Origin of the sequence: Acinetobacter sp. SwsAc6 (genome assembly GCF_013391565.1) — a bacterium.
In the GTDB taxonomy this organism is placed as follows: Bacteria; Pseudomonadota; Gammaproteobacteria; order Pseudomonadales; family Moraxellaceae; genus Acinetobacter; species Acinetobacter cumulans.
In genome coordinates, this window is record NZ_JACAXE010000021.1 from 1 (window position 1) to 57,671 (window position 57,671).

57 protein-coding genes, 2 tRNA genes and 3 pseudogenes (1 of these 62 running past the window's edge) are annotated in these 57,671 nt (G+C 39.3%); 26 read left to right on the plus strand and 36 right to left on the minus strand.

The window, feature by feature from the left end:
• Positions 1–528 precede the first annotated feature (528 nt).
• Positions 529–1,680: a hypothetical protein gene (locus HYG93_RS13170; protein ID WP_178962542.1), complete on the minus strand. Its 1,152-nt coding sequence runs from the start codon at positions 1,678–1,680 to the stop codon at positions 529–531.
• A gap of 740 nt (positions 1,681–2,420) precedes the next feature.
• Between HYG93_RS13170 and HYG93_RS13175 the strand changes: the two genes are divergently transcribed.
• On the plus strand, positions 2,421–2,645 hold the full coding sequence (locus HYG93_RS13175) for a hypothetical protein (RefSeq protein WP_178962543.1): 225 nt from the start codon (positions 2,421–2,423) through the stop codon (positions 2,643–2,645).
• 14 nt (positions 2,646–2,659) lie between these two features.
• On the opposite strand, the gene HYG93_RS13180 is transcribed toward HYG93_RS13175, so the two are convergent.
• The 4 genes from HYG93_RS13180 to HYG93_RS13195 form a co-directional block, all read right to left on the minus strand.
• Positions 2,660–2,902, minus strand: coding sequence for an AlpA family transcriptional regulator (locus HYG93_RS13180; protein WP_178962544.1), 243 nt, complete (start codon positions 2,900–2,902; stop codon positions 2,660–2,662).
• Positions 2,903–3,051: 149 nt separating this feature from the next.
• Positions 3,052–4,011, minus strand: a complete 960-nt coding sequence (locus HYG93_RS13185; RefSeq protein ID WP_178962545.1) for a hypothetical protein — start codon at positions 4,009–4,011, stop codon at positions 3,052–3,054.
• A gap of 59 nt (positions 4,012–4,070) precedes the next feature.
• Positions 4,071–5,066 carry an inovirus-type Gp2 protein gene (locus tag HYG93_RS13190; protein ID WP_256733476.1) on the minus strand — a complete coding sequence of 332 codons (996 nt, stop codon included), beginning with the start codon at positions 5,064–5,066 and terminating at the stop codon, positions 4,071–4,073.
• A gap of 274 nt (positions 5,067–5,340) precedes the next feature.
• Positions 5,341–7,029 carry a hypothetical protein gene (locus HYG93_RS13195; protein ID WP_178962546.1) on the minus strand — a complete coding sequence of 563 codons (1,689 nt, stop codon included), beginning with the start codon at positions 7,027–7,029 and terminating at the stop codon, positions 5,341–5,343.
• A gap of 139 nt (positions 7,030–7,168) precedes the next feature.
• Here HYG93_RS13195 and HYG93_RS13200 point away from each other — a divergent pair, with 139 nt between their 5' ends.
• Positions 7,169–7,870 (plus strand): hypothetical protein, encoded by a 702-nt coding sequence (locus tag HYG93_RS13200; protein WP_178962547.1) that lies wholly within the window; start codon positions 7,169–7,171, stop codon positions 7,868–7,870.
• 175 nt (positions 7,871–8,045) lie between these two features.
• Here the strand turns inward: HYG93_RS13200 and HYG93_RS13205 are convergent.
• The 4 genes and pseudogenes from HYG93_RS13205 to HYG93_RS13220 all read right to left on the minus strand — a co-directional run bounded on the left by HYG93_RS13205 (position 8,046) and on the right by HYG93_RS13220 (position 12,108).
• Positions 8,046–9,175 (minus strand): IS3 family transposase gene (locus HYG93_RS13205; RefSeq protein WP_117007537.1). Its coding sequence is split into 2 segments (ribosomal slippage): positions 8,046–8,923 and positions 8,923–9,175, totalling 1,131 coding nucleotides; the frame shifts between segments, so codons are not numbered across the junction.
• A 247-nt stretch (positions 9,176–9,422) separates the two neighbouring features.
• Positions 9,423–10,397: pseudogene (locus tag HYG93_RS13210) on the minus strand (tyrosine-type recombinase/integrase); the annotation flags it as partial.
• A gap of 241 nt (positions 10,398–10,638) precedes the next feature.
• Entirely contained in the window at positions 10,639–11,868 is a 1,230-nt protein-coding gene (locus HYG93_RS13215; protein ID WP_117007536.1) for an integrase arm-type DNA-binding domain-containing protein, read from the minus strand.
• 164 nt (positions 11,869–12,032) lie between these two features.
• Positions 12,033–12,108: transfer RNA gene (locus HYG93_RS13220), tRNA-Arg, on the minus strand.
• 178 nt (positions 12,109–12,286) lie between these two features.
• On the opposite strand from HYG93_RS13220, the gene HYG93_RS13225 reads away from it, so the two are divergent.
• The 8 genes and pseudogenes from HYG93_RS13225 (at position 12,287) to HYG93_RS13260 (ending at position 19,336) form a co-directional block, all read left to right on the plus strand.
• Complete coding sequence (locus HYG93_RS13225; RefSeq protein ID WP_106985877.1) at positions 12,287–13,222, plus strand: ABC transporter ATP-binding protein; 936 nt, start codon at positions 12,287–12,289, stop codon at positions 13,220–13,222.
• Positions 13,219–13,992: an ABC transporter permease gene (locus HYG93_RS13230; RefSeq protein ID WP_178962548.1), complete on the plus strand. Its 774-nt coding sequence runs from the start codon at positions 13,219–13,221 to the stop codon at positions 13,990–13,992. The genes HYG93_RS13225 and HYG93_RS13230 overlap by 4 nt, the downstream gene beginning before the upstream one ends.
• Positions 13,992–14,804, plus strand: a complete 813-nt coding sequence (gene queF, locus HYG93_RS13235) for an NADPH-dependent 7-cyano-7-deazaguanine reductase QueF (RefSeq protein ID WP_106985879.1) — start codon at positions 13,992–13,994, stop codon at positions 14,802–14,804. Before HYG93_RS13230 ends, queF begins: the two co-directional genes overlap by 1 nt.
• Before the next feature lie 26 nt (positions 14,805–14,830).
• The gene (locus HYG93_RS13240) at positions 14,831–15,484 is read left to right on the plus strand and encodes a hypothetical protein (protein WP_178962549.1); all 654 of its coding nucleotides are present in this window, start codon (positions 14,831–14,833) and stop codon (positions 15,482–15,484) included.
• Between the two features lie 127 nt (positions 15,485–15,611).
• A pseudogene (rodA, locus tag HYG93_RS13245) lies at positions 15,612–16,760 on the plus strand (rod shape-determining protein RodA).
• A 21-nt stretch (positions 16,761–16,781) separates the two neighbouring features.
• The gene (gene mltB / locus HYG93_RS13250; RefSeq protein WP_106985881.1) at positions 16,782–17,780 is read left to right on the plus strand and encodes a lytic murein transglycosylase B; all 999 of its coding nucleotides are present in this window, start codon (positions 16,782–16,784) and stop codon (positions 17,778–17,780) included.
• Positions 17,781–18,066: 286 nt separating this feature from the next.
• Positions 18,067–18,681, plus strand: a complete 615-nt coding sequence (locus tag HYG93_RS13255; RefSeq protein WP_106985882.1) for a septal ring lytic transglycosylase RlpA family protein — start codon at positions 18,067–18,069, stop codon at positions 18,679–18,681.
• Positions 18,682–18,880: 199 nt separating this feature from the next.
• Positions 18,881–19,336 carry a DUF962 domain-containing protein gene (locus HYG93_RS13260; RefSeq protein WP_106985883.1) on the plus strand — a complete coding sequence of 152 codons (456 nt, stop codon included), beginning with the start codon at positions 18,881–18,883 and terminating at the stop codon, positions 19,334–19,336.
• A gap of 99 nt (positions 19,337–19,435) precedes the next feature.
• Here HYG93_RS13260 and HYG93_RS13265 read toward each other — a convergent pair whose 3' ends face one another.
• The 6 genes and pseudogenes from HYG93_RS13265 to rpsB form a co-directional block, all read right to left on the minus strand.
• The gene (locus HYG93_RS13265; RefSeq protein WP_106985884.1) at positions 19,436–19,747 is read right to left on the minus strand and encodes an AzlD domain-containing protein; all 312 of its coding nucleotides are present in this window, start codon (positions 19,745–19,747) and stop codon (positions 19,436–19,438) included.
• 2 nt (positions 19,748–19,749) lie between these two features.
• Positions 19,750–20,449, minus strand: a pseudogene (locus HYG93_RS19690) (AzlC family ABC transporter permease).
• A 143-nt stretch (positions 20,450–20,592) separates the two neighbouring features.
• The gene (locus HYG93_RS13275) at positions 20,593–21,426 is read right to left on the minus strand and encodes an AraC family transcriptional regulator (RefSeq protein WP_106985885.1); all 834 of its coding nucleotides are present in this window, start codon (positions 21,424–21,426) and stop codon (positions 20,593–20,595) included.
• Between the two features lie 89 nt (positions 21,427–21,515).
• Positions 21,516–22,055 carry a DUF3465 domain-containing protein gene (locus HYG93_RS13280; RefSeq protein ID WP_178962550.1) on the minus strand — a complete coding sequence of 180 codons (540 nt, stop codon included), beginning with the start codon at positions 22,053–22,055 and terminating at the stop codon, positions 21,516–21,518.
• 180 nt (positions 22,056–22,235) lie between these two features.
• Positions 22,236–23,114: a translation elongation factor Ts gene (tsf, locus tag HYG93_RS13285; RefSeq protein ID WP_106985887.1), complete on the minus strand. Its 879-nt coding sequence runs from the start codon at positions 23,112–23,114 to the stop codon at positions 22,236–22,238.
• Positions 23,115–23,255: 141 nt separating this feature from the next.
• A complete protein-coding gene (gene rpsB, locus HYG93_RS13290; protein WP_106985888.1) occupies positions 23,256–24,002 on the minus strand; it encodes a 30S ribosomal protein S2 in 747 nt (248 codons plus the stop codon).
• A 207-nt stretch (positions 24,003–24,209) separates the two neighbouring features.
• On the opposite strand from rpsB, the gene map reads away from it, so the two are divergent.
• The 3 genes from map (at position 24,210) to HYG93_RS13305 (ending at position 27,323) form a co-directional block, all read left to right on the plus strand.
• Positions 24,210–25,037: a type I methionyl aminopeptidase gene (map, locus tag HYG93_RS13295; protein ID WP_106985889.1), complete on the plus strand. Its 828-nt coding sequence runs from the start codon at positions 24,210–24,212 to the stop codon at positions 25,035–25,037.
• 300 nt (positions 25,038–25,337) lie between these two features.
• Entirely contained in the window at positions 25,338–26,564 is a 1,227-nt protein-coding gene (locus HYG93_RS13300) for a pyridoxal phosphate-dependent aminotransferase (RefSeq protein WP_117007527.1), read from the plus strand.
• 324 nt (positions 26,565–26,888) lie between these two features.
• Positions 26,889–27,323: a PaaI family thioesterase gene (locus HYG93_RS13305; protein ID WP_117007526.1), complete on the plus strand. Its 435-nt coding sequence runs from the start codon at positions 26,889–26,891 to the stop codon at positions 27,321–27,323.
• Between the two features lie 45 nt (positions 27,324–27,368).
• Here the strand turns inward: HYG93_RS13305 and HYG93_RS13310 are convergent, their stop codons facing one another.
• Positions 27,369–27,827 (minus strand): hypothetical protein, encoded by a 459-nt coding sequence (locus HYG93_RS13310; protein ID WP_106985892.1) that lies wholly within the window; start codon positions 27,825–27,827, stop codon positions 27,369–27,371.
• Positions 27,828–28,078: 251 nt separating this feature from the next.
• Between HYG93_RS13310 and HYG93_RS13315 the strand changes: the two genes are divergently transcribed.
• Positions 28,079–28,154 (plus strand) — tRNA-Asn (locus HYG93_RS13315).
• A gap of 698 nt (positions 28,155–28,852) precedes the next feature.
• Here HYG93_RS13315 and HYG93_RS19470 read toward each other — a convergent pair.
• The 13 genes from HYG93_RS19470 to HYG93_RS13375 form a co-directional block, all read right to left on the minus strand.
• Positions 28,853–29,266 (minus strand): DUF4198 domain-containing protein, encoded by a 414-nt coding sequence (locus HYG93_RS19470; RefSeq protein ID WP_227865874.1) that lies wholly within the window; start codon positions 29,264–29,266, stop codon positions 28,853–28,855.
• 6 nt (positions 29,267–29,272) lie between these two features.
• Entirely contained in the window at positions 29,273–29,686 is a 414-nt protein-coding gene (locus HYG93_RS19475; RefSeq protein WP_256733477.1) for a hypothetical protein, read from the minus strand.
• 125 nt (positions 29,687–29,811) lie between these two features.
• Positions 29,812–30,465, minus strand: coding sequence for a tRNA-(ms[2]io[6]A)-hydroxylase (locus HYG93_RS13325; protein ID WP_106985893.1), 654 nt, complete (start codon positions 30,463–30,465; stop codon positions 29,812–29,814).
• Between the two features lie 16 nt (positions 30,466–30,481).
• The gene (gene pdxJ / locus HYG93_RS13330) at positions 30,482–31,207 is read right to left on the minus strand and encodes a pyridoxine 5'-phosphate synthase (RefSeq protein WP_106985894.1); all 726 of its coding nucleotides are present in this window, start codon (positions 31,205–31,207) and stop codon (positions 30,482–30,484) included.
• A gap of 14 nt (positions 31,208–31,221) precedes the next feature.
• Complete coding sequence (gene recO, locus HYG93_RS13335; protein WP_171406276.1) at positions 31,222–31,935, minus strand: DNA repair protein RecO; 714 nt, start codon at positions 31,933–31,935, stop codon at positions 31,222–31,224.
• A gap of 8 nt (positions 31,936–31,943) precedes the next feature.
• Positions 31,944–32,144, minus strand: coding sequence for an NF038104 family lipoprotein (locus HYG93_RS13340; RefSeq protein WP_178962551.1), 201 nt, complete (start codon positions 32,142–32,144; stop codon positions 31,944–31,946).
• A gap of 25 nt (positions 32,145–32,169) precedes the next feature.
• The gene (era, locus tag HYG93_RS13345) at positions 32,170–33,198 is read right to left on the minus strand and encodes a GTPase Era (RefSeq protein WP_178962552.1); all 1,029 of its coding nucleotides are present in this window, start codon (positions 33,196–33,198) and stop codon (positions 32,170–32,172) included.
• On the minus strand, positions 33,198–33,896 hold the full coding sequence (gene rnc, locus HYG93_RS13350) for a ribonuclease III (protein WP_106985897.1): 699 nt from the start codon (positions 33,894–33,896) through the stop codon (positions 33,198–33,200). Before rnc ends, era begins: the two co-directional genes overlap by 1 nt.
• Positions 33,868–34,236 (minus strand): DUF4845 domain-containing protein, encoded by a 369-nt coding sequence (locus tag HYG93_RS13355; RefSeq protein WP_106985898.1) that lies wholly within the window; start codon positions 34,234–34,236, stop codon positions 33,868–33,870. Before HYG93_RS13355 ends, rnc begins: the two co-directional genes overlap by 29 nt.
• Before the next feature lie 21 nt (positions 34,237–34,257).
• Positions 34,258–35,085 (minus strand): signal peptidase I, encoded by an 828-nt coding sequence (gene lepB / locus HYG93_RS13360; RefSeq protein ID WP_106985899.1) that lies wholly within the window; start codon positions 35,083–35,085, stop codon positions 34,258–34,260.
• A 23-nt stretch (positions 35,086–35,108) separates the two neighbouring features.
• Positions 35,109–36,926 (minus strand): translation elongation factor 4, encoded by a 1,818-nt coding sequence (lepA, locus tag HYG93_RS13365; RefSeq protein ID WP_178962553.1) that lies wholly within the window; start codon positions 36,924–36,926, stop codon positions 35,109–35,111.
• Between the two features lie 155 nt (positions 36,927–37,081).
• The gene (locus HYG93_RS13370) at positions 37,082–37,558 is read right to left on the minus strand and encodes a thioesterase family protein (RefSeq protein WP_178962554.1); all 477 of its coding nucleotides are present in this window, start codon (positions 37,556–37,558) and stop codon (positions 37,082–37,084) included.
• 132 nt (positions 37,559–37,690) lie between these two features.
• On the minus strand, positions 37,691–39,076 hold the full coding sequence (locus HYG93_RS13375) for a Do family serine endopeptidase (protein ID WP_106985902.1): 1,386 nt from the start codon (positions 39,074–39,076) through the stop codon (positions 37,691–37,693).
• 231 nt (positions 39,077–39,307) lie between these two features.
• Here HYG93_RS13375 and nadB point away from each other — a divergent pair, with 231 nt between their 5' ends.
• A complete protein-coding gene (gene nadB / locus HYG93_RS13380) occupies positions 39,308–40,945 on the plus strand; it encodes an L-aspartate oxidase (protein WP_106985903.1) in 1,638 nt (545 codons plus the stop codon).
• Positions 40,946–41,036: 91 nt separating this feature from the next.
• On the opposite strand, the gene HYG93_RS13385 is transcribed toward nadB, so the two are convergent.
• The 6 genes from HYG93_RS13385 to pabC form a co-directional block, all read right to left on the minus strand.
• Positions 41,037–41,915: a histone deacetylase gene (locus tag HYG93_RS13385; protein ID WP_120366169.1), complete on the minus strand. Its 879-nt coding sequence runs from the start codon at positions 41,913–41,915 to the stop codon at positions 41,037–41,039.
• 5 nt (positions 41,916–41,920) lie between these two features.
• The gene (locus HYG93_RS13390; RefSeq protein ID WP_121531223.1) at positions 41,921–42,889 is read right to left on the minus strand and encodes a hypothetical protein; all 969 of its coding nucleotides are present in this window, start codon (positions 42,887–42,889) and stop codon (positions 41,921–41,923) included.
• Positions 42,890–43,069: 180 nt separating this feature from the next.
• Positions 43,070–43,495 carry a PaaI family thioesterase gene (locus HYG93_RS13395; protein WP_121531221.1) on the minus strand — a complete coding sequence of 142 codons (426 nt, stop codon included), beginning with the start codon at positions 43,493–43,495 and terminating at the stop codon, positions 43,070–43,072.
• A gap of 142 nt (positions 43,496–43,637) precedes the next feature.
• Positions 43,638–44,234, minus strand: a complete 597-nt coding sequence (gene tmk, locus HYG93_RS13400; protein WP_178962555.1) for a dTMP kinase — start codon at positions 44,232–44,234, stop codon at positions 43,638–43,640.
• A gap of 9 nt (positions 44,235–44,243) precedes the next feature.
• On the minus strand, positions 44,244–45,296 hold the full coding sequence (gene mltG, locus HYG93_RS13405; protein ID WP_178962562.1) for an endolytic transglycosylase MltG: 1,053 nt from the start codon (positions 45,294–45,296) through the stop codon (positions 44,244–44,246).
• Entirely contained in the window at positions 45,283–46,110 is an 828-nt protein-coding gene (gene pabC / locus HYG93_RS13410) for an aminodeoxychorismate lyase (protein ID WP_120366171.1), read from the minus strand. The genes mltG and pabC overlap by 14 nt, the downstream gene beginning before the upstream one ends.
• 190 nt (positions 46,111–46,300) lie before the next feature.
• Here pabC and HYG93_RS13415 point away from each other — a divergent pair, with 190 nt between their 5' ends.
• The 8 genes from HYG93_RS13415 (at position 46,301) to HYG93_RS13450 (ending at position 54,341) form a co-directional block, all read left to right on the plus strand.
• A complete protein-coding gene (locus tag HYG93_RS13415) occupies positions 46,301–47,305 on the plus strand; it encodes a sulfate ABC transporter substrate-binding protein (RefSeq protein WP_106985910.1) in 1,005 nt (334 codons plus the stop codon).
• 193 nt (positions 47,306–47,498) lie between these two features.
• Complete coding sequence (locus HYG93_RS13420; RefSeq protein WP_117007513.1) at positions 47,499–48,512, plus strand: sulfate ABC transporter substrate-binding protein; 1,014 nt, start codon at positions 47,499–47,501, stop codon at positions 48,510–48,512.
• A 27-nt stretch (positions 48,513–48,539) separates the two neighbouring features.
• Entirely contained in the window at positions 48,540–49,145 is a 606-nt protein-coding gene (locus tag HYG93_RS13425; RefSeq protein ID WP_117007512.1) for an alpha/beta hydrolase, read from the plus strand.
• A gap of 81 nt (positions 49,146–49,226) precedes the next feature.
• Positions 49,227–50,060: a sulfate ABC transporter permease subunit CysT gene (gene cysT, locus HYG93_RS13430; protein WP_117007511.1), complete on the plus strand. Its 834-nt coding sequence runs from the start codon at positions 49,227–49,229 to the stop codon at positions 50,058–50,060.
• Positions 50,057–50,944: a sulfate ABC transporter permease subunit CysW gene (cysW, locus tag HYG93_RS13435; RefSeq protein WP_178962556.1), complete on the plus strand. Its 888-nt coding sequence runs from the start codon at positions 50,057–50,059 to the stop codon at positions 50,942–50,944. The genes cysT and cysW overlap by 4 nt, the downstream gene beginning before the upstream one ends.
• An 11-nt stretch (positions 50,945–50,955) precedes the next feature.
• Complete coding sequence (locus tag HYG93_RS13440) at positions 50,956–52,017, plus strand: sulfate/molybdate ABC transporter ATP-binding protein (RefSeq protein WP_106985915.1); 1,062 nt, start codon at positions 50,956–50,958, stop codon at positions 52,015–52,017.
• Positions 52,018–52,069: 52 nt separating this feature from the next.
• Positions 52,070–52,993 (plus strand): CysB family HTH-type transcriptional regulator, encoded by a 924-nt coding sequence (locus HYG93_RS13445; RefSeq protein WP_106985916.1) that lies wholly within the window; start codon positions 52,070–52,072, stop codon positions 52,991–52,993.
• 115 nt (positions 52,994–53,108) lie between these two features.
• On the plus strand, positions 53,109–54,341 hold the full coding sequence (locus HYG93_RS13450; protein WP_178962557.1) for an OmpP1/FadL family transporter: 1,233 nt from the start codon (positions 53,109–53,111) through the stop codon (positions 54,339–54,341).
• Positions 54,342–54,426: 85 nt separating this feature from the next.
• Here the strand turns inward: HYG93_RS13450 and carO are convergent, their stop codons facing one another.
• Complete coding sequence (gene carO, locus HYG93_RS13455; RefSeq protein WP_178962558.1) at positions 54,427–55,158, minus strand: ornithine uptake porin CarO; 732 nt, start codon at positions 55,156–55,158, stop codon at positions 54,427–54,429.
• Positions 55,159–55,469: 311 nt separating this feature from the next.
• On the opposite strand from carO, the gene dapD reads away from it, so the two are divergent.
• The 3 genes from dapD to queC all read left to right on the plus strand — a co-directional run.
• Positions 55,470–56,291: a 2,3,4,5-tetrahydropyridine-2,6-dicarboxylate N-succinyltransferase gene (gene dapD, locus HYG93_RS13460; protein ID WP_120365671.1), complete on the plus strand. Its 822-nt coding sequence runs from the start codon at positions 55,470–55,472 to the stop codon at positions 56,289–56,291.
• Between the two features lie 83 nt (positions 56,292–56,374).
• Positions 56,375–57,085: a 7-carboxy-7-deazaguanine synthase QueE gene (gene queE / locus HYG93_RS13465; protein ID WP_117007507.1), complete on the plus strand. Its 711-nt coding sequence runs from the start codon at positions 56,375–56,377 to the stop codon at positions 57,083–57,085.
• Between the two features lie 30 nt (positions 57,086–57,115).
• Positions 57,116–57,671, plus strand: the 5' portion of a protein-coding gene (gene queC / locus HYG93_RS13470) for a 7-cyano-7-deazaguanine synthase QueC (protein WP_106985921.1). It continues 116 nt past the right edge of the window; the window shows 556 of its 672 coding nt (coding positions 1–556); its start codon is at positions 57,116–57,118; its stop codon lies beyond the right edge, outside the window.

The window sequence follows — 57,671 nt, forward strand, 5'->3', positions numbered from 1 at the left end:
GATAGTCTTTTTCAGATTCAATCAATAATTGAACCGCTCTTTCTCTGATTTCAGGGGTATATTTTAATTTGGTCATCGGAACATTCTCTCAGAATACTGAGTCTCCGACAAACCCGGTACGGTTCAGAAAGTTAAATTGCTTGTCATGTCCAATATAGGTACATTGCCCATTATTCACCGTGACATTGGTCACTTCTATCGGTTCTGCTACATTCGAACGAATGGTAATTACTGGGGGTACTCCATGAGTATGTCCCTTGTTCATTCAATTCGACCGAAAAAGTTTCAGGTTCCAGCCCTGAACTGCATCCTTGAAAAGCCAATGCGGATAACGAGAGTAATGTGGTTAGACCCAAAGTTTTGATTAAGTTGTGCATTTTGGATTGCTCCTAAATATTGTATTCAGATGTAGAGATATGGATGATTTCCCTCAATTGATATCGAGAAGAGAAAGCCCTTACATCTGGGTAATATGTATTTGAAATTTCTTTATTTTTGAAAAGTACTCAACAGCAGATTTGATCGTTTTCACCCGTCCTCCAAATACTGAAGCTCATTAGGTTCTTTAGGAATTTCTGGCTTGACGTATTTTTGTAATAGCGATTCTGGAGACAAATAATTTTCTAGACCAAACTTAAATTTCCATATCGGTGATGTCAGCACATCTTTAAAAGGTACGGTGTCAACTTCCTCAACAGCATCATTGTTTTTCCAAAACACATTAACCGCACTTTTTTGCTTAAATGTATTCGGCTTTATGATTGGTGAGAGATACAATCTAGAAGTATTGTTCTTCCGATCAGGATTACCGTAGCGTATTAAATAAAAAAATATCCCATCCAAATTCAAGGTATTATTTTTGGGTGTAAATACATAGCCGACTTTAAGTTGGCCAAAGTTGTCTGCGAGGGTCTTAGCTAAATCAGGCGCAACCTTGATGATTAGTTCTGATTTAACCACAGAAGAAAAATATCGACTTTTCTGTTCAAAGTTAATTGTCATTAACTCTTTATCAGCATCATATTGGTAAGCGCCTTCGCTTCCGATCGAAGTAATATCAGGAGCAATATAATTCAAAGCTCTTTCCAATAATTCAGTATCATAGTCGATTACATTATTTAGGGAATTTTGCTGAGCTTGTTTAACTCGTTCCTCATAATCCTGTGTTTTTTCAAATTCCTGCTTGGGTTCAACCTTCGGAACTTGTAAAGCGCGTATATAGTTTATGGCGAGATTGTTAGCATATTTGAAATATTCATCATTACTTAAATCAACTAACATATCGTTGTCCAAGTTATGCCCTTGCATTCCAATAACAAGAAGCTGAAGCTTATCTAAATGTAATTGCTTCTTGATAAATTCATGATTTTCGGGGAAGTATAAATCATTCGCAAGCTTGCTCGGTTCTTTGTAATTGAGTACATTCATCTTTTCAGGATAAAAGTAAATCAAATTACTTCGCCGCACATCACTGTCTATTTTGTCCCAACTTTGATCAGGACTAATTTGTGCTTTCGGCACAATTACGGTTGGTGTTTCAGTGATATTCTGCAAAGCTTCACTGCTTTCTGTGGTTTGAGATTCTACAGCGGGATCACTTTCAGGCTGATCTTTACTAGAACAGGCACCCAGTCCCACCAATAAAATACATAAAGACAGACACTTTAATTTAGTTGTCATCGTGCATCTTTCTCTTTCATTGTCCGTAAGCACCTCTCAGCAATGACCAAGCTGGGCTCATGGTATTTTGATGTTCTTCTTGGAGTTCTGCTTTTTCTTCTGACGTGACTGTTCCGTAGAATAAGTAGCTCTACAAATCAGCGATAAAATGATTCAGATGTGCAGACCAATAAAGGAACAAGCGCCTTCATTGAGCGTTCCCCAATTGCTAAATTTTTAAAATAACGATTTATCTGGCGACGACAACGCCATAGAGAGTACTGGGGTAAAAAAGAGAATGAGTATTTAAGAGTGTAGTACGCATGGCGGACTCCTTGTGTGTATTAAAGAGTTCTACCAAATTACTGTCAAATAATGGTGGCAGAACGAGAGAGGGTTGACAGACTGACACACAAGAATCAGCACGCACAAGGCGTCCCTCCCTCGCCCTACCGCAACGGAGGAGGAACGAACGAGTTCGCCACCAAAAAATGACTCTTTTGATGTGCTTGTGTGTAAATGGTCTGTCAAAACCAACTGACCATGTGGGTCAGCAGGTTAAGGATAATTGGCAGGATTTAAAGTGTCAACGTTGTATTTTTTCTTGAACAATCAATTGAGTGTTTTCACTATACTTCTGATTCAGAATGACTATTGAATAATCAACACCATCTAAACTTCAACTGAAGTTATAAGTTCATCCTGAATTAAACAGCACACTCAATTATAATGGTGCTTAACGTTATTAAAGGAATCTGTGCATGCAGCGATTGAAGTGTATTGGAGGTCCACTGTATGGACTCGAATATTCACATTCGCAGGATAAGTTTACGTTCTTTGATAAACAAACGGGCGAAGATACCCTTTATTACAAACAAGTCTTAGACTTTACCCCACCTCAGTCATTCTTCATTGCAGAATCAATTTCTCCTGATTTTGCTCATGCACTGGCATTACAACTGATGGGGCAAAAATCTCATGCATAGCTTTGAATTTTATTTCAATTTGTGATCATGCTACGTTCACTGATCTTTTGAGTAATCCATGCATTGACCTCATGCGCAACCCACCCCACTCGATTACTGGTTAAATTAATCTGTTGAGGAAAGCTGGCATCGTAATACTTGGATTTAGGATCGAGCAGTGAATAAATGGTGGCACGACTCAATCCTGTGATTTCAACCAATTGCTTGATATTTAGGATTTGATTGATCTGAAATGTTTGTGAATTTAGCGCATTCATCTGATGGACTCCGATGTGGTATGAAGGCGTGCGTTCTGCACATATCATGTCCATCACCGTAAAAAAATAGGTACGCCTCGAAAGCCCACCGTATCCATTGAATTGGATACAAAGGTCAGTCATTTCGATTTACTTTAATGGGATTAGAATCACCATTTCTTGCCATTAAAGATTTTAAATCCACGTGTTGCGATGCAAATCTTATTCATCTGCTCACCTACACTCGATGCCGTATTTGGCAAGTCACCAAGATCATCCAATGGGTTATTAGGCTCAGGAAAGTTAAAAAGCCCATCTGGGTCAAATCCAAATGGATTGCCATTTGAGTGCTTTGTTTCTTCATCTGGAATTTGCAATAAAATCCCCATGCCATGAGTGGTATCCTGCCACAGTCTTAATAGATCAACTGAATAGTCAATATCATTGGAATAAAAGACTTTTTGAAAGGTCAGGTAGAATCTAATCACGTAACAGTTTCGAGTAGTGTCGCGAATTAAGTGATAATAGCTAAATATCACTTGTGCACGGAACCAAGGTAAGGATGTTAGCTTCTTTTCAAATGCCCGAAATGATTGAATCACTTGATCCACTGATTGCAACAGTTCAGTACCCACGGGATAACTCAGATAGAACTTTAAATCAGGCGCATCTACACTCAATTTGCTGACTTCTGAATAAAGTTCACGTAAATGATCAACTCTCTTCTCGTATTGCTCATTACATTGATTTAAAGCCTCATGGAAACCCGTTGTTGCAAACAATTGTTTCAGTTTATTTAATACATGCTCCGCCAGCCATTTTGCAGTATGTTTGGCAGTTGGATTAAAATAATGCTGACGTGAGTCGATTTGTTGCAACACAGTAAAATAGGCGTTTCTGAATTGTGTCACCCAGAAGCTGCAATCTGAATCTCGATGATGAAACATCAGCTCATTCCACTCTCGAAAATACACCAGCAAAACTTGAGCCGTTTGCTCAATGATTTTCTGGATATGTTCATCATGAGTCATGGGTGGTATTGGTGAACCAAATCGTACTTGGGCAAAGAAGCCATGTATATCTTGCTCTAAACGCGGCGCGGTCTGGTGTTCAATGTGTGTAATGTCCATGGAGAGTCCTATAAAGTGAAATTTTTTCATAGAACTGTCCACTCCATATTTTTTTACAGTTAAATGACGATTGGCTCATCCAATAAGTCATCTACATCTTGTTCAGACCAAATTCCTGCTTCTGCTGATATTGGATGATTGTTTTTATACTTACGCCCATGCTCGTGGTAAATGCCTTTAAAGAAAGTTCTTTTACCCAATGGCTTAATCAACATCCGCTGCATGAACTTTTCAGGCTGAGTCAGATAACGGGCTACATTCAAAGCATTCTGCATTTCTAAAGGCTGATTGCGATGAATCATGCCTATCCCCAATAAACCTCGATCAGCGTATTGTTTTTTCTTTTCAGGGGTATTGTTATTGAGTCCGTAACCCATATTCTGAGTTATCTCCTGCCACTTTTGAATCACTTCATTCGCTAAGTACCAGTCCTGACAACGCTCAGAACCGTTGTAGAGTAGCATCAGATGCGCATGGTAACCTTTTGAACTTCCCTGCTCCAATGCTAACCCATAACCCAATAAATGCTTAAAACAGCCATTTTTGTCTTTCAATAGATGACGCATTGACTCCATATGGCTATAGAAATCCAGCACCGTAATATTTGACATAGACGCTTTTAAATATCCCAAATCAACACGCACAACCAAAACCTTATAATGATCGTTAAGAATCCTCTGCACATATTCTAAAAAGCGGTCTTGATTCTCTTCCTCTTGCTGTTTAAACAACCGAACCTCAGCCAAGTGCTGTGACCTATGACTTCGTAACTGAATCTGTAAGTTGGATATCTCTATAGATGGTAACTGTGTCAGGTATTCTTCAATCCCTAAATCACCTCGATGAGCTTCAACTAATTGCACCACGTCTTTAAACGCACCAACCAAAGTACAGTATTCAATATCCTCTTGGTCAAAAACTTTAAATGCAGGGATCAATACACAAAGGTGAGCAATAAAGTCTGTCTGGTTAAAGCCATCATTCAGTTGGTAATCAACAAAGTTATTCACTGCAGTCATTACAGCAGCTTGATGGGAGAGATCGTATTGCAACATGTCTACATTATTCCTTAGTTATGTTTGATGCATAACTAAGGAGGAAGTGTTATTTATTATGTATACGTGATCTACAATGCAGATATCTATGATCTGTATAAGTGAATAGATGTAATGAGTTAATTAATAATATTATTTACCGACTTAGTCTGCAGACCAAAGGTAACAAAACTAACCTGTATATAAGGTAGTGTACTTTTCGCTCTCACTGCATTCATGTATTTTTACTCAAATATCCATTTACGAGAGTTAAGGCAGAAATTAGCTTTTATTGTTATTTTTTAGGATTGAACAGCCCATACCGCTTCTGATCCTCTAAGCTTAAATTCAACTCTTTGCAGTTAAGCGCATACTCTACAGGATCAACTGATATTTGCTCAAACTCAAGCATATGAAAGGCATCTTGTTCCTTTTTCTGCTTTCTCTCTTCAGCATCATAACGACAAAAATAAACTCGGTCACAGAGGTCTGAATTTTGTAATGGCAATACTGCATGATCAAAGTAAACTTTTGAATTCTCCAACTTGCGTACCTCTTTAATGAAAGGCTTCATTTCACTACGGAATAGTGCTTGGCAAATGGCAAATAAGATTTTTGCTCTTGATTCCTCAACTAGCTGCCTTTTCAAAGAGATTTGGATATTCTGGCTATTTCCTTTGTTAGATTCAACATTTGTATTGACTTCAGGTAATTTAATTTTAGTTAAATACTGATCAAACAGCCCTATCAAAGACATTGGCATTGGCGAGCTTAGCCATGTTTCTGCCTGGCCTAAATTGGAAATCATTAACTGAATAGAATAGTTGAGTAAAAAATCAATTCGAGCAACATTCGCTTGATCCGTATTCAATAATGATTTCCCCATACGAAAGCGGGGTATCACAAGTTGTATATACTGACCAAAATTCTCTTCAGATTTACTCACAAAATTAAATTCCTCTCGAATCGCATTACCCAGTTTACTTTGAATAGTTTGATCAACAACTTCATCGAATACTTTGGCAAGTTCATTCACAATACTATTGCAAGAAGATGATTCTTTTTTTGCTTGATCCAGTGCAGCCAGATATGGAATAAAATTAAATGCTTGTTCTACGATAGATGTATATTCATCGGGGAATCTCAAAAAGTAATAATGTCCAAATATTCGCTTTTCGCCCCAAATGGCAGCTGAAAGATTTAAGCAATACACAGGAGCAACTGAATTAAGTAAATTATTATTCAATGTTCCATCTAGTTTGGAGCGAAGAATTCCCATATCAAATAAGTCAGCAATTGCTCGTTGCAATGCATTACGGCTCATTCCAGTCCATTTAGATAATTCATACGTTCCAACATCAAAAACGATTCCATTAGCGTCACTAGACAGCACCATGTTCACTAAAACAAGCCACTGCTTATAATTGAGTTCCATCAACTCGTCAGCATTTTTTTGCTTATGGCTAATTTTGACATCAAACATTAAGCCAAATAAAATTTCCAAAAAATCATATCGTGGATAACTAGCGACAAGTTCAGAAGCCGTTTTTTTAAACCTCATTTTTTTTATACTTTGTTTAGTCGATTTATTCTCTTTTAACTTTCCTGCAAGTTGATCATCCTCTTTTGCTTTATCTAAAGCAATAATCAACTGATCAGATGGTTTCCACCTCCATCGATAACCAACTTGTCTTGGTAGTAGTACCTTATTCAACTTTATAACTTTTTCTTCTAGCTGCTCGCATAATCCTTTTTCAACCAATACATCTAATGATTTTTTTAATGTTAACCAATTCACCTTCACTTCTTTAGCCAAAGCTTTTAGGTCCGATATTGAAATTCTACGACCTCCATAACAGATCAATAATCTTAGAAAAATAATTCGATCAATCGGCGATAAAGTAATTTCCATATGCCTTAGCATAAGTATAGATATTGCCTTTAATTCCCCTTGTCTATTTAGCAATTTTTGGGGATTTTTCATAAAAACAACTATTATTGATTAATAACCATTATTTTAATTTAATATATAATGTTTATTAACATAAATAATTTGATATCGATTTAACCATCAATTTAATGATTTAAAATCGCTTTATCAGATATAACAATTGGAGCTAAAAATGGGACGCCCTCAAATTTACTTAAAAGATTGGTGTTTAGAAGACGGCCTACTTAAAGCTGAATTTCTGAAAAAGGAATCGGAAAATCCGAGAGGTCTTGTCATAAGAACCCACCAAGGTTACTCACCAAATTTCAATATCTATCCTCATTTTCAGTCAGGCAATGTTGACATTGGAATATTGAGTAATGGCTTATCAATCCAAGTCACTCAGAGCTGTTGTGAAAAGCTAAAAGCAAAATTCCGCACTTTCAAGAAAAATGACAAAGACAAAAACAAAGTTAAAAAGCAATATTACCTAGACCCTAAAACTGCGAATTTTTTATCTAAATTTAAAGAAGAAAATCACTTTGATCGTGAGGAGATTGTTATTGAATATCTAGTCCGAAAAAATCAAAGCCAAGAACTACAATTTGAACACTTTAAAAAAATAGACCAATCAACTATCCGTGTTCAAAACTTAAAAAATGAATTGGCAAATTGTAAAAACTTATGTGCACAAGCCGAAAACGATAAACTAGATTTACAAGTTCGCATTAATGAATTAGATGACCTCCTAGCCAGAGCATATGCTTTAAATGATTTCTTTAAAGAGACCTTGCAAGAACACAAAATTGATTTCCACCACCCTATAATTGATGATGAGACTGCTAGAAAGTATAAATTTGAAATCAGAAATAATTTACGAACACACTTAGATTGAAAAGTATTCTTGTTATTTACATTCTTATTTTAATGGGCACTAAATTACGCTTAGCTTAATGCCCCATTTTTAATCTAAACAATTGCAAACAAAACTAAAACTTAGTAACGTGGTTCCGTTAATTAGACCACTCAATTCAGTTTTATAAGTGATAAATCCGCTCTAAATATTTAAATTATGCTGCCATTACTTTTAGTAAATGTTGATCATAAAATTCATTCGGTGTTGCCTTATTCAAACTTGAATGAGGACGTATCTTGTTATAAAAATCCAAATATTCAGCAATTGATTGTTTCGCTTGTTTAACCGTATCGTAAGCCTTCAAATAAACTTCCTCATGCTTCACGCTGCGCCATAAACGCTCAATCATCACATTATCCATCCATCGTCCTTTCCCATCCATACTGATACGGATATTTCGCAATTTTAACTCATTCAAAAATGCCTCGCTTGTGAATTGACTGCCTTGGTCTGTATTGAACACCTCAGGACAACCATATTTCACAATTGCTTCTTGCAACGCATCTATGCAAAAGTCTGTTTCCATACTGATCGATACTCGATGAGCCAGTACTTTACGACTATGCCAATCTATAATTGCACATAGATAGACAAAGCCTTTAGCCATAGGAATGTACGTTATATCTGTACACCAGACTTGATTAGAGTGATCGATGACCATGTTTTTCAACAGATATGGGAAAATACGGTGTGCAAGATTAGGCTTACTGGTATTGGGTTTTGGATACAAGGCATGTATTCCCATCAAGCGCATTAAACGTCGGACTTTACGCCGACCTATTTGATGTCCTTGACGCTGTAGCATATCTCGTATCATTCGACTGCCCATAAATGGGTGGTCGAGATGAATTTCATCGATCAGACGCATCAAACTCCAATCAGTTGATGAAATCTCTTTGGGCTTGTAATACAACGTACTGCGATTGATTTGGATCAATTGCGATTGTTGTCGTACCGAAAGTTGATGGGTCTTATCGATCATTTTTTGCCGCTCAGCTGCCCTATTTTTCTGAGCGCACCTTCTAAAAAATCAATTTGCAATGCCTGATGTCCTATCTTGGCATGTAGAGCTTTGAGGTCAATCTCAGGTTCTTGTTGTGCTGTTGGTCGTGAAAAAATATTGACTGATTGTTCAAGCAGTTGATTTTTGCAATCAATGATTTGGTTTTGATGTAAATCGAATTGAGTAGAAAGTTCAGCGAGTGTGTAGTCGCCTTTAATTGCTGCGAGAGCAACTTTAACTTTAAACTCTGCTGAATGATTACGACGTTTTCTTCGTGTCATGGTTGACTCCAAAACAAGCATTTCCCATGCTTATTGGGGAGTAGATTATCACTTATAGGCGTGGTCTAAAATCCTAGAACCACATCACACGGCAAAGGGTCGCTACAGGTGTGCCAGATTCTGCCTGTTTCAAGATGGACATGATCTGACTATCAGTAAATTTAGATGTTTTCATGCAGAATCTCCTGCTCGTATCTTAAGAGAAAATTCTACTTTTAGATCCTATTATTTTTAGGGGGGATTACCCCACCGTACTGAATAGTGATCTAAAGCCATGAGTTGTCATTCGACCCGCATAGCCAGACCGCTTGATCACAGCCAAAATCGATTCACTACGCATAGGCTCTTTGTTATTTAATCTGTGTGGGAATAATAAGTTCTGGTTATGTGTTAAACGTAATGCCTGAAGCTCATCGATCATCATGTCTGTTAAAGGCACACGATGGGGTAAACCGTTCTTCATACGCTCAGCAGGGATATCCCACTTACGATCATCTACATCAAATTCATCCCAACGTGCTTGCAGTAACTCACTTACCCGAACGCCTGTAAGCATGATCAGAATAATCGCATGATGCGTTTGAGCATCGGCAGGATAGGCTTTAATACGTCTAAGAAATTCAGGCATATCTGAAGCAGGTAATGATGCTAAATTTTTCACACGCTTATTTTTTAGTGCATAGACCAAATCACCTGCAGGATTATCGTAGCGATAGCCGTGTGCAATAGCGTACTTCATGACCATGCCACAGCGAGATAAGGTACGTTTGGCTACTTCAAGTGAGCCTCTTGCCTCAATCTTTTTTATGATCTGTAAAATTTCAGGTGCTTGAATCTGATTAATACGCTTATTTTCTAATGAAAGATACAATTCATCTAGAGATGCTCTGACATTGCTAATGTGCTTCGGGGACCACGTTTCTTTCTGGTTCTCAAACCAATCTTCAGCTACTTCTTTAAAAAAAGGCTTTATGTCCTCATGAAGTACTGATTTTGAATGTTTATACTTAAGTTCATAAGCCATTTCTCTAGCTTTTTTCAAACTAAGTTCTGGGTATGGTCCTAGTGACTCAGATTGACGCTACCCATGAACAGTATAGCGGACATTCCAATACTTCTGACCTTTAGTCGCAATAATCAGCGATAAACCATGTGAATCTGATAGACGATATTGCTTGTCTTTCGGTTGGGCTTTTCTACATTCTGCATCTGTGAGTGACATATCTTTAACCAGAATTTGTTGTGTTAATTTCTGGGTAAATTTTGCCAATTTTTACCCACACAAAGCAAAAATAGGGTCAAATCGCTTAGGACAGTATCGGACAATACAGCCAATAAAAAAGCCCTTAAACATTGAGTTTAAAGGCTTTTTTTATATTCCGATGGACTACTTCGGAAAGAATTTTGGTGGAGGTGGCGGCAACTTAACTGAAACTAAAATTCGCTAATATGTATTAAATTAACTACTCTACATTTTTATACATTAATTGATCCAAATAATCAGACCATGCTTGCATCATCACTGTACGCTCTTCTAAATACTTTGTACGGTTGTATGCTCTGCCATGCATATCACGAACCTGATGAGCAAGTTGCTGTTCAATCCTTTCGATAGGAAACTTTAATACCTCATCCAATAAAGTTCTGGCTGTAGCCCTAAAGCCATGACCTGTCGTTTCACCATTTTCAAAACCATATTGCTTTAACCGCTTGTTAATAGTTGACTCACTAATCGTTTTAGACTGATCTCGCATCGATACAAAGCAATACTCGGTATAACCTGTCATCTGGTGTAATTCTTTAAATAAGGTTATTACTTGATCTGACAGAGGAACAATATGCTGTAATGCTGTCTGATTCTTCGTCTTAGGAGGAGTGTATTTCCAAACTCGATTTTCAAAATCAATGTCTGCCCACTTCGCGCCCCTCAACTCTCCTGGACGTACAAAAACATGGGGTAAAATTTTTACAGCATAATCTATCGCGATATCACCCCGACCAACACTATTATAAATATTCCTTAATAACTGTCCTAACAACTGCTCATCTGTGACCGCAGATCTATGCTTGGTTTTACCAACTTTTAAAATCCCACTGATTTGGTCTGCCACATTAAATTGGCATAAGCCTAAAGCAATCGCATAACGAAAGACTTGGGATGCTTTGCTTCTCATACGCTTTGCTGAATCTGTCTTACCTTGCCTTTCGTATATACGACACACTTCTAAAATTTGCGATGGTGTAATACTGTCTATCGGATAATCTCCAATTGCAGCATACAACTTATCCCAAACAAATTGATTCCTTCGCTGAGTGCTAGGCTCCAACTCTTCTGTTTTACGATATTCATTTGCGATTAGCTTAAAAGTATTTTTTTTATGCGTTATTTCAGCTTCTCGTTTTTTCTGCATGGCAGGATCAATATTCTGAACAAGCTGTTCTCTGAACTCGCCTCGTTTTGCACGTGCTGATGCTAATGTACAGCTTGGATAAACACCAATTGCGATAGTAGCTCTTTTCTTTGTAATTGGGCGAACATAATCAAAGCGCCAATATGCCCCACCTTTTGTATCTAATAACAGATAAAGGCCGCCACCATCTGAAAGCTTAATATTTTTTTCAGATGATTTCTTTTGCATTGATATTGCTGATTTAATTTTTGAGTCAGTAAGACTAACAACGAGTTTAGGCATCTTTTTACGGTATATTTTTGCAAGAAACGGGATATACCGTAAAAAATACCGTAAAACTTTACGGTATCCTAAAACGCCTTCGGACATTATCGGACAATAGAAGTACGTAAGCTATTTATTTTTAATGATTTTCGTATTTCTTCGGATGAGGTAAAACAGTGAAATGGTGCGCTCAGCGGGACTCGAACCCACGCCACAGGCTTCGGAGACCTGTACTCTATCCAGTTGAGCTATGAGCGCGCGTGCACATCATATCAAAAAATTCTCTCAGGTAAAGCAACTATATATAAGTCTTGCATATTAGTGTCTACGCTTTGTACAAAGTTCTATATTTGCAACTCAGAATTCCATCCCATTTACTTGGTTTATTTGCCTAGATCGCTCACAATAACCACATTATTCACCAAGTGAGAACCACATGACTGATGCACTGACACTCAGGGAACTGTCAAAAACCTATAAAAATGGGTTTCAAGCTTTAAAAGGCATTAATTTGACGGTGCCCGAAGGTGAGTTTTATGCCCTACTTGGCCCAAACGGTGCAGGCAAATCAACCACGATTAGCATCATCAGTTCTTTGACCAAAAAAACTTCTGGAACAGTTGAGATTTTTGGCCATAACTTGGATACCCATCCTTCACATGCAAAACAACAGCTAGGTGTCGTTCCTCAAGAATTTAACTTTGGGCAGTTTGAAAAAACCTTCGACATTTTAGTCACTCAAGCTGGTTATTATGGCATTCCTAAAAAAATTGCAGAAAAACGTGCAGAAGAATATTTAGAAAAGCTTGGTCTCTGGGAAAAACGTAGCACTCAAGCACGTATGCTTTCTGGCGGTATGAAACGCCGCCTAATGATTGCCCGCGCCATGATGCATGAACCAAAACTGTTAATTCTTGATGAACCAACAGCAGGTGTCGATATTGAATTGCGCCGTTCAATGTGGGACTTCCTGACAGAAATAAATGAAAAAGGCACTTCCATCATTCTCACCACACATTATTTAGAAGAAGCTGAAGTACTGTGCCGTCGCATTGCAATTATTGACCGCGGTGTGATTAAAGAAGATACCAGCATGAAAGGCTTCTTAAGCCAGTTAAATGAAGAAACCTTTATTTTTGATTTAGCTGAGCCTATTCAGCCACTTCTGATCGATATTATTGGTGTGCGTTTTAATTTGGTCGACCCTATGACACTTGAAGTGACCATGGATAAATCTCACAATTTGAATGATTTATTCCAGCTGATGCAAGCACAGAATATTCAAGTTCGTAGTATGCGCAATAAATCAAACCGCTTAGAAGAACTCTTTGTAAAAATGGTTGAAAAAAATCTTGAGGGCGCAGCACAATGAATTTCTCCCAGCTCCAAGTCGCACTTTATACCCTCGTTTATAAAGAAATCCGCCGTTTCATGCGGATTTGGCCACAAACACTACTTCCACCTGCAATTACCATGAGTCTGTATTTTGTGATTTTCGGCAATTTAGTCGGTTCACGTATCGGTACGATGGGTGGCTTTACCTATATGCAATTTATTGTGCCTGGCCTAATTATGATGGCAGTGATTACGAACAGCTACGCCAATGTATCATCCAGTTTTTTCAGTGCTAAATTTCAAAAAAGCATTGAAGAGCTGATTACGAGCCCAGTACCGTTGCATATGATTTTATGTGGCTATGTGATTGGTGGTGTTTGCCGTGGTGTATTGGTCGGTATTATTGTTACTGCAATGAGCCTATTTTTTACCGACTTATATATTACCAATTGGTTTGTAACTATATATACAGTATTAGTCACTTCCCTACTTTTCTCATTGGGCGGGTTTATCAATGCTGTCTACGCAAAATCATTTGATGACATATCCATTATCCCAACTTTTGTACTCACACCACTGACTTATTTAGGTGGCGTATTTTATGCAATTTCAGCATTAAGCCCTTTTTGGCAAAATCTTTCTTTAATTAACCCTGTGGTATACATGGTCAACGCTTTTCGTTATGGTATTTTGGGCCATAGCGATGTCAATGTTGCTATTTCATTGACTGTTATTACAGCCTGCTGTGCTGTGTTGTATACCGTAGCTTATCAACTCCTCTCCCGCGGTTCAGGAATGCGTGAATAATGACTGTAGAACAATCACTTTTAGGTAAAGACACCAATTACCCAACTGAATATCAGCCCGATATTCTATTCCCGATCGCTCGTGCACCTGCACGTGAGACTTATGCACATGTTGAAGGCATTCAACAAGGTAAAGACTGGTGGCATGTTTTTGAAATTTCATGGCTCAATGCAATGGGCATTCCACAAGTTGCAATTGGCCGACTCACTTTACCTGCATCATCAACCAATCTCATCGAATCTAAATCATTAAAGCTCTACTTTAATAGTATGAACTTTACCAAGTTCGACTCTAAAGATGCCTTTATTGCAACCGTAGAGAAAGATTTATCACAAGCCGCTCAAGCACCTGTGACGATTGATCTATTTGCTGCTAATGATTTAGCCATTGCACAACCTGAAGGTATTTGTATTGATACGCTTCAACCGGAGCGCTTAGAAGAACATCCTGATGCCTCTTTATTACAATTTGATGCAAGTGATGAGCACGTTGAAGTCCAACTTTATTCACATTTATTAAGAAGTAACTGTCCAGTCACTGGACAACCGGACTGGGGCACTGTATTTATACGTTATAAGGGTAAAAAGCCTTGTTACAAAAGTATCTTGGCCTATATTATCTCTTACCGTCAGCACAATGGTTTTCACGAGCAATGTGTAGAACAAATGTATGCTGATATATGGCAGAACCTGAAACCAGAACAACTGATGGTTTATGCCACTTATACACGTCGCGGTGGTTTAGACATTAATCCTTGCCGTGTATCGGACCCAACATGGATGCCTCGCCCAATTCGATTGGCGCGTCAATAAAATAAAGAACATTGAGGTTTAATAAGATGCCATTTTTTGGTTTTATTCCTTCAGAGGAACTTCTCAGCAGTATTCAAGAAGGTCATGCAAAGAAAAATTCAAGCGAAACACTTTATCCACTACGTGATAAAACTGCTCTGCTGATTAACGAAGAAATTATTGGAGCGACAATATTAGCTCCAGTACATCTATTCCCAGCCAGCGACAAACGTGATACCGCCGAGAAATTAGCGGGTTACGTAAAGTCCACAGTTGCAGTATTACTGAAACAACTTTTAAGCAAAGCTTCGAATGATGTAGTTAAACAATCGATTGAATTTTCTGAACGGAGCTTATTTAAAGATGCAGCTGGTGCACATCGTGTCGGCTTTAGCCTGGATACAAGCTTGGTAACCAACCTTAAAAATAGCTTTGCTGAAATCAAAAGTGGCGCAGATGTAAATAAAGCTGCACTTGCAGAATTGTATAAACAATTTGCAGAAGCAGCCGTACGTCATTTTATGAATGATTTTAATAAAACTTTAGATTTGGGCATGATCAAACGCAAAGCAGCGGATATCGGCTCATCTGCTGTGATTAAAGCCATCCATATTGCAATTGATAAAATCTTCCCAAATTTGACCAAAGATGAACTTATAGCACTTGCTGAAGCACATGACGATATGTTCAATACGAACTAAATATTGTCTTTCACAAAAAACCTAGCCTAGCTAGGTTTTTTTGTATGAATAACCATACTATCACGGATGAAGAACAGATCACGTGATAGCATCGCGCCCAACTTCATGTGGGCGGATGATAACGATTATGCCTTTACAATCAGATATTCAGCTAAAATTTTTACGCCATTCTCCACGCGATGGGCTCAGCATCAAAAATGAGCATCGATTTTTCACACGTATTCATCTAGATCCGTGGCTATGCCTTTTTATACTGCTGACTGCTTGTCTCGGCTTAATGACCTTATATAGTGCTTCAGGTCAAAATACGTCTATGGTTTTAAAACAAGCCATGAGTTTCGGCATTGGATTTGCCGTCATGTTTTTTCTAGCACAAATCCCACCTAAAATTTACCAAGCATTATCACCATTTTTTTATGTTTTTGGTTTGTTGTGCCTATTTGCAGTATTTGCATTTGGTGAAGTCCGCCTTGGCGCTAAGCGTTGGATTGGTATCCCTGGATTCGGCAGTGTGCAACCCAGTGAGTTTATGAAAATTGCTATACCAATGGCTGCCGCATAGATTTTATCCAGAGCATCCATCCCACCTGCTATGAGTAAAATTTTTAAAACATTATTGCTGACTTTCGTTCCATTTTTACTGATTGCGAAACAACCTGACCTCGGAACCTCCGCATTGGTCTTAGCAAGCGGGATTTTTATTTTATTTTTAAGTGGCTTGTCGTGGAAATTAATTGGTAGTGCAACGGCGCTCATTTCTATTATTGTCCCTATGCTTTGGGAATTTTTACTACATGACTACCAAAAAACTAGAGTCCTGACGTTATTTAATCCTGAAGCAGATGCTCTAGGTGCAGGCTGGAACATTATTCAATCCCAAATAGCCATTGGATCTGGTGGATTCTTTGGAAAAGGTTACTTAAATGGCACGCAGTCTCACCTTCATTTTTTACCTGAAGGGCATACAGGTTTTATTATTGCTGCTTTTTCTGAAGAATTTGGACTGATGGGCATCATTATTTTATTTTCACTTTATTTGTCCATTATTTTACGAACACTGCAAATTAGCATGCAATCCTTTCATCATTATGGAAAATTGCTCGCAGGTGGCTTAGGTTTGTCCTTTTTTGTATACATTTTTGTAAATGCAGGAATGGTTAGCGGTATATTACCTGTAACGGGTATTCCTCTGCCGTTTATGAGTTATGGCGGAACTGCAATCATTACTTTGATGGCATCTTTTGGCATCGTCATGTCGATTTACACCCACAAATAATATTCGTGGAATTGAGTTTTTATGCATACACACTTTTATAACAAACTGAAAAGCATTTTATTAATTACTGGCGCGTTATCGCTGACCAGCTTTTGCCAAGCCAACGACTTTCAATCCAACCCTGCTTACCCCAGCTTTAAACAAAAAACCATGCAAACCTATGGTTTAACAGCCGAACAGGTTGATTGGGCGATGAATGGTGCGAAAAATATACCCAACATTATTAGTATTATGAACAGACCTGGTGAAAGCAAACCATGGTATGACTATAAAACCAACTTTTTAGCCAACAGCACGATTCAGCGTGGTGTCCGCTTTAAACAACAATATTCCGACACACTCAATCGTGCTGAACAGCAATTTGGTGTACCGCAATCGGTTATTTTAGGCATTTTAGGTGTAGAAACAGGCTTTGGCTCAAATAAGGGTTCATTCGTGACCCGTGATGCGCTCGCAACCCTAGGTTTTGGCTATGAACGTCGTGCTACTTATTTCCAAGATGAGCTAGCAGCTTTAATCGCTTGGTCATACCGCGATGGGATTCCAACCAACTCGGTAGTTGGCTCATACGCTGGCGCAGTGGGTTACCCACAGTTTATGCCGAGCAATGTAGCCAAACTCGGTGTCGACTACGACGGCAATGGTCATGTTGACCTTAGAAATTCCGCTGTAGATGCCATCGGCTCGATTGCAAATTATTTAGCACAACATGGCTGGCAACGTGACCAACCGATTGCATTTGCAGCCCGTTATGCTGGCAATAATCCAGATAGCGTTATTTCTAAAGATTTAACACAGCCCGTACCCTACGGTGTGTTAAAGGCTCAAGGCATTAGCCCATTGAATCCTATCGTAAAAATAGATGACTTAGATCTTGTGAATGTCATTCAATTGCAAGACAGTTATGGGCCAATTTATTACATTACCTACCCCAATTTTCAAGTCATTACCACCTATAACAAAAGTCGTATGTATGCCACTGCTTTATGGCTCCTAGGTAACGAAATTACAAGCCAATAAGGCTTGTAATTTAAAACTGACAAAAAATGTCAACATTTTTTTTAGACAATTTGATCACATTTCGCACTTTTTACATATATTGTTACAATATTGATTATTTTTTATACAACAAATGTTATTTTTTCGTACAATTTTAAATTATTTTAATTAAACACTAGACAGCGGAATCGGAGGATGAATATTATCCATTTCGTTAAATGTAGTTGCAAAAGTGAAATATCAGACATGTTGGTATGAATATCAATCACTTGAATGATTCATGCTAAATGTCCTTGGGAGATAAACAATGCAGTCGTCGATTATTAAATATATCTTAGCGGTCGCTACCACAGTTGCCCTGAGTCAATCGCAAGCTGAGATGGTTCAATCATCATCATTCAATAATGATAATGATCATTCACGTCTAGCCGCTCGTGCCCTCAACAAAGAAGCACAGAGCTTTAATTCAAATTTTAAAAACCTAAGCAGCCTTTCAATCACTGAGCGTTCTGGCGATAAAATTCGTCGCGAAACAATCGCTGCTAAAATTGAGATTCCTGAAGACGAGCCTTCAGTGATTGAAAAACTGAACGATGTTGCATCAAACACCGTACGTCGCTTTAGCCAAACAGGTACAGCGTCATGGTATGGTCGTCAATTCCACGGTCGTAAAACTGCCAGTGGTGATACATTCGATATGAATGCATTGACAGCAGCACATCGTAGCTTGCCACTCAACTGCTTTATTCGTGTAACGAATAAAAACAATGGCAAAAGTATTGTTGTAAAAGTAACAGATCGCGGTCCATTCCACGGCAACCGAATCTTAGACTTGTCTTATGGTGCTGCAAAACAACTCGGCATTACCAACAGTGGTACAGCAAGAGTCAATATTGAACGTGTAGATGGTCCATCTTCATAAGGCTCCCTATGAATTTGCATACATTTAACAAAAAAACCGCTTATGCGGTTTTTTTTATATCTTGTGTTTATAAATGGGCTTCACGTATATCAGCTCCGCCCTATCTTGATCCAACATTTTTTAGCTTCGTTTTGACCAACACATCAAACTGAATTATATTTTTAGCTATACCCGATTAAACTACGCGAAGGACATCGCAATGAAAACTATTCAGGAATGGTTTGATGAATATAGCGAAAGCCACCAAGATCCCACTAATAAATTAATGCATTGGGTCTGCGTGCCAACCATCTACTTTTCCATCATCGGCATCTTGGCTAATTTTAGTGTGTTGTTGGCGGCATTAGTGTTTATTTTAGCCCTCATTTTTTATGCGCGTTTAGATGTCGTATTAGCCATTGCAATGGCTGCCCTCACCTTGGTCATGGCATGGCTTATTTTTCTCTTACCGAAGGGCTTTGGTTTATATATTTCGCTGTTTGTTTTGGCATGGATTGGCCAATTTTATGGACATAAAGTTGAAGGGAAAAAACCTTCTTTCTTTAAAGATCTTCAATTTCTCCTGATTGGCCCTATTTGGTGCCTAGATACATACCTTGGTAAAGTTAGCGCAAAATGGAAAACACGCCATAAAACGCAAATGAAGAGCATTTAGCACATATATTTTTTTATTATGCTGAAAATTACTTTTTAAAATGTATTTTTCAGCTTTTTTAGTCTATTTCAATATGCAATTCGAAGGGTTTAAGCAAAGTTAAAATAAATACAGCAATCCATAAAAAAACAATAAACTTGCCACAATACTGAGGAGCATTTTTTGGGTGATTGCTGTTATTAAAATGCAAAAAATAGCACCATAAATATATTCATTATGCCCCATGCCTTTCCATGTAGCATGATCAAAAAACACGATAGGTGTTGCAATTGAAATCATTAAACAGGGGGCAGCATATTTCAGCATACACATCATAAATTTAGGCACAACAACACCTGTTTTCGGCTCCAAAAAAAGATAACGATTAAAAAATGTCACCATTACAAGACTGATTAATAATACCCAACTCATGTTTAAGCCTCCTGCAATGTATCGAGACATGCTGAAACACACATACCGCTCAACCCAGCAAGTAAAATCGCCACATCCAATTGCATCCACGTTAAAACAATGGCCATAACAGCAGAAACACATATCCCAACGATCGCAATTTTATTTTTAATGAGAAGAATCGCCATCACAATAAAAATGGCCACAATAGAAAATTCCAAATGAAAGCTATTTAAATTGGGAATCCGAGTAACCAAACGTATTCCTACAAGGCTAAAACCCACCCAACAGACATAAAAGCTCAAGCCAGCCCCAAGTAAATACCAATATGGACGGTGATGTTTTAACATTGCTGTCGCGTATAGCTCATCTGTCAGTAAAAAGCCAATCGTGATGCGTTGAATAAGTGGCCTATGACCGATGTCTTTTTGAAGTTGTAATGCATATACAAAATGCTGACTGGTGAGAAAAAAATAGTTAACACAATACTAAAAATTGATGCGCCTGCAGTCAGCATACTTAAACTGACCAGTTGCGCAGCGCCAGCAAATACCATGCTGACATTCCTAAGGCTTGCATAAATGTTAATCCAGCATGCACAGCAACAGAACCTGCCAGCACAGCCCAAGGAATAACAGCAATTGATAATGGCAATATATCTTTCATGCCATGCAAAAAACCTAAAGATGGGTGTTTATTATCCTTACAATCTGACCTATTCATCGCCAACGACTCAATTCAACATTTTGACCTTGCCAATATGCAACTTCAGCACGTGTGATACTTGTACAAAATTGCTCATGTATTTATTCAAATAGTGGAATCACACGTTGAATAAGCTTCAATTGTCTTAACACAAGATCATCTTATTTATGATGCAATGTATATTGAGCAGGTGTACAGCCTAAGGATTTTTTAAAATGTCGATTAAAATGGCTTTGATCTGAAAATCCGCACAATTGCGCTGTAATGGCAATCTCTTGACCCTGTTTTAATAATTTTAATGATTTACGTAAACGGCACTGGATGAGCCATGCATGTGGTGGCAATCCTGTATGCTTTTTAAACTGTCGTAACAAATACCACTGGCTTAAGCCCACCATTTGCGCTAAATCCGCAAGCTGGTGCTCTTTTTCTGGCTCAGCGACTAAAAGATCTTGAATAATTTTTATTTTATCCTGCACCTCGGTGCATATTTTAAGTTGTTGTTTTTGTTTAGCATACTTACTGCACAAATAGGCCACAGTTGACACATATAAACTTTGTTTAAACAACACATTTTTAGGTTGTATTAACAAGTCAAAGAGTAAATTTAATTGTTCAGCTAGCCCCTGATCATGTATGACGGCTTCAGGAAACCAAGGTGCCATACTACGCTCATTAAAAAAATCGTAGCTCATCTCTTTGATCATTTCAGGTGTTGGATAAATAGCTCGATAACACCAACCCGTTTCAACAGCCGATGATCCCGTATGCACCTCATCAGCATTGACTAAAATAATGTCACCTTTGGGTGCAATATGTTGAGAGCCCGTACGTAAGAATGATTGCGCACCTTCATCAATCAAACCAATACAATAGCCCTCATGTGTATGTTTTGAAAAATGTGTTTGTTGATAGGATGCTTTTAAGAGCTCTAAACCTCCCAACTCTTGGACATGCCAATAATCTACAAACTCAATCACATTAGTATCTTGCATACTCATTCCTATGCGCTAAGAATTTACATTAGCAAGAACGTATGAAAAGCATAGAACAAAATTGCTCTCCCCCTTCATAAAATATACAATTATTGGTAAATTTTACCCTGATGTTTCAGCCAACCATCCACATGGCGACCATTTGGATCATGATGCGTCCAATGAATTACACCACCTTGCGCCAAATATTCGTACTCACCATAAAATTCCACAGTATCTCCTTTTTGCAAATGATCAATTCGCGGTGAAAGATCAATATTATGTGCAACCAATACTGTCTGCCCATTATTCAACTTTAAAATAAATTTTTGATGGCGCGATCCTTCGTTATCATCTTTTAACACAGCTTTAACTGTACCGACAGATTGCACCTGTACATTACTTTTCTGTTGAGCAAAGGCTTGCTGAATTTTTGCAAGGTCATCCTGCGATACAGTATCTGTATTTTTTTGATGATCAAATGTTTTAGGCGTTTCTTCTGGCTGAACTTTGGGCTCATTTGCCTGTTCAGCTACAGATACCTGCTGCGATCCAGATTGCTCTGATTTAGACCCTACATCTAAACCCAAATATGCTGCAATCAGTAAAACGATGACCGAGCCAATTCCAAGATGTGTTTTATTCGCCATTTTTAATCTATTTCTTCCTCTATTTGCTCATTATCTTAAAGCAGTTCATCACATTCTAAATGCACAATTTTGCTGCAAACTTACAAAACTTAAAATGATGTTCATATAAAAGTGCAAACATAAAAAAAGCCCCCAGTGGGGACTTTTTTAACACTTAATTTTTAGCGAAATCGCAAAAAATTATTGTGCAGCAGCAGCTTGAGCAGCAGCAACTTCGTCAGCAAAGCTCATTTCTGCTTTTTTCTCAATACCTTCACCAACTTCGAAACGTACGAAGTTTGCTACAGTAGTTGAAGTCGCTTTAAGAATTTCAGCAACTTTCTTGTCGTTGTCAATTACGTACATTTGGTTAACAAGTACAACTTCGTTAAGGTACTTTTGAACTGAACCAGTAACCATTTTTTCAACGATGTTCGCTGGTTTACCAGATTCAAGTGCTTTAGCTTCAGCGATTTCTTTCTCTTTAGCGATAAGATCAGCAGAAACGTCAGCTTCAGTTACAGCAACTGGGTTGAACGCAGCAACGTGCATTGCCAAACCTTTACCAGTAGCTTCGTCACCTGTGTAAGATACAACAACACCGATTTTTAAACCGTGTTTGTAAACAGCAAGGTTTTCGCCTTCAACGATAGTTGCGCGACGAACTTGGATGTTTTCACCGATTTTTTGAACAAGAGCAATACGAGCTTCTTCAACTGTAGCGCCATCTTCAAGTTTTAATTCAGCAATTTGAGCAGCATCAGTTACGTTTGCAGCAAGCGCAGCAGCAGCAACTTTAGCAGAGAAGCCAGCAAAGTTTTCGTCTTTAGCAACGAAGTCAGTTTGGCAGTTAACTTCTAAAAGAAGCGCTTTGTTACCTTCTTGAGCGATAGTGATCGCACCGTCAGCAGCAATGTTACCAGCTTTTTTAGCTGCTTTTGCTTGACCAGATTTACGAAGGTTGTCAATCGCTAATTCGATGTCACCGCCCGCTTCTGTTAATGCTTTTTTACATTCCATCATCGCAAGACCAGTACGGTCGCGCAATTCTTTAACCATGCTTGCTGTAACTGCAGTCATGTTATTCTCCTAAATACGGTAGAAAATGAATTCTTTTTAGAACAGAAACGGCCCAGAGGTATCTCATGGGCCGCCTGCATACATAACGCTTACTTTGCCACCATCACATGTCGCAAAAATGACAAGCTCACGTCAAACGCATTAAGCCTCAGAAGCAGGAGCTTCTTCGCCTTTAGCTTGTGCATTTGCTTGTGATTGAGCATATTCTTTACCAGCAAGAATCGCGTCAGCCATAGCAGAAGCATAAAGAGTAACTGCACGGATCGCATCGTCGTTACCAGGAATAACGTAGTCTACGTTGTCTGGGTTAGAGTTTGTATCAACGATACCGATTACAGGAATACCAAGGTTTTTAGCTTCTTTAATTGCAATAGCTTCGTGATCAACGTCGATTACGAATAATGCGTCAGGTAAACCACCCATGTTTTTAACGCCGCCAAGACCGCGTTCAAGTTTTTCCATCTCACGAGTACGTTCTAAAGCTTCACGTTTAGTAAGCTTAGCGAAAGTGCCATCTTGAGATTGAGTTTGAAGGTCTTTTAGACGGTTGATTGACTGGCGAAGAGTTTTCCAGTTAGTCAACATACCACCCAACCAGCGGTGATCAACGTATGGTTGACCTGCGCGTTGAGCTTGTTCACGGATGATTGCAGAAGCTGCACGTTTTGTACCAACGAACAAAACTTTGTTCTTTTTGCTAGCCAAGTTGTTAGCAAAGTTCAAAGCATCATTTAACGCAGGAACAGTGTGCTCAAGGTTGATGATGTGAATTTTGTTGCGCGCGCCGAAGATGTATTCGCGCATTTTTGGATTCCAAAAACGTGTTTGGTGACCGAAGTGAGCGCCAGCTTGAAGAAGGTCGCGCATGCTTACGTTGTAATCTGCCATTTTCTTTACCTTAAAGTTTGGGTTAGGCCTCCATATACCCGCATTCTCCACCTAAAAAGGCACCCAGAGATATGTGTCGATATATGTGCGGATTTTAATGCCCCATCGCACAAAGCTCGTGAAAGATATTCACGAAAAAGCATTTGATAAAATGGGCGGCTATTTATACCATAGTCACATACAAATTTCCAAAAGTTTTTAGAGATCATGAACAGTACTTACGAAGCTCCCCGCCGTTTAATTAAAACTCCAGACGAAATTGAAAAAATGCGTGTGGCTGGTCGGCTGGCTGCAGAAGTTTTGGATATGATCAAACCGCATATTGTTCCAGGTGTGACTACCCTCGAACTTGATACGATTTGTCATGACTATATTGTCAACAAACAAGATGCAATTCCAGCATGTTTAGGTTACGGTGCAGCGCCTGGTCGCCCAGCGTTTCAGCATGTAATTTGCACATCTGTTAACCACGTGGTATGCCACGGGATTCCATCTGAATCTAAAACATTGAAAAAAGGCGACATCCTCAATATTGATGTGACTGTAATTAAAGATGGTTATCATGGTGACACCAACATGATGTATATCGTCGGTGGTGAAACATCTATTTTGGCCAACCGTTTATGTAAAGTAGCTCAAGAAGCAATGTACCGTGGTATGGAAACTGTTAAACCTGGTTCTACCATTGGTGACATTGGCCATGCGATTCAAAAATATGTTGAATCTGAACGTTTTGGCGTAGTACGTGAATATTGTGGTCACGGTATCGGCACAGTGTTCCATGATGAGCCACAAGTATTACATTATGGCCAAGCAGATTCAGGCATGATTTTAGAAGAAGGCATGACTTTTACCATTGAACCTATGGTAAATGGTGGTGACTGGAAAACTAAACTTCTTGGTGACAAATGGACTGTGGTAACTAAAGACCACAGTTTATCTGCTCAATACGAACATACGATTTTAGTGACTAAAACGGGTATTGAAGTATTAACTGCACGTCCAGAAGAAGATTTATCACGCTTCCAAAACTAAGTGTGAGATAAACATAAAAAGGCCGCCCTGTTGCGGTCTTTTTTATTGCGCATGTGAAATGGTATATCACTCTATTTTTCTCAAAAAATTTAGATTTAATCTGTAGTTCTCTTTTATCCATATTCATATTAATGGCTAAAAATTCAAAATAAGTTGAAGTCTCCACTTCATTTTTATGCTTTTTCAAAATTTATGTAGACTTTTTTATGATTAAGCCAATTCACACTCCCCTTTATGCACCATTTTAGGCTAAGATAATGTGCTTTTTAATTTTTAATCCCTATAAGAAGGAATACTGCCGTGGACGTACGTCTCTCTGATCGTGTAAATGCCATCAAACCGTCCCCAACTCTTGCTGTAACGAATAAAGCAGCTGAATTGAAAGCTGCGGGTAAAAACGTTATTGGTTTGGGCGCTGGCGAACCTGATTTCGACACACCACAACACATCAAAGATGCAGCAATTGCAGCAATTAACAACGGCTTTACAAAATATACAGCTGTTGACGGTACTCCAGGCCTTAAAAAAGCAATTATCGCAAAATTAAAACGTGATAATAATCTTGACTATGCAGCAAACCAAATCTTGGTTTCTTGTGGTGGTAAACAGTCATTCTTCAACTTAGCACTTGCTTTGTTAAACAAGGGCGATGAAGTGATCATCCCTGCACCATTCTGGGTAAGCTACCCTGACATGGTCATCATCGCTGAAGGCGTGCCTGTAATTGTAAAATGTGGTGAAGAACAACGCTTCAAAATCACACCTGCTCAATTAGAAGCAGCAATTACTGACAAAACTCGTTTAGTTGTTTTAAACAGCCCATCAAACCCAACAGGTATGATCTACACTAAAGCCGAATTAGAAGCTTTGGCTGAAGTTCTTCGTAAATACCCAGAAGTTTATATCGCTTCTGACGATATGTACGAACCAATCCGTTGGGACGACGAATTCTATAACATCGCAACTGTAGCGCCTGACCTTTATGACCGTGTAATCGTTCTTAACGGTGTATCTAAAGCTTATGCAATGACTGGCTGGCGTATCGGCTACGCAGCGGGCCCTGCTAAACTGATTGGTGCGATGAAAAAAATCCAATCTCAATCAACTTCAAACCCAACTTCAATTTCACAAGTTGCTGCAGAAGCTGCATTGAATGGTCCTCAAGACGTTCTTGAGCCAATGATTGAAGCATTCAAACGCCGTCACGACTTAGTTGTGAAAGGTTTGAACGACATCAATGGTATCACTTGCCTTCCTGCTGACGGTGCATTCTATGCATACGCAAACATCCGTCCTTTAATTCGTGCAAAAGGTTTAAAATCTTGCACAGAATTCTCTGCATGGTTGTTGGAAGAAACTGGTGTTGCAGTAGTTCCTGGCGATGCATTTGGTCTAGGTGGTTACATGCGTATTTCTTATGCAACTGCAGACGAAGTACTTGTAGATGCGCTTGCACGTATTAAGAAAGCTGCTGATTCAATCGAAGGCGTAGATGCTGCGATTGCTTCAATTGCTGCTGAAAAATAATTTGATTTAAATATCAAATTTGAAAAACCCGCGAATTTCGCGGGTTTTTTTATACCTACTCATAAGTCATGAGATAAATCAAAGCACTCCATCTTCCCACACAACCAATTAAATGAAATTCACGATTCAAGCTAGATCAGTAAGCTCATTTGGCCTTTTTTCCAAAAAAATTAACTCAAATACAAAACCTAAAAACTTAAAATTGACTTTTGCATTCAAATATTGAATTTGCATTCTTTTTATATATTCAGCTATGTTATTCAAACCAGTTCCTTTTTAGAACCCACAACCAACCACAAAATTAATTTATCTCGAGAAATAGCAATGAATATAAAAGAAATGACTGGACTTGAAATTTTAAAGGCAATGATGCAAGGCCAAATTCCACCAGCAAGCATTAGTGAAATCATTCCTATGCAACCGCAAAAGATTGAACAAGGTCATGTAGAGTTTGTTGTACAAGCTGATCAGCGCCATTTAAACCCACTTGGTGGGGTACATGGTGGCTTTGCCGCAACGGTATTAGATACGGTCACAGGATGCGTCGTACACTCAGCATTAGGTGCTGGTATCGGCTATGGCACGATTGATCTCAATGTCAAAATGTGTCGCCCAATCCCTAAAAACCAAGAGCTACTAGCAATAGGTAATTTAATTAATATCAGTAAAAATTTAGCCATTTCGGAAGGGAAAATTATTGATGCTGAAGGAAAGATATATGCACATGCCACTGCAACATGCATGATTATTCATCCTTAAAAAGTTTTCTGCTCGCATGGTCATGCGAGCATTTAATTTTTAACTTTAAATAGCGGACTGCAATGCACGAATTAATTGATGCTGCGTCAAATCAATTCGATTGCTACCTTTCTGAAAGCAATAATATTTGAGTGTGCTATCTAGCTCAACACTTAACACTTTCTGTTCAGACACAGACCAGACTTTTGATCGGTTTGAACCAGAGAGTGCACTACCCGCCAACTGAAATAAAAACAGATCATGATCACGCTGCAAGGGAATGCGACGGCCGTCATCCTTATGTTCAAAGCGCAAATGACAAGAGGCATTAATTAACCACTTTTCACTAAACCATAATTGCAATAAATCACCCAACTGCAAGTCACGATGACCCAAAGGCCAAACGTTAACATACGCACCTTCTACAGGTGTTTGATATTGAGTTTGATCAGCAATAATCGACAAGTAGTTGTCTTGATAGAATTTGAAATTTGAGAAGATTTGAGAAATGCTAAGCGTATTCATTCGCTTTCTCCTATTTAGCCATTTTAGTGCTGGCAAGTTGGGTTTAAATCCACACTGTCTAAGCTTTCGCCTAAACGCTCTGTTGTTAAATTCAGACTATCAACTGAATTTTATTTTTGCAAGCCCACATTTAACATTTCAGTAAAATTAAATTCTTTTGCGCAAATAAACAACATCCAAATCAAATATCAACGAAAGATCGCAATTTCTTCTTGACCCTCCCTCAAATGTCCTTATAATCGCACTCAGATTCTCCCATAGCTCAGTCGGTAGAGCGACGGACTGTTAATCCGCAGGTCCCTGGTTCGAGCCCAGGTGGGAGAGCCAAATACTTAAAAAACCCGTTCATTGCGAAACGGGTTTTTTATTAACTATTATTTTTACTTTTCTTTCTTTTCATTCCTTTTAATCATCTTTACTCACGATTAACTTGCACTCTAGCTCAAAAAATCCAACATCCTTACAACACAATGCTAAACAAGCAACAAACCAAACAGAGTGTTTCTCAACATCTCAACTCAACAGATTTAACACCCACCCAACACCCAGCCTTAAAAATAAAGTTCTTTCAAAAAGTAAAAAATGATTTATGAGAAAAGTCTAATACTGCTTAAATTTAGCACCAATTTTTAAAAAACATTTTAGCAAGATTATGCAATATCGTATTTAACAAGCATTTTTTTGATTAAATAAAATTTACGACTTGTCAGCAAAATACCAATATTGATAAATAGTTAAGAAAAACAAAAAAAACCGCATAAATGCGGTTTTTTTGGTTGCATTGACTGCAACATAAAGCAATCGCATGGGCGTAAAGTCCCACTTATATTGCTCTATATAGAGAAAATAACCATATTTTTAATCTTTGTCAAAGTTTCAATATAAACCCACAACCCTTTTAAACCATAAAACCAACGACAAAAATTATAACAACAGTCTAAAACTTCTCTCAACTCAAGTTAGATATCACATGCCCTATTGATTCAAAAAAATGCCGACTTCAAGTCAGCATTTTCATGATCATGTTATTCAACAACGTTAAATGCCAATGTGTATTTATAACGTTTTAACTGATCCCCTTTTGCAGTAAACGGTTGCTGATAATCTACAGTCAAAAGATACTGGCCTTGATCTTTAATCACAAAATTTAAGTGACCTTTATCATCAGATTGCAGGGTTTGATAAACACGATCTGTACGTTCAAAAGCATAACTTTGTGCCAACACCGATGCTTTTACATCTTTCACACCTTGAGCAGAGTCAACAACTTGCAACTGAATTGGCTGATTTACTTTCAACGTATTTGGATGACTTATAAAACGCACATCAAAACCTTCATGCACATGCTTTACAGAAACATCTGACATAGTACGACGTGAAATAAAAGTTTCTATAATTTCCTGTGTTTCTACAGTTTTAACTTTGCTATTTTTTTTCAAATCAGATTAATACACCACATTTGCTTTAAGCGGCTTAGCTTCATCACGTTTTGCTTGAATAAGCGCTTTCCACTGCCCGTCAACCAAAGCAAAGCGAGATGCAGAACCTTGTTTTACGCCACGCATACGGTAAGTACCTTCTTTTTTATTTTCCAAACTAAAACTACTTAATGTTTGAGTTTTTGCCCAAGCATCATCTGCAATTTCAATTTTTTCACCGGAAGGCGTGTGATAGTGGAATTTGAAATTCTTAATCGCGATCTCAGACACAAAAGGATTGTCATAAAAGCCTGAAACCACTGCGCTATAATTATTAAAAGTCTGATAATTTAAAGGTGCAATATAAGGATAGTGCGCAAAACCTGCTGTACTCAACAAGCCCAATGACAAGAACATCCAAGGTTTTAAAAAAGAATGCATAAAAATTTGAATCATCGATTAATAATGCCGACATTTTAAAAACCAAAAACCCAATTGTAAATGATTATCAATTATATTTATTTATTGGTATAAAAAATCCCCCATTTATGGAGGATTTTTTTAACTTAAGCAGCCTGAACTGGCACACCACTATGAAAACGAAATAATTCATCAGGTGAACTAATCAGATTCTTTTCTACTTCACGAATATGATCAATCCGCTCCTGAATATCTTCTTTCGGGTTTTTCAGTTTAGACGTCGTAGCTACATCCATTGCAAGCGACAGATAGTCCTCATAATGGCGTGATTCAGACTTAAGTAAATAACGGTAGTAACGACCTAACTCTTCATCTACACGCGGTGCAAGCGCATAAAAACGCTCACATGAGCGTGCTTCTACAAAAGCACCAATCACCAAAATATCAATTAAGGCTTCTGGCTCATAAGTACGTACTTCTTTTCGCAAACCACCCGCATAACGACCAGCACTAATTGCCGTCCACTCTTGACCGCGCTTTGCCATCAACTCAAGCACTTGTTCATAATGAAGCATTTCTTCACGCACCAATTGCGCCAGTTTAATCTGTAAATCTGAGAAAAAACTGTAACGGAACATCAAGTTCATGGCCGTGCTGGCAGCTTTCTTTTCACAATTGGCATGATCCTGCATCAGGATATCCAAATTATCTACTGCCATATCCAACCATGCAGTTGGCGTTTCACAGCCCAAGAAGCCAATGACTGGCTTCATGAGTTCATCATAATTAATATTCGACATTATCTTTACTATTTAATTAACGAGCGGCTTTAATCACAGCTTTCATCTGTTGCACAGCTTGTGCCAAACCAACAAATACAGCATCTGCAATGATTGAGTGACCAATGTTTAATTCGTGAATCTGTGGGATTTTCGCAATTGGCGTCACATTGTCAAGGTTTAAACCATGCCCAGCATTTACAATTAAGCCCTGAGATGCTGCATATTCAGCACCTTTCACAATACGCTCTAATTCATGTTGCTGTGCTTCTGCTGTTTCGGCGTCCGCATAAGCACCCGTGTGCAATTCAATGGTCGGCGCACCACATGCAACAGCCGCATCAATTTGCGCAAAATCAGCATCAATAAATAATGACACTTCACATCCGATTGCTGCTAATTCTTGTGTCGCTTTTTTAACATCTTCAAAATGCCCCACCACATCTAAACCACCTTCTGTGGTAACTTCTTGGCGTTTTTCAGGCACAAAACAAACATGATGAGGTTGGATCTCTTTTGCAAAGGCCACCATTTCATCTGTAACTGCCATTTCCAAATTCATGTGTGTTTTTAATACAGGACGCATACGACGCACATCATCATCTTGAATATGACGACGGTCTTCACGCAAATGCAAGGTAATACCTTCTGCACCTGCTTGTTCGCAAATCAGCGCCGCATTTACAGGATCTGGGTAAGTGGTGCCACGTGCTTGTCTTAAAGTCGCGACATGGTCAATATTTACACCAAGTAATGCAGCCATAATATTTTCCTAAATTACGCTTTCGTTTGAGAATTCTGTATCCAAAGCTGGCGACTTTTTAAAGGTCTGTCACCCAACAAAGAGCTAATCATTTGCCGATAGAGCTTAGAGAGTAATTGTAACTGTTCTGAATTAAAATCCATACCCTTTTCATAATTACACATAGACAAGATCTGCTGTCCACTTAAGCTCGCTCGACTGGCTTGCACAATCGGCATAAAGCCTGCATTCAGTTGAAACTGATAATACTGTAGGGGATTAATATCGGCCTGTGATGCATCAACAGAAAAGTCTAATGGATAACCCAATTCTTCAATCAATTCATGTTCAAATTTTCTTAAAATTTGCCTTAAAAATTCATTTGGATTGATCTGCTGGGCCATCGTTTGCAAACTACTTAGGGTTTCTGCATATTGTAAAAATGTTTGAGGCATTTCTACTTCTAATGGGCATAGTCGCAACAAAATTTCATTTAAATAAAAGCCAGAAAAGAAGGCATCACCAAAAAAGAAAATCGGCTGATTGACAATTTCTAATTTTGTAAAATTTTTTAGATCAGATTTACCTGATGCTTGCAGTGAGATTGGCTGATATTGAGGAGGTGGCGTTTGCCTAAGAATACCATCGACACGGCCGTGTTCTTGTGTAAATAAATGCACAATATGACTACGTTCACGGTATTTTCTATGATGGATGAGATAACCATGCAAAACTTCATTACGCATGATTCAGGCAATTATTCCTTGCTCTGTTTATCTTGTTCTTTACTGCTATCTTCTTCTTCGCCATCTGGAATGATAGCTCCAACTACAGCTGCAGTGCCTTTCACTACACCTTTCGTCGTTTTATACGCAACTTTAACAGGAACAGTCACAATTTTAGTAATACAGCCTTGTAGTAAAAAAACACTCGCTACAATTAATACAACTTTTATCATGACCATTCCTTTTAAAGTTTAAACTTTAGATATCGCTATATCCTAAGCTTTTTAATGCACGTTCATCATCAGACCAACCGCCTTTCACTTTAACCCACAGTGTTAGCATGATCTTTTGTTCGAACATTTTTTCCATGTCCACACGTGCATCCATACCAATTTTTTTCAGCTTCGCGCCTTTTTCACCAATCACAATGGCTTTTTGACCTGAGCGATCCACAAAAATAGTTGCATCAATATAAGTACATGCCGCCTTCGGACGACCTGTTTTTGGATTGATGGTTGCTTCTTCTGTTTTAAATGATTCAATTTGAACCGTTAAATCATACGGAAGTTCTTCACCCAATTGACGCATAATCTTTTCACGAATCACTTCAGATGCAAGGAAGCGCTCTGAACGATCTGTAATTTGATCCATTGAATACAGTGGTGGCTGGAATGGCAAATACTTTTCAATTGTGTCACGCAGGTGATCTAAGTTTGCACCACGTAATGCTGATACAGGAACAATTTCCGCAAAATTCATCAGTTTTGCACGTTCTTGAATCAATGGTAATGCGTGGTTCTTGTTTTCTAGCGTATCAATTTTATTGATCACAAGCAGCACAGGCATATCTGCATTTTTAAGTTTTTCCAAAACTAAATCATCGTTTTGAGTCCACTTATCTGCGTCAATCACGAATAACACAAGGTTAACGTCACGCAGTGCCGAATGCGCCGCACGGTTCATCATTTTATTGATAGCGCGAACTTCTTTTTTATGCATCCCCGGTGTATCCACAAATACAGCCTGTGATTTTTCTCGCGTATCAATACCAACAATTTTATGTCGTGTAGTTTGTGGCTTACGTGAAGTAATAGACAATTTTTGACCCAAAATATGGTTCATTAATGTCGACTTACCTACGTTTGGACGACCAACAATCGCCACAAAACCACTTTTGAAGTCTGACGGAATTTCAGTACCTTGGGCACTAAAAAACTGACTAATTAAATCGTTACTGTCGCTTTGCGACTCGTGATCAGCATCAACGTGATCGGAATGAGTAGTCATTAAGACTTTTGCTCCAAAATTTTTAAAATATCAGCCGCCACTGCTTGTTCAGCAAAACGACGACTGGATCCTTCACCATATTGCACAGCAATACCCTCAACAATACATTCAACTTTGAAATGCTGATTTGGAGCATCACCTTGAATATCTATCACATCGTAAACCGGGAGAGGCTTTTTACGTGCTTGTAAATATTCTTGCAATCGCGATTTTGGATCCTTCAATTGATCTGTTGGTTCAATGTGGTCTAAATAAGGTACATACCATTTCAGCACGATTGGCTCTAAAACCTTCAGGTCTTGGCAATCCACATAGATTGCACCAATAATCGCTTCTACCGTATCTGCCAGTATAGACTCACGATGATGACCGCCAGATTTCAACTCACCCGTACTTAAAATTAAGTTTTGGCTGAGTTTTAAATCGTTAGCAATTTTACCAAGTGCTTCCTGACGTACAAGCGTTGCACGCATACGCGTTAAACGCCCTTCATTTTCATCAGGATAAGCGTGGTATAGATAATTGGCAATTATCATACCCAACAATGAATCGCCTAGATATTCTAAGCGTTCATAGTTGTATTTGTGGCTCACCGATCGGTGGGTCAACGCCAGTTTCAGCAATTCAGGCTGTTTAAACTGATAACCGATTCGACTCGCTAAACGGGCCTCATTTAGCTTGGACTGAGCTTTGATCAAAACGTTTCTCGAACTTTAACACAATATCTATATTCAATAAGAATGGCTTTCTTATTTCATAATTTTTTTCAACAAGTAGACCATTTTCATTGCTGACTTTTGCAACATCAGCAAACTTCTTATCCACCATATTCATCTGAAAACGCTTATCCATCTCCTTATCAAATGCCGCCGGAGATAGATTTTTAGGACCACTTGCTATTTGTTGCTCAATTTGATCATTGATCAAACGATCATCAACGTATGGCCCCCAAACTGCAACCAGTGCTTTAGCAATAAATGCTAAACCAATAACTGCAAATAGAATTGCAATGTATGACGCCCCTTTTTGATGTCGCATTTTTATTTTCCTAAAGACATATTAATCGATCGCACCATTTCGACCAAATGATGGGATTTTAAAGCCAGGCTCTTTATGCATCCATTTGTAGAATGCACGACCTGTTAAGTTCTCTTCTGGTACAAAGCCCCAAAAACGACTGTCAGCACTTTGATCACGATTATCCCCCATCGCAAAGTAATGACCTTCTGGCACTTTCACTTCCCAATATAAACCATTTTCATTGGCATACTTACCATTGTCAACATAGTTGATAAACGGTGCTTGACGCGCAACATTCACCCCTTCAAGTTCACGCATCGTAAATGTATGCGTACCTAAAGTTTCTTTATGATAAATAGACGTTGGTGTATCTAAACTATCTTTTTCTCGACTAAATTCAGTCGGAACTTTTGGAACCTTTTGACCATTAATAATCAACTGCCCATGATCATATACAATATGATCCCCTGGCAAACCCACAATACGCTTAATATAACTAATTGTTGGTTGTGGTGGATAACGGAAGACCACGACATCGCCACGCTCTGGCTCGCCTACGTTAATAATTTTCTTATTCACGATTGGTAAGCGTACACCGTATTCAAACTTATTCACCAAAATAAAATCACCTGTTTCTAAGGTTGGTACCATAGAATCCGAAGGAATATTAAATGGCTCATATAAAAATGAACGCAGAATAAGTACAACGGCTAATACAGGCCAAAAATCATAAGCCCATGTAATGATGACATTTTCATTACCCTTGCCCTTGGTTTGTCTTTGTTTCCAAACCAGTTTATCCAACAGCCACACTAAAAAGAAAATTAATGTAACTGGTACAAGGATTAAATTAAAATCAAAATCCATGAGCTAAATGACCTCTGTCTTTATTATCTTTCTACTTTCAATACTGCAAGGAACGCTTCTTGTGGGATTTCAACACTACCCACTTGTTTCATACGTTTCTTACCTTCTTTCTGCTTCGATAAAAGCTTTTTCTTACGTGATACGTCGCCGCCATAACATTTTGCCAATACGTTTTTACGCATTGCTTTTACGGTTGAACGAGCAATGATTTGAGCACCAATGGCCGCCTGGATTGCCACATCAAACATTTGACGTGGAATCAAGTCTTTCATTTTCTCAACCAATGCAATACCACGATGACGTGCATCTTGACGATGACAAATCATTGCTAAAGCATCTACCTTATCACCATTAATTAACACATCAACCTTAACTAAAGATGAAGACTCGAAACGAACAAAGTTATAATCAAGTGATGCAAAACCACGTGAGCATGATTTCAACTTATCAAAGAAGTCCATGACAACTTCAGCCATTGGAATTTCAAAGGTAATTGACACTTGGTTCGCCATAAACTTCATGTCTTTTTGCACACCACGGCGCTCTACACACAATGTCATTATATTACCCAAGTACTCTTGTGGAACTAAGATATGACATTCTGCAATCGGTTCACGCAGGTCTTCTACTGTCGAACCATCCGGCATTTTAGATGGGCTATCAATGTAAATGGTTTGACCATTTTTCATGACCGCTTCATAAATTACTGTAGGCGCTGAAGAAATAAGGTCTAAATCGTACTCACGTTCTAAACGCTCTTGTACGATTTCCATGTGTAGCATACCTAAGAAGCCACAACGGAAACCAAAACCTAAAGCATCTGAGCTTTCTGGTTCAAAGAACAACGCTGAGTCATTAATTTGTAGCTTGTGCAATGCTTCACGGAATGGTTCAAACTCGCTGGCATCAATTGGGAATAAACCTGCATAAACCTGTGGCTTCACCTTTTTAAAACCAGGCAAAATTGCAACATCTGGTGTGCTTGCCAAAGTAATGGTATCACCTACTGGTGCACCAAAGATGTCTTTAATACCCGCAATAACGAAACCAACTTCACCCGCTTCTAGGATGTCAGTTTCGGTATGTTTTGGATTAAACACACCCACAGAAGTAATAATGTGCGTTTGACCTGTTGATTTCATCAACATTTTGTCACCTTTACGCACACGACCTTCTTTAATTCGTACCAGCGAGACAACACCTAAGTAGTTATCAAACCAAGAGTCAATGATCAATGCTTGTAATGGTGCATTTCGATCGCCTTGTGGCGCTGGAATCACATCTACCAAACGCTCAAGCACGCCTTCAATGCCTAGGCCTGTTTTTGCTGAACATGTTGGCGCATCGGTTGCTTCCACGCCAATAATGTCTTCAATTTCTTGAATTACACGTTCAGGCTCTGCCTGTGGTAAATCAATTTTGTTTAGAACGGGAAGAACTTCTAGCCCTTGCTCAATAGCGGTATAGCAGTTTGCTACTGATTGTGCTTCTACACCTTGTGCAGCATCTACAACCAATAAAGCACCTTCACACGCAGCAAGTGAACGTGAAACCTCATACGAGAAATCCACATGTCCTGGTGTGTCAATAAAGTTCAGCTGGTATTCTTCGCCATTTGGATGTGTGTAGTACAAGGTAACTGAGGCAGCTTTAATGGTAATGCCACGCTCACGCTCAAGCTCCATAGAGTCGAGGACTTGCGCTTGCATTTCTCGATCTTGTAAACCGCCACACGTTTGAATAAATCGATCGGCAAGCGTCGACTTACCATGGTCGATATGCGCAATAATCGAGAAGTTACGAATGTTTTTAATATCAACAGATTTTTTAGCTTGCGCCATGGGCTACCTTGAACAAAATAAAACGCTATGCATTAAATCTCATGCATAACAAAAGCCGAATAGAAATTGCCGTGGATTATAGCAGATGGTTTTTTTAAAGTATCGAAAATAATGAACTCGTTTGCGTGCATTTCTAACCCAGCTAAACAATGAACCTAACTTGTATGTTCCCCAGTCATATCCTCTGTATGATACTGCTGAAAGTCCGTTGGATTTTGATCTGCATCAATCGGCTGATAAGCTTGGGTAAATGTTGGAGATAAACGTTTTGGTCGACCTGTGGCAATTTCAATACAAGCCCATTGCGTATTGCCCATAAACAAAATTGCACGATCTTTTGGTCGATAAAACAGATATTGGCGATATGAATACAGCGCATTAATATCACTAAGCCATGTTCGCAAAATAATTTCATCTCCTAACATCGCAGCTTTGCGATATTGAACATGATGTTCTACCGCAACCATGGCATGTTTTAAAGCCAAATATTCATTTAAACCTAATCCTAAAGCCTCGATATGCGCTGTTGCTACATCTTGCATCCAACTTACATACACCACATTGTTGACGTGACCCAATATATCTATATGTTCTGGCTGTACTGTCAGTTTTAAATCAAATGGGGTACTCATGTTGGCCTTCATTTTTACTTTTCAAGATCCCTACAGTCTACGGTAAAACACATATAGGTAAATGACCAAATGTTAAAAAAACCGTTTCTTTCGAAACGGTTTTTAGCTATGCATTCATCAATAGCCAGTTTTTTATTGAATACGCATTCCAACGATTGCACGTTGCCCTTCACGAATAATCGCCACTCGTGCAATCGTTCCTTTTTTCAGCTCAGAAACGGCTGATACAAAATCATTGGCATTATTAATGGTCTTATTGTTTAGCTGTGTCACCACATCGCCTGGCAAAATTTTCGCTTGGGCAGCAATACCATCTCGTAAGACATCCTGAATTAAAACACCACCCTTAACATCTAAACGGCTTAATTCAGCTTCGGTTAAATTGCGAATACTCACTCCCAAAACTGGACCTTTACTTACCGGTGCCTTATTTTGTGATTGTGCAGGTGTATCATCTGGAGCAACCACTAAAGTCGCACTAATATTACGGCGCTTATCATCACGTAATACTTCTAATTGAATCGTTTGATTTGGCACAGATCGATTCAAGTTATTTAATAAATCAGAAGTTCTTGAAATTGGTGCACCATCTAATTTTAAGATGACATCACCCGCTTTTAATCCTGCTCGAGCAGCTGGAGAATTTGGAGTGACTTGAGTAATTAAAGAACCTTCAGGTTTAGATAAGTTATAAGACTCTGCTAAATTACGGTCAATATCTTGCAAACTCACCCCTAAATAAGTTCGCGTAACTTTACCGTTCTTTTTCAATTGCTCTGCGACATCCATTGCAACATCAATAGGAATAGAGAATGACAAGCCCATATAACCACCCGTTCCACTAAAAATACGTGAGTTCACACCCACGACTTCTCCACGCTGGTTAAACAATGGACCACCTGAGTTACCTGGATTTAGCGCGACATCTGTTTGAATAAATGGTACTGAGGTTTCCCCCATCATATTACGCATTTTTGCACTGACAATACCTGCAGATGCTGAATAATCAAATCCGAATGGCGATCCAATTGCTAAAACTGGCTCACCCACTTTTAATTGCTCAACATTCCCCGTGCGTAGTTCAGGAAAATCAGTCCCTGTAACTTTTAATAAAGCCACATCGGTACGTTCATCACTACCAACTACTTTGGCATCAATTTCACGGCGGTCATTCAATACAATGGTGACTTTAGATGCATCTTCCACAACATGGTGGTTCGTGAGTAAATAACCATCTTTACTGATAAAAAACGCACTACCATACGCAGTTTTTTCTTGTGGCATACGTTGCTGCGGAATAATAACTTGATTACCGAAAAAACGCTTCAAAATCTCAGGGACTTGCTGTTGTAGTAGTTCTTCTTGACTTAACTTTTTAACTACATTCACACTGACCACAGCAGGACTGACCTGCTCTACCAAATTGGAAAAATCGACAGGTGCCGCCGCTTGAACTTGCGTCGCCGCTACAGTGAAAACCGCCGCGTATAATCCTTTTTGTAGGTATTGGTTTTTCATAACAAGTATGCATCCCTTTTTATTGAAGTTTTGAAATAAAATTGTTTTTATCACAAAGTAAAAGCTTCATTCGTAACAATATGTTTAGATATACATCCTAATAAACAATAGCTTAATTATTCCTTAAAAACACACGGTGTATGAATAATATTCATCATTTTTCAATCAACAAAGGCTTGCCTTTTTGATTAAAAAGCGCTGTTATTACCAAACTTTTTTCAAATTAGCTTAATGGATATGCCTAATTTAGAAACAACACATCATTTTGATGTAATTATTGTAGGTAGCGGTGGTGCTGGCCTGAGTTTGGCCTTGTCATTACCCGCACATTTTAATATTGCAGTTTTGGCTAAATCGACACTCACCGATGCCAGCACTTATTATGCACAAGGCGGTGTGGCTGCAGTACTAGATAAAACCGACTCACTTGAACAACATATTGATGACACCATGATTGCTGGTGCATATTTATGTGAACGTGATGCAGTCAAACAGACGGTTAAGGGTGGCAAACCCTCCGTCGATTTTCTACTCGATCATGGTGTGCAATTCACCCTAGATCAGGATGAACAATTACACTTAACCCGTGAGGGTGGCCATTCACAGCGTCGTATTATTCATGCTGCAGATGCGACAGGGCGTGCAATCTCGACTACCTTAGTACAACGGGCACAAGAAAAACAAAATATTCATATTTTTGAAAACTATATTGCGATTGATTTAATTACTTCGCAGAAGCTTGGCCTTGCAGGTAAGCATCGAGCTTTAGGTCTATATGCTTTAGACGAACAAAACAATCAAGTCCACACGTTTCTTGCACCATTTACCGCACTGGCATGTGGTGGTGCAATGAAAGCTTATTTGTATACCTCAAACCCAGACATTGCGACAGGTGATGGCATTGCGATGGCATATCGTGCGGGTTGTCGTGTCGCAAATATGGAATTTAACCAATTTCATCCGACCTGCTTATACCATCCTCAAGCACGTTCTTTTTTAATTACAGAAGCCATGCGTGGTGAAGGTGCATATTTACGCCTTCCAGATGGCGAACGCTTTATGCTCCGTTTTGATGAGCGTGCCGAACTCGCACCACGTGATATTGTCGCACGTGCAATCGATTATGAAATTAAACGTTTAGGCATACGTCATGTTTGGCTTGACATTAGCCATAAACCTGCTGATTTTGTCAAAGAACACTTCCCGACACTCTATGAGCGTCTATTGGAATTAGGCATCGACATTACTACAGATATGATTCCTGTGGTACCTGCTGCCCACTATACCTGTGGTGGTGTGGTGGTTGACGAAAATAGCGAAACAGATATTGCAGGATTATATGCAATTGGTGAGACATCTTATACGGGCTTACATGGCGCCAACCGTATGGCAAGTAACTCACTTTTAGAATGCTTTGTCTACGGTATGGCCGCTGCCAAACATATTGAAACGCATCTACAGCCTGAGTATGTTTCCCCTGAAGTTCCTGCTTGGGATGATTCTCAAGTTACCAATCCTGATGAAGATGTCGTGATCTTGCAAAACTGGGATGAATTACGTCAAACCATGTGGAATTATGTGGGGATTGTACGTACGACCAAGCGTTTGCAACGTGCTTTGCATCGAATTGAAATGCTTAACCATGAAATCACAGAATACTATCAAGACTATCAAGTCAGTAAAAACCTGATTGAATTACGCAATTTGGTTTTAGTTTCGGAAATGATTGTACGCTGTGCGATGGAACGTAAAGAATCTCGTGGATTACACTTTACACTTGATTATCCAGATTTGGCTCCTGAATTACGTAAAACCGTTTTAGCACCTCCTAATTTCCAAGTCGATTGCCCACTAGTGAACGAAGACTAAAACGCTGTAGATCATTCAAAACCATTTAAACAACAAGTAAAACGTCAGGTTGTGGCTTACACGGCCTGATATTTACCCGATTTTCAGCCTGCTATGGATGATGAATTCCATAAGCCTCTTGAGCAGCCCGAAAGCTCAATAAGTGTAATTGCACCAAATCTTCTAATTTTTGATAGCCACCTGCTAATACAAACATCATGGGTATTTGACTGCGATGCGCGAGTTTAAACACCATTTCTTCACGCTTTTGAATGAGTTCAGTACTGAACCATGAAGAACCAAAAGGATCTGCTTGATGACAATCCATCCCTGCTTGATACACAATTAAGTCCGCTCCCCAGTCTTTTGCCATTTGAAAAGCCTCATGCACGGCCAGCGTATATTGTGCAAAACTGCCTTTATCTTTATGAACATGCCGTGTCACGGAACGTGGATATGTAGGGCAACCAAAAATTAAGCCATAAATACTAAAGTTAAATAGATTACTGAAGCGTCGCGTAAATTCAGCAGTACCGTCTCCACCGTGTTGATCACAATCTAAAACAAATATTCTTTTATTGGGAAACTGCTGTGCAACCAGTGCCAAACCATTAAATGTGCAAAATGACCCACCAAATTCAGGCATCGCATGATGAAATCCTTGTGCGATATTGGCAGCAATACCATTTTTCCATGCCAGTTCTGCAGCCAAAATTTGCCCTGCATTAATATTGAGTACTGCATCACGCAGCTGTGTATTCCACGGTTTAAAACCAGAAAATGTGGCTAATTTTTCAGGTATTCCAGTATTAACAGCATCAACATAAATTGGGTCATGTAACTGTTTTAAAATTTCTATATCCAGAACTTCTGGCCTGTGGAAACGAATATTAGGCCATGTCCCCAATGCATCTGCAACCGCTTTAAGCTTTTCCATACTATTGGTATGTGTATGTGCCACATACTGAGCTGAATAGCAGACATCTAACATGCAAATTATTCCAATTGTGCTAAAGCAACATCCATTAATTGTTGTAACTCTGTGGTCCCTGGGCTAAATAACCCATTGGCCACTTGCTGTTCAAAATGCGTACTAAACGCTCGTTTTCGATGTACTGGAGAAACAGCCAAAGTAGTTAATCTTAAAAACCAGAAACCATCAATGGCATTATGTGGAATGATATAGCCACTATATTCTTGGTTTGGAATTTTTTGCGCAATCTGCGTAATGTCATAATCTACTGAAAATAAAGAACCCGCAGGAAGTCGCACACCGTTCATAATCACTGGGCGCAAACTAATACAAGAGTGATTATCTCCCATATTCATTTTTTCCATGAGTAGAGGCTCCCCCTGTTCATCAATAAAAATATTAATTTCACCCTGTCTTAATACTCTACGATGTGCAATTTTTAGAAAAAAATTCTCTGCCATTGGGCAAGAACCCACTTTAGGCTTTTCACTCCGATTTTTTAATTCAACCACCCCAGTTCCATCACGGGTCTTAGGTAAAATGACATCCTCAATTAAATCGCAAATGAGCTTACTTTCCTCTAGCTGTGCATGTTGACTCAGTCCACGTAATGCCTTTTGACGCTGATATTCCGCTTGTAATTGTTGCTTATAATCCGAGTCTGGCGCATGTGCTAAGAATTGTTGAACTTGCAGATTTTGATCCAGATTATGCCAGTCATCAACCTCTAGCTGATACGAACTACTTTGGTCTTTTAACTGGCGTAAGTTTTTAGCTTCCCATGTCTCAAATAACTTTAAATCTTGATAATCTGCGACATCACGTGTGGTATTTACATACTCCGCGAGCACACGTGTGGCCTGCGTATAACCACAGCCACGACGTTCACTTTGATGTGAATAATGTTCATTGAGCATTTCACTTAGTTTTACAGACAAAGGATGTACACGAGAAGTGAAAAGCTGAAGGACTTCATGATCTTTATCTGCCATTTTTATTATTCCTGTCTAACTGTTTTTATTATATTTTTTATTTTTTTTTGCAACATAAGTATTTTGTATGTCAGTCCATTTTCCCGCCTAGTAGCCAACATAAACACCAACAATTGCAATAAAGTTGGCATTTATATTCGACAAATGGTCATGCGCATTTTTCATTTACATGATTAGTCTTTATTCAGCCTCACGTGTTGGAGGGATCGAATATGTTCCTGTGACATGCGCGACGGGATCTTCTGAATCAACTGAATAAATCCACACCTCTCCCACAACCAATACTTTACCTACTTTGATTAAGCGGCATTCAGCCCGCAAATTTAATCCCCCAGTAGGCTTGCGTAAAAAGTTAATGTTCATATTTGTGGTGACAGCCAGCCCCACTAAACCAATTTCTCCCAAAATGGCCACATACATTGCAAGATCGGCCAATGCCATCATGGTGGGTCCTGAAATGGTTCCGCCTGGGCGAATATCAATGCTACTCACTTTCCACAATACGGAAGATGAGCGTTCATCTACAGCCAAAATTTCACACTTTTCTAAACTCGGCGGATAGACCAATGATAAAAATTGAACCACCTCTTCCAGTTTCACAGACATTAAAAATCACCCATCACGATGTAATGGATGATTTTTAAAGTAGTTTGCTGGTGAAAACTATGACCATTTGGACAAGTGTAGTGAATTTATTTATCCAGTCATCGCAGTATTATTCATACATGGTCACAGATCTATGCAAAACTTATAAGTAGTTCATTGCTTGTGTAAAAACATGTTCAGGGCTTTGTGTCGCATCTAAGCGTTTCACACGCTGTGGTTCACGCATTGCCAAACTTGCATAACCCGACCTTACTTTCTCAAAGAAAGTGACTTTCTCTTGCTCAAAACGATCCAGCGCACCACGTGCTCGTGCACGATCCATACCCAACTCAATAGGCGCATCTAACCAAAATGTGACATCGGGCATACGACTAACAAAATGCTCATTTAGCATCTGTAGTTTGCTTTCACTTAAACCTCGGCCTGCACATTGATAAGCAAAACTTGCATCAGTAAAACGATCACAAAGTACGATTTTCCCTGCTTCTAATGCTGGCATAATCACTTGTGCAATATGTTGCGCACGTGCGGCATACATCAGTAGAAGCTCAGTATCATTACACATTTGCTCTTCGTGATTTACTGCCAAAAGTAAGCCACGAATCTGCTCTGCCATAGGTGTACCCCCTGGCTCACGTGTAAGAATCACATCTTGAACTTGGCTTTGAAAGTGCTCATAGATTTTACGAATGAGCGTGGTTTTACCAACCCCTTCAGTACCTTCAAAACTGATAAACATGCTCACTCCTTATTTTTTCGAACGTATCACAGCAAGATACTCTTGCACTGCGCGATTATGATCTTGCAAATTTGCGCTAAATTTATGCCCACCATTGCCAGTTGCAACAAAGTAAATATTGTCTGCAGCATCTGGATGCATAGCCGCTTCTATGGCTTTTTTACTTGGTAAAGCAATTGGCGTTGGCGGTAAGCCACTCATGGTATAGGTATTATAAGGCGTTGGCGTACGCAAATCTTGACGGGTAATATTGCCTGTATATTTATCACCCATGCCATAAATCACGGTTGGGTCGGTTTGTAAACGCATGCCTAATTTTAAACGGCGTACAAATACACCTGACACCTGTTCTAACTCACTGTCGAGGCTGGTTTCCTTTTCAATAATGGATGCCATTACCAGCGCTTCGTATTTATCTTTATATGGCAAATCTGTTGCACTATTCGCCCAAGCTTGATCTAAAGCTTTCATTTGACGGCTGTATAAGTCTTTTAAAATCTTTTTATCCGACTCACCTTTGGCAAAGAAATAAGTATCTGGTGCGAATAAGCCTTCAGGATGGTCAAAAGGAATATCTAATGCCTTTAACAGCTCAGCTTGAGATAAATGAGATACATCATGTTGTACCAATGGATCTTTTTTTAGTGCTTCAATCAATTGTTTAAAGGTTGTGCCTTCAATGACTAAAATGCGATTCATTTGAGCATTATCAACATTTGAAATCATTTGCATGACTTCGCGAATGCTCATACCTTCACGCACTTCATATACACCCGCTTTTAAGGTGTCGTGTATCATCAATTTTTGATACAGCTTCAAAACAATTGGAAAACTAGCTTTATCTTCCTTCACCAATCGATCGATAAAACCTGAATATGTATCGCCCTGACCAATGGCGAGCATCTGTTTTTTACCCTCAATTGGATAAGACTTAAACAAGCTCGACCATAGTACAGCACAGAGCATCACAGCCATGAGCAAAAGCACAAGTAAAATGACTTTTGGCTTTTTAGAAGCAGGCTGTGGCTTTTTATTTTTAGATTTTGGCTTAGCGGATGACATATTCATGAATCTGATTTAATTGAAGGATATGAAACAATTCAGTACAGGCCTGAACATCTAAAGGTGTCGCATTTAAGTGTGAAACAATTTTCATTGGGTGTAAGGCATTGCAAAAAAATAAGCTTTGAATATTTGCTATCTCACTCATATCTATTGAGCGTTGCACACACTGAACGCCAGATTGTTGCATACGCATTAAGATGGCTGCCCGCATTACACCATGTACGCCATTATAACGAAGTTCTGGCGTAATCCATGAATCGTTTATACGAATAAAACAATTACTGCTCACACCTTCAACAACTGTCCCTTGTATATCTAAAACGAGTGCTTCACTCCAATTGCTTTGATCGGCCTCTTGTTTAAGCAATACTTGCTCTAAGCGATTCAATGTTTTAAGACCCGCCAAATTAGGCATACTCAGCCCTATCGCCTGCTCCAATACACCACTTTTAATGATGTCGTATTCAAAATTAGTTTGCGCTTTAGGATAATAAAACAGCCATACATCTGCAGGGTGCTGTGGCCAACTATAACCTCGCTGTCCTTCACCACGGCTCAACACAATTTTGACTGTGCCCGACGCTTTTGCATTTGCCTGAACAATTAATGCTAATGTTTTTAAAATAAGTGATAAATCTGCGTTTAGCCCTAATCGCTCATTGGCATGTTGTAAACGTGCCCAGTGTAAATCGTGTAATTCAAGTTGCCCTTCACGTAAACGCGCGGTACTAAAGCAACCATCCCCATAATGAAAAGCACGATCCGACAAAGCAATTGTTGCCTGTTCTGCCCCATTTTTAAAACACAGCATGCACTACGCCCCGCCTTAGCAACTTAATTTTGCGCCTAGTTTAAAAATTGTGAGTCACAATTCCTAGTGTTTATTGGTATTGCATTTTTACAGATATCAAATGCATTTCTTATTATTTTTTCTAAAAACAATCAGCAGATATTCTGCACCCAAGCTATCTGATAAATCAAAATCCAAAGGATAAATAATCATGCATACACTTAAAATTGGGGTATTGGCGGCACTCATTTCAGCGACGTCATTCAGCGCTTTAGCAAAAGACTTTCTCAACGTTTCATACGATCCGACACGCGAACTATATGATAACTTTAACAAAGACTTCGGTGAGTATTGGAAAAAGAAAACTGGCCAAGATATTACATATAAACAATCACATGGTGGTTCTGGCAAACAAGCTCGTTCTGTAATTGATGGCCTAGGTGCTGATGTCGTTACTTTAGCGCTCGCTGCCGATATTGATGCCATTGCAGAAAACTCAAATTTATTGCCTAAAGATTGGCAAAAGAAATTTCCAAATAACTCAACACCCTATACTTCAACCATTGTCTTTTTAGTGCGTAAAGGCAACCCGAAAGGCATTAAAGACTGGGGTGATTTGGTTAAAAATGACGTAGCCATCATTACACCTAACCCTAAAACATCCGGTGGTGCACGTTGGAACTACTTAGCAGCATGGGCATGGGCAAAACACCAAGCAGGCGGTAATGATGCCAAAGCACAAGAGTTTGTACGTCAAATTTATAAAAACACCAAAGTGCTAGACTCAGGTGCACGTGGTGCTACCACTACATTTGCTGAGCGTGGTATTGGGGATGTACTCCTAGCTTGGGAAAATGAAGCCTTCCTTGCACTACGTGAACAGCCGGGTAAGTTTGAAATCGTGACACCGTCTTTGTCTATTTTGGCTGAGCCACCTGTGGCTATTGTAGAGAAAAATGCCGAAAAAGATGGCAATCTGAATTTAGCCAAAGCTTATCTTAACTACTTGTACTCACCAGCGGGTCAAACCATTGCAGCAAACAACTACTATCGCCCACGTAATAGCGCTGTAGCTGCCAAATACACGTCTGTATTTAAGCCATTAAAGTTAGTCACCATTGATAAAGAATTTGGTGGCTGGTCTAAAGTACAGAAAAAACATTTTGATAACGGCGGTATATTTGATCAAATCGTAAAAACCAACAGCGCAAAATAATTTTTATTCGATATTCAAACGCTTATTTTTATATCAAACAGCAGCAATCTTCGGATTGCTGTTTTTGTTAGTCATGCCTTCAGCACACTTATCTTATAATTTCATATTAAATTCATTTTTTATTATTTTTTATGCATAAAGATTGGCGCTATTCTTCTCTGCATTGATAAACATTCAAAAAATTGAGGTCTGTATGCGCTTTTCAGCACAATTGAAACTTGGGGTAATCGCCCTCGCAGTATCAACATTTTCTTTAGGTGCTGCTGCCAAAGACTTTTTAAATGTTTCTTATGATCCGACACGCGAATTATATGAAGCGGTAAACAAAGACTTTGGCAAATACTGGGAAAGCCGTACAGGACAAAAAATTAATTTCAAACAATCTCATGGTGGGTCAGGCAAACAAGCTCGCGCCGTGATTGATGGCCTCGATGCTGATGTTGTAACTTTAGCCTTAGCTGCCGATATTGACGTCATTGCAGAGAAAACCAAAATCTTACCAAAAGATTGGCAAAAAAAATTACCAAACAATGCCACACCATATACCTCAACTATTGTGTTCTTAGTGCGTAAAGGCAATCCAAAAGCTATTAAAGACTGGGGCGACTTAGTTAAACCAGGCGTAGGTATTATTACACCTAACCCTAAAACTTCGGGTGGCGCACGTTGGAACTACTTAGCAGCATGGGCATGGGCAAAACACCAAGCAGGTGGTAATGATGCCAAAGCACAAGAGTTTGTACGTCAAATTTATAAAAATACGAAAGTGTTAGACTCAGGTGCACGTGGCGCAACCACAACTTTTGCTGAACGTGGCATTGGCGATGTACTCCTAGCTTGGGAAAACGAAGCATATTTGGCGCTTCGTGAACAACCAGGCAAGTTTGAAATCGTAACGCCATCATTGTCTATTTTGGCTGAGCCACCTGTTGCAATTGCCGAAAAAAATGCAGAGAAAAAAGGCAATAAATATTTAGCACAAGGTTATTTAAATTTCTTGTATTCACCACGTGGACAACAACTAGCAGCTGAAAACTTCTACCGTCCACGTAATGAAAAAACTTTAGCGCAATACCGTCACGTATTTAAACCACTCAAATTGGTCACGATTGATCAAGAGTTTGGGGGCTGGGACAAAGTACAAAAAGCCCACTTTGATAATGGCGGTATCTTTGACCAAATCGTAAAAACGAATAACGGAAAATAATTCCGACACCGTATAAGGAGTATAGACATGACGCATACTGTAGTTGTTCCTGGTGTAGGCGGTAGTGAATACAATCACTGGCAGTCTTGGCTTGAACGCCAGCTCATGTCATGCTCACGTGTACAACAAAAAGATTGGAACCAACCTATATTAGAGCAATGGATTGCACAATTTGTGCAAACCGTAGCTCCAATACAAGACCAAATTCAGATTGTTGCGCACAGCTTTGGATGCTTAACCACTGTAGCTGCTCTTACACAGCACCCAGAATTCAATCAAAAAATTAAAAAATTGATTCTGGTTGCACCAGCAAACCCTGCTCGCTTTGGTGAGGCTGGTTTTGCTCGTGATAGTCAAAATGACTATGAAGCTTATTTTCATCAATTAAGCATTCATGTCCCAACGACTTTAATCATTAGTGAAAATGATCCGTGGTTAGCTTTTGATGATGCACAGCGTCTGGCAAAATCTTGGCAATTGACACCAGTCAATGCGGGACTTGCAGGACATATTAATGTTGCGTCTGGTTTTGGGCCATTTCCTGAAGTATTTAACTATCTTGTTTCAGAAAAAACCATGCCACATATCAGTAAAGCTGATGACAGCAAGTATTTTTTTAAATTTGCAATTTAGTCATCGCCACTTATGCTTGAGCCAATTTTTCATATTTTTGTTGACTGACTTCAGTCAACGTTCTCTCTTTGAGGAGTAATCATGTCGCAGCGATCCCGAGTGCTGCCAGGATTTGGTCTGTCTCTAGGCTTTACCCTAGCGTATTTGTCTTTAATTGTGCTCATTCCTTTATCTGCGGTGTTTATCAAATCGTTAGGTATTGGTTGGGACGGTCTTTGGGAAATTTTAAGTTCTGAGCGAATTTTAAAATCCTTACAATTAAGCTTTAGTGCCGCCATTATTGCGGCCTTAATCAATGTCGTATTTGGCTTATTGTTGGCTTGGTGCTTAGTGCGCCATACCTTCCCAGGTAAACGTATTGTTGATGCCTTAGTTGACTTACCTTTTGCATTACCAACTGCAGTTGCAGGTATTGCCCTAACGTCGCTGTATGCACCAACAGGCTGGATTGGTCAGTATCTTGAGCCCATTGGCATTAAAGTGGCATATACCCCGATTGGTATTACCCTCGCTTTAATTTTTATTGGTATTCCTTTCGTTGTACGTACCGTACAACCTGTACTGAGTGACTTGGAAACTGAGCTTGAAGAAGCTGCTTCTGCTTTAGGTGCAAACCGTCTGCAGATTGTGACCAAAGTGATTCTGCCGATTTTATTCCCAGCACTTATTACAGGCTTTGCACTCGCATTTGCACGTGGTGTGGGTGAATACGGTTCAGTCATTTTTATTGCAGGTAACCAACCGTTCAAAACGGAAATTGCGCCACTAATGATCATTTCTCGCCTAGAAGAATATGACTATGCAGGTGCAACGACTATTGCTGTCGTTATGCTGGTTATTTCGTTTGCAATTTTGTTCCTCATTAACTTGGTACAAGCTTGGGCGAGCCGCCGTACAGGGAGAACTGCACGATGAACGTAAACAGCAATGCTTTAGCTGAAAAATTGCAGTCACGTGATGCAACGCGTGAACCGACTTGGGTTCGTCGTACACTCATTATCATTGCCATGATTTTCTTTGCCAGCTGCTTAATGTTGCCATTGGTACTGGTATTCGTTGAAGCCTTTAAGCAAGGGATCGGTGTCTATTTACAAGCTTTGGTTCATCCAGATACTTTATCTGCAGTTAAACTCACCTTACTTACGGCAGCAATTGCTGTGCCATTGAACGTCGTATTTGGTGTAGCTGCTGCGTGGTGTGTTGCTAAATTCAATTTCCGTGGTAAGTCTATTTTAACCACCATTATTGATATGCCATTTTCAGTATCGCCAGTTATTGCAGGTTTAATGCTGGTACTGATGTTTGGTACTCAAGGCTGGTTTGGTGGCTGGCTCATGGACAACGACATTAAAATTTTATATGCCGTTCCTGCGATTGTATTAGCCACTGTGTTTATTACAGTACCTTTTGTTGCACGTGAGCTCATTCCTTTGATGGAAGCACAAGGTACCGAAGAAGAAGAAGCTGCGATTGTTCTTGGTGCTTCAGGCTGGCAAACCTTTTGGAAAGTCACACTTCCAAATATCAAATGGGGCTTAATTTACGGCGTGATTCTGTGTAATGCACGCGCAATGGGCGAGTTTGGTGCGGTGTCGGTGGTTTCTGGCCATATCCGTGGTGAAACCAACACCCTACCACTGCACGTCGAAATTCTTTATAACGAATATACCTTCAGTGCAGCTTTTGCGGTTTCATCTCTCTTGGCATTACTGGCAATTATCACCCTGATTTTAAAAACATGGGTTGAAATCCGCCAAGAGAAACAAGACAAACGCAATGATGATTCAACAGCTTCTTAAGGAATGACCTCATGAGTATTCAAGTAAAAAATATTGAAAAACACTTTGGTGCATTCCATGCGCTGAAAAATATTTCACTCGATTTTCCAGATGGCCAATTGGTTGCACTCCTTGGCCCATCTGGCTGTGGTAAAACAACCCTGCTACGTATTATTGCTGGTCTAGAATCTGCTGATGGCGGTCAAGTTATTTTAGAAGGTGAAGATGCGACCAATGTGCACGTTCGTGAACGTGAAGTTGGTTTTGTATTCCAGCACTATGCCTTGTTCCGTCACATGACTGTATTTGACAATATTGCCTTTGGCTTACGTGTACGCCCACGTGCTACGCGCCCTTCCGAAGCCGAAATCAAAAAACGTGTAACGCGTTTACTTGATTTGGTTCAGCTGGGTTTCTTAGCGGATCGTTATCCTGCTCAATTGTCTGGTGGTCAACGCCAACGTATTGCTTTGGCACGTGCTTTAGCTGTTGAGCCACGTGTACTTTTACTCGACGAACCATTTGGTGCCCTCGATGCCAAAGTACGTAAAGAACTCCGTCGTTGGTTGCGTACTCTTCATGATGAATTACATATCACCTCTATTTTTGTAACGCATGACCAAGAGGAAGCTCTGGAAGTTGCCGATCAAATTATTGTGATGAACAAAGGTAATGTTGAGCAAATTGGTTCGCCACGTGAAGTCTACGAAAAACCAGCAACACCGTTTGTGTTCGACTTTTTAGGTCAAGCTAACCGTTTTGAAGGTCAAAATAGCAATGGCATTATTCAAATTGGTGAAGACCGCATTCAATTGCCACAAGCACCAAATTCGCCACAAGGCCCAGTGATTGCCTTTGCCCGTCCTGATGAACTGCGTATTCATGCACAGCCTCAAGACAATGCCATTCAAGCAACGTTCTTACGTGAAGTATGGATTGCAGGCAAAGTACTGGCTGAACTACAAGATCGCCAAGGCAATTTAATTGAAATTACCCTTACACCAGATGATGCAAAATTGCACCAATTCCGTCCAAATCAGACGGTTTGGTTAAGTGCTACTGCTTTGCATTTATTTGAAAATCAAGTCGCATAATACTTATAGATGGGGCTAGGAAAGCCCCATCATTTTTGAGGTAGTCAGAATTATGAATTTCCAACAACTTAGAATTATTCGTGAAACCGTTCGACAAAGCTTTAACCTTACTGAAGCTTCAGCAGCGCTTTACACTTCACAATCTGGCGTAAGTAAACATATTAAAGATTTAGAAGATGAACTTGGCGTACAACTTTTTATTCGTAAAGGTAAGCGTCTTTTAGGCTTAACTGAGCCTGGCCAAGCTTTACTTGGCATTGTAGAACGCATGTTGGTCGATGCCGATAATATTAAACGCCTTGCCGATGACTTTAACAAAGTAGACGAAGGTACATTGACCATTGCCACCACACATACCCAAGCGCGCTATGTGTTACCGCCGATTGTGAATCAATTTAAAAAAGAATTCCCTAAAGTTCATTTGATTTTACAACAAGCAAGCCCAGTCGAAATTACAGAAATGCTGTTACAGGGTGAAGCAGATATTGGTATTGCAACTGAATCACTTACAACTGAAAGTAATCTAGCAAGTGTGCCTTACTATAACTGGCAACACAGTATCATTACACCACAAAATCATCCATTGGCAAGTCAAGACAATATCCAAATTGAAGACCTTGCTCAATATCCAATTATTACTTATCACGGTGGCTTTACAGGTCGTTCTAAAATCGACCAAGCCTTTGATGATGCAGGCTTAGATGTCGACATCGTAATGTCTGCTCTCGATGCCGATGTTATTAAAACCTATGTAGAGCTGAACATGGGTGTCGGCATTGTCAATAACGTGGCTTATGACAATGAACGTGACTATCGCCTAAAACAAATTGAAACGGATATTTTTGGTATCAACACCACATGGCTTGCCGTACGTAAAGGTCATTTATTACGTGGCTATGGTTATGAATTTATTTCACTCTGCTCACCTGATGCAGATATTAAAGCGCTGAAAAAAGTCGCCTACCCAGAAGATTAAACATAAAAACATAAACAAAAAGAGGCTTCGGCCTCTTTTTTATCTTAAAAAAATTTTTTTGTGCTTTTTTTAACTTACACTATGGAACAAAAATCACCCAATATTAGGCCCGTTTATGAAATCTGCATCTATGCTTGCGCTACTCCCCCTATGTATCGCATGCCACACGCAAGCAGCAGCGCTCGAACGATCTGGACAAAGTACCTTGGCCTTCCTAGAACCCAACAATTATACGGAATTTAATTTTGGCGTTGTTACGGGCAATCTAAGTGGTGAAAACTCAAATAAAGAAGAATTGTCCCAAGTCCTGAATGTCACTGACTTTTCAACAGGGAACTTAATTGAAGATTTCCATTTTGTGCAAAGTGCTATTAAATTACAGCTCAATCCACAGGTCTCAGTAGGGTTATTACTCGATCAACCCTTTGGCGTTAAACTGAATTATGACTATTCACCTGAATCTATTCTTGGGCATGAACAATTAGAAGCTATTGATATTCATCTTAAATCAGAAAATATTGCTGCGCTAATGGGGTATCAACCCACACCTCAATGGAATATTTATGGTGGATTGGCCTATCAAAACTTTGGTGGCGACCTCAACTTATTTGGACAAAGCTTCTATTTTTTTAATGGCTACAACGTCACCTTAAAAAATGATCGAGCATTAGGATGGCTGGGAGGTATCAGTTATCAGATTCCTGAAATTGCATTGCGGGCCAACTTAACTTATCGCTCTAGAATCAAACATAAAAATCAGGCAATTGAAAGCACAGCCATGCATGGCGATTTTTCCGATCACACTGAAATTGTCACACCTCAATCCGTTAATTTTGACTTTATGAGTGGCATCACCACACATAATCTGATTTATGGTTCTGTAAGATGGGTGGATTGGTCAAATTTTAAAATTAAGCCTAAAGGCTTTGACCAAATTATTCAAAATACCATTTCCGATTCTAAGGCCTTAACACCCACACCAGAAATTTCTGCATTTATTCAGGCATTGGCTAATTTTAATTTAATCGATTACCAATCAGATCAATGGTCAGCCAAAATTGGTATAGCGCATCAGCTCAATGCTCGCACTTTCGCAAGCTTAGAAACGGTATGGGACAGTGGTAGTGATAATCCCGCTTCAACCATTAACCCCGCAAATGGTTATAACGGATTAGGCACAGGTCTTCGTTATCAATTTAGCCCCAAAAGTTTTATTTCTGGTGGTTTGTACTATTTAAAATTTAAACCCTCCAAAGAAGACAAGGGCAGTATTTCAGTAAGTTCTATTTCAACCTTAGATGACCGTACTGCTTGGGCTTATGGTCTAAAAATTGGACATTACTTTTAAACTTTAAATCGCGAAGCATTTAATATCAGACAATAAAAAACAGGCCGGAGCCTGTTTTTTATGAATCAGTAAAATCTTTTAGATCTTACCAATGGAAACTTACACCCACTTTACCAACTGGAAGCCATTCGTATTTGTCACCTTCACGGATTTTTTGCTCTTCTGCACGTAAATCAGCAGATGCATTACCGCCAGCAGCATTTACAAATGTACCTGATTTATCAAGATCTACTGATGGGTTACCTGTGTAATAAGCACCGACTTCGCCAAATACACCCCAGTTTTTATTGATTTTTGGCGCCCAACCCAAACCTAGGTACGGTGCGATGTCATTTTTATATGACATTTGACCATTTACAGAACCACTATATGAATAGTTCGTACCATTAATTTTGATTGTACCGTCTTGTGAACGTTTAGTCAGATCGTAATCATTATCAATATAACCCACACCTGCTGCTACATATAGACCTTGTGCCCATGGGTTCGCACTTTCACCCCAAGGACGAAGTTCAGCATTTAGGTAAATATTGTTGTTATTCATGTCTAAGTCATATTTCGTACCGTTGACAGATACATCATCATTCCATGAAATATCGCCACCGTTATAACCTAGAGCTAAACCAACATACGGGTTTGCAGTCCAAAGTAAAGCACCACCATAACCTGTTGTACCCACTTCAAGGCGTGCGCCAGTTGGAATCAGTTTATTTTGATCAAATGCATAGCCATCATGCACAACTGCTGAATCAGCCATTGCTGTACCAGCTGTAGCCAACATTGCAACTGCTAGAATTGTTGTATGTAGAGCTTTCATTTTGTTTCTCCTCTCAAATAACAACATTAGATAAATTGTTTTACAAATTGATTTTTCATTCTGAGTTGCAATATAAATTAGATACCGATCACGTTTTATTCAAATTTTGCTGAGTTTTTGTTATTTTTTGATACAAATTTGACTGAGATATTGATTTTTAATTTATTTAGAGCATTTTTTAACCACATCTCGGCTTGGTTTTTAACTTCTATTCATTTTAATTATTAATTCCGATCTATTGGTTATTTTCCATCTATTTTTAGCCCAATTTAGTGTAAAATCGATGAAAATTTTTTTCTGGATGGAAGATCATGTCTCAGCTTTCAACAATCATTGAACAAGCGTTTGACAACCGTGCTAACTTCACTGCAGCAGACTGCCCTGCTGAAGTACGTGCAGCAGTTGAGGAAGTAATTGCTGGCCTTGATAACGGCTCTTTACGTGTAGCTGAAAAAATCAATGGTGAGTGGGTTGTTCACCAATGGGTTAAGAAAGCGGTATTGTTATCTTTTAAATTAAATGACAACAAGCCAATCGAGTCATGTGACCTTCAATTCTACGATAAAGTAGACACTAAATTCACAGGTTGGACTGAAGAACAATTTAAAGCTGCAGGTGTACGTGTTGTACCACCAGCTGTAGCACGTAAAGGTTCTTTCCAAGCGAAAAACGTTGTATTAATGCCTTCTTATGTAAACATTGGTGCTTACGTTGACGAAGGTACAATGGTAGATACATGGGCAACTGTAGGTTCATGTGCTCAAATTGGTAAAAACGTTCACCTTTCAGGCGGTGTAGGCATCGGCGGCGTACTTGAACCGCTTCAAGCTAACCCAACAATTATTGAAGACAACTGCTTCATCGGTGCACGTTCTGAAATCGTTGAAGGCGTGATTGTAGAAGAAGGTTCTGTAATTTCTATGGGCGTGTTCATTGGTCAATCAACTAAGATTTATGACCGCGCAACAGGCGAAATTCACTACGGTCGCGTTCCAGCGGGCTCTGTGGTAGTTGCAGGTAGCCTTCCTTCTAAATGCGGTACTTACAGCCTATATGCAGCAATTATCGTGAAAAAAGTTGACGCTAAAACACGTGCGAAAACAAGCTTGAACGATCTTCTACGCGACGAATAATTCTTTATTCATCTCTTTTGTGTCTCTACGATCAGTCATGATCGTAGAGATTTTTGTTTTCTAAACTATGGTTTAATTTTGCTATGAGTACGCTTCGATCTTCCGCCATTCCTGTTTCTGATCCTTCTGCGGGTTTACGTATTACGGAGATCTTTTATTCATTGCAAGGCGAAGCCAATGCAGCTGGTTTACCGACTGTATTTATCCGTCTTACAGGTTGCCCTCTACGTTGCACCTATTGCGATACCACATATTCGTTTGAAGGTGGTCAACGCCAATCATTAGAAGAAATTATTCAAACTACACTCGACTTTAAAACGCCTTATATTTGCGTTACAGGTGGTGAGCCCTTAGCTCAGCCCAATGCACTTCCACTCATGACCAAACTTGCAGATTTAGGTTGCCAAGTGTCATTAGAAACCAGTGGTGCTTTGGATGTGTCCAAAGTAGACCCTCGTGTATCTAAAGTTTTAGATTTAAAAACCCCAACTTCCGGCGAATCTGCACGGAATTTGCTTAGTAACCTCGATTATTTAACTGAGCACGATCAAATTAAATTTGTCATTTGTAATCGTGAAGATTATGAATGGTCAAAACAGCAAGTTGAACAGTTCCAATTGCATCAAAAAGTCAGCACCGTATGGTTCTCTCCTGCGTTTGCTGTAGAGAAAGGTGCTGTACGTCTTCCTCAACTTGCACGTGATCTTGCGCAGTGGATTTTAGATGACCATCTCCCTGTCCGCTTCCAACTTCAGTTGCATAAACTTCTTTGGAATGACGAAACTGGTCGTTAATAGTATTAAAGAATGTTTGGAGATTTGAACATGCGTCCTCGCGCGATTGTCTTATTATCTGGTGGCTTAGACTCTACTACTTGCTTAGCATGGGCACAGTCAAACTATGAATGTATTGCGCTTAGCTTTATGTATGGTCAACGCTCAACGACTGAATTAGTCGCTGCACAGCAACTGACTAAACAAGCAGGTGTTGAACACCGTGTAATTAATATCGACTTGGGTAATTTAGGTGGCTCTGCACTTACTGATCACAGTATTGAAGTACCTGACCATGAGCAAGAAGGCATTCCTGTTACTTATGTACCAGCACGTAACACGATTTTCTTATCTTATGCCCTCGCAGCAGCAGAAGTTTTTGGTGCTGAAGCAATTGTCATTGGCATCAATGCCGTTGATTATTCAGGCTATCCAGACTGCCGTCCTGAATTTATTGAGGCTTTTGCTAACATGGCGCGCTTAGCAACAAAAGTTGGCGTTGAAGGAAAACCTCTTAAATTTGAAACACCTCTGTTACATTTATCCAAAGCAAATATCATTCGCTTAGGTATAGAACATGGCGTAGACTATAGCCAAACGGTGTCTT

Excerpts from the sequence above, each read along its gene's own strand:
- HYG93_RS13450 (WP_178962557.1), top strand. The coding sequence starts at position 53,109 with ATGAAATCTGCATCTATGCTTGCGCTACTCCCCCTATGTATCGCATGC.
- HYG93_RS13370 (WP_178962554.1), bottom strand. The coding sequence starts at position 37,558 with ATGAGTACCCCATTTGATTTAAAACTGACAGTACAGCCAGAACATATA.
- HYG93_RS13180 (WP_178962544.1), bottom strand. The coding sequence starts at position 2,902 with ATGAATGCGCTAAATTCACAAACATTTCAGATCAATCAAATCCTAAAT.
- lepA (WP_178962553.1), bottom strand. The coding sequence starts at position 36,926 with ATGGCGCAAGCTAAAAAATCTGTTGATATTAAAAACATTCGTAACTTC.
- HYG93_RS13390 (WP_121531223.1), bottom strand. The coding sequence starts at position 42,889 with ATGGCAGATAAAGATCATGAAGTCCTTCAGCTTTTCACTTCTCGTGTA.
- HYG93_RS13425 (WP_117007512.1), top strand. The coding sequence starts at position 48,540 with ATGACGCATACTGTAGTTGTTCCTGGTGTAGGCGGTAGTGAATACAAT.
- pabC (WP_120366171.1), bottom strand. The coding sequence starts at position 46,110 with ATGCTGTGTTTTAAAAATGGGGCAGAACAGGCAACAATTGCTTTGTCG.
- HYG93_RS13200 (WP_178962547.1), top strand. The coding sequence starts at position 7,169 with ATGGGACGCCCTCAAATTTACTTAAAAGATTGGTGTTTAGAAGACGGC.
- HYG93_RS13415 (WP_106985910.1), top strand. The coding sequence starts at position 46,301 with ATGCATACACTTAAAATTGGGGTATTGGCGGCACTCATTTCAGCGACG.
- HYG93_RS13340 (WP_178962551.1), bottom strand. The coding sequence starts at position 32,144 with ATGATAAAAGTTGTATTAATTGTAGCGAGTGTTTTTTTACTACAAGGC.
- HYG93_RS13170 (WP_178962542.1), bottom strand. The coding sequence starts at position 1,680 with ATGACAACTAAATTAAAGTGTCTGTCTTTATGTATTTTATTGGTGGGA.
- HYG93_RS13440 (WP_106985915.1), top strand. The coding sequence starts at position 50,956 with ATGAGTATTCAAGTAAAAAATATTGAAAAACACTTTGGTGCATTCCAT.
- HYG93_RS13260 (WP_106985883.1), top strand. The coding sequence starts at position 18,881 with ATGAAAACTATTCAGGAATGGTTTGATGAATATAGCGAAAGCCACCAA.
- HYG93_RS13375 (WP_106985902.1), bottom strand. The coding sequence starts at position 39,076 with ATGAAAAACCAATACCTACAAAAAGGATTATACGCGGCGGTTTTCACT.
- pdxJ (WP_106985894.1), bottom strand. The coding sequence starts at position 31,207 with ATGGCTGCATTACTTGGTGTAAATATTGACCATGTCGCGACTTTAAGA.
- cysW (WP_178962556.1), top strand. The coding sequence starts at position 50,057 with ATGAACGTAAACAGCAATGCTTTAGCTGAAAAATTGCAGTCACGTGAT.
- HYG93_RS13355 (WP_106985898.1), bottom strand. The coding sequence starts at position 34,236 with ATGCGACATCAAAAAGGGGCGTCATACATTGCAATTCTATTTGCAGTT.
- carO (WP_178962558.1), bottom strand. The coding sequence starts at position 55,158 with ATGAAAGCTCTACATACAACAATTCTAGCAGTTGCAATGTTGGCTACA.
- HYG93_RS13240 (WP_178962549.1), top strand. The coding sequence starts at position 14,831 with ATGCCATTTTTTGGTTTTATTCCTTCAGAGGAACTTCTCAGCAGTATT.
- HYG93_RS13280 (WP_178962550.1), bottom strand. The coding sequence starts at position 22,055 with ATGGCGAATAAAACACATCTTGGAATTGGCTCGGTCATCGTTTTACTG.
- tsf (WP_106985887.1), bottom strand. The coding sequence starts at position 23,114 with ATGACTGCAGTTACAGCAAGCATGGTTAAAGAATTGCGCGACCGTACT.
- dapD (WP_120365671.1), top strand. The coding sequence starts at position 55,470 with ATGTCTCAGCTTTCAACAATCATTGAACAAGCGTTTGACAACCGTGCT.
- HYG93_RS13230 (WP_178962548.1), top strand. The coding sequence starts at position 13,219 with ATGAATTTCTCCCAGCTCCAAGTCGCACTTTATACCCTCGTTTATAAA.
- cysT (WP_117007511.1), top strand. The coding sequence starts at position 49,227 with ATGTCGCAGCGATCCCGAGTGCTGCCAGGATTTGGTCTGTCTCTAGGC.
- HYG93_RS13385 (WP_120366169.1), bottom strand. The coding sequence starts at position 41,915 with ATGTTAGATGTCTGCTATTCAGCTCAGTATGTGGCACATACACATACC.
- queE (WP_117007507.1), top strand. The coding sequence starts at position 56,375 with ATGAGTACGCTTCGATCTTCCGCCATTCCTGTTTCTGATCCTTCTGCG.
- HYG93_RS13275 (WP_106985885.1), bottom strand. The coding sequence starts at position 21,426 with ATGCAAGATACTAATGTGATTGAGTTTGTAGATTATTGGCATGTCCAA.
- HYG93_RS13215 (WP_117007536.1), bottom strand. The coding sequence starts at position 11,868 with ATGCCTAAACTCGTTGTTAGTCTTACTGACTCAAAAATTAAATCAGCA.
- era (WP_178962552.1), bottom strand. The coding sequence starts at position 33,198 with ATGACTACTCATTCCGATCACGTTGATGCTGATCACGAGTCGCAAAGC.
- HYG93_RS19475 (WP_256733477.1), bottom strand. The coding sequence starts at position 29,686 with ATGCATTCTTTTTTAAAACCTTGGATGTTCTTGTCATTGGGCTTGTTG.
- HYG93_RS13195 (WP_178962546.1), bottom strand. The coding sequence starts at position 7,029 with ATGAAAAATCCCCAAAAATTGCTAAATAGACAAGGGGAATTAAAGGCA.
- HYG93_RS13265 (WP_106985884.1), bottom strand. The coding sequence starts at position 19,747 with ATGAGTTGGGTATTATTAATCAGTCTTGTAATGGTGACATTTTTTAAT.
- HYG93_RS13445 (WP_106985916.1), top strand. The coding sequence starts at position 52,070 with ATGAATTTCCAACAACTTAGAATTATTCGTGAAACCGTTCGACAAAGC.
- tmk (WP_178962555.1), bottom strand. The coding sequence starts at position 44,234 with ATGTTTATCAGTTTTGAAGGTACTGAAGGGGTTGGTAAAACCACGCTC.
- HYG93_RS13305 (WP_117007526.1), top strand. The coding sequence starts at position 26,889 with ATGAATATAAAAGAAATGACTGGACTTGAAATTTTAAAGGCAATGATG.
- lepB (WP_106985899.1), bottom strand. The coding sequence starts at position 35,085 with ATGGATTTTGATTTTAATTTAATCCTTGTACCAGTTACATTAATTTTC.
- nadB (WP_106985903.1), top strand. The coding sequence starts at position 39,308 with ATGGATATGCCTAATTTAGAAACAACACATCATTTTGATGTAATTATT.
- rpsB (WP_106985888.1), bottom strand. The coding sequence starts at position 24,002 with ATGGCAGATTACAACGTAAGCATGCGCGACCTTCTTCAAGCTGGCGCT.
- HYG93_RS13255 (WP_106985882.1), top strand. The coding sequence starts at position 18,067 with ATGCAGTCGTCGATTATTAAATATATCTTAGCGGTCGCTACCACAGTT.
- HYG93_RS13175 (WP_178962543.1), top strand. The coding sequence starts at position 2,421 with ATGCAGCGATTGAAGTGTATTGGAGGTCCACTGTATGGACTCGAATAT.
- queF (WP_106985879.1), top strand. The coding sequence starts at position 13,992 with ATGACTGTAGAACAATCACTTTTAGGTAAAGACACCAATTACCCAACT.
- HYG93_RS13310 (WP_106985892.1), bottom strand. The coding sequence starts at position 27,827 with ATGAATACGCTTAGCATTTCTCAAATCTTCTCAAATTTCAAATTCTAT.
- HYG93_RS13190 (WP_256733476.1), bottom strand. The coding sequence starts at position 5,066 with ATGTTGCAATACGATCTCTCCCATCAAGCTGCTGTAATGACTGCAGTG.
- HYG93_RS13185 (WP_178962545.1), bottom strand. The coding sequence starts at position 4,011 with ATGGACATTACACACATTGAACACCAGACCGCGCCGCGTTTAGAGCAA.
- mltG (WP_178962562.1), bottom strand. The coding sequence starts at position 45,296 with ATGTCATCCGCTAAGCCAAAATCTAAAAATAAAAAGCCACAGCCTGCT.
- mltB (WP_106985881.1), top strand. The coding sequence starts at position 16,782 with ATGCATACACACTTTTATAACAAACTGAAAAGCATTTTATTAATTACT.
- map (WP_106985889.1), top strand. The coding sequence starts at position 24,210 with ATGAACAGTACTTACGAAGCTCCCCGCCGTTTAATTAAAACTCCAGAC.
- HYG93_RS13225 (WP_106985877.1), top strand. The coding sequence starts at position 12,287 with ATGACTGATGCACTGACACTCAGGGAACTGTCAAAAACCTATAAAAAT.
- HYG93_RS13395 (WP_121531221.1), bottom strand. The coding sequence starts at position 43,495 with ATGTCTGTGAAACTGGAAGAGGTGGTTCAATTTTTATCATTGGTCTAT.
- HYG93_RS13325 (WP_106985893.1), bottom strand. The coding sequence starts at position 30,465 with ATGTCGAATATTAATTATGATGAACTCATGAAGCCAGTCATTGGCTTC.
- HYG93_RS13420 (WP_117007513.1), top strand. The coding sequence starts at position 47,499 with ATGCGCTTTTCAGCACAATTGAAACTTGGGGTAATCGCCCTCGCAGTA.